At 56.6% G+C, this 57305-nt stretch carries 51 protein-coding genes and 1 pseudogene (2 of these 52 running past the window's edge); 35 read left to right on the top strand and 17 right to left on the bottom strand.

What is annotated here, in order from left to right; all coding sequences use genetic code 11:
• The 4 genes from ACOI7D_RS21880 to ACOI7D_RS21865 form a co-directional block, all read left to right on the top strand.
• Positions 1-274, top strand: the 3' portion of a protein-coding gene (locus ACOI7D_RS21880; RefSeq protein WP_004206290.1) for a diacylglycerol kinase. It extends 95 nt beyond the left edge of the window; only the last 274 of its 369 coding nucleotides appear in the window; its start codon lies off the left edge, out of view; the stop codon is at positions 272-274.
• A 122-nt stretch (positions 275-396) separates the two neighbouring features.
• Positions 397-1005, top strand: coding sequence for a transcriptional repressor LexA (gene lexA / locus ACOI7D_RS21875; protein ID WP_004206291.1), 609 nt, complete (start codon positions 397-399; stop codon positions 1003-1005).
• A 69-nt stretch (positions 1006-1074) separates the two neighbouring features.
• Complete coding sequence (dinF, locus tag ACOI7D_RS21870; protein WP_044525128.1) at positions 1075-2391, top strand: MATE family efflux transporter DinF; 1317 nt, start codon at positions 1075-1077, stop codon at positions 2389-2391.
• 236 nt (positions 2392-2627) lie between these two features.
• Positions 2628-2837 carry a CsbD family protein gene (locus ACOI7D_RS21865; protein WP_023291626.1) on the top strand — a complete coding sequence of 70 codons (210 nt, stop codon included), beginning with the start codon at positions 2628-2630 and terminating at the stop codon, positions 2835-2837.
• A 95-nt stretch (positions 2838-2932) separates the two neighbouring features.
• Here ACOI7D_RS21865 and zur read toward each other — a convergent pair whose 3' ends face one another.
• Entirely contained in the window at positions 2933-3448 is a 516-nt protein-coding gene (gene zur / locus ACOI7D_RS21860) for a zinc uptake transcriptional repressor Zur (RefSeq protein WP_023291627.1), read from the bottom strand.
• 248 nt (positions 3449-3696) lie between these two features.
• Here zur and ACOI7D_RS21855 point away from each other — a divergent pair, with 248 nt between their 5' ends.
• The 3 genes from ACOI7D_RS21855 (at position 3697) to pspG (ending at position 5667) form a co-directional block, all read left to right on the top strand.
• Positions 3697-4185 carry a cupin domain-containing protein gene (locus tag ACOI7D_RS21855; protein ID WP_109546750.1) on the top strand — a complete coding sequence of 163 codons (489 nt, stop codon included), beginning with the start codon at positions 3697-3699 and terminating at the stop codon, positions 4183-4185.
• A 100-nt stretch (positions 4186-4285) separates the two neighbouring features.
• On the top strand, positions 4286-5284 hold the full coding sequence (dusA, locus tag ACOI7D_RS21850; protein ID WP_072199093.1) for a tRNA dihydrouridine(20/20a) synthase DusA: 999 nt from the start codon (positions 4286-4288) through the stop codon (positions 5282-5284).
• Positions 5285-5424: 140 nt separating this feature from the next.
• Positions 5425-5667, top strand: coding sequence for an envelope stress response protein PspG (gene pspG, locus ACOI7D_RS21845; RefSeq protein ID WP_004206297.1), 243 nt, complete (start codon positions 5425-5427; stop codon positions 5665-5667).
• A gap of 181 nt (positions 5668-5848) precedes the next feature.
• Here the strand turns inward: pspG and ACOI7D_RS21840 are convergent, their stop codons facing one another.
• The gene (locus ACOI7D_RS21840) at positions 5849-6832 is read right to left on the bottom strand and encodes a quinone oxidoreductase (protein WP_060591271.1); all 984 of its coding nucleotides are present in this window, start codon (positions 6830-6832) and stop codon (positions 5849-5851) included.
• Between the two features lie 169 nt (positions 6833-7001).
• Between ACOI7D_RS21840 and dnaB the strand changes: the two genes are divergently transcribed.
• The 6 genes from dnaB to ACOI7D_RS21810 all read left to right on the top strand — a co-directional run bounded on the left by dnaB (position 7002) and on the right by ACOI7D_RS21810 (position 12712).
• On the top strand, positions 7002-8417 hold the full coding sequence (dnaB, locus tag ACOI7D_RS21835) for a replicative DNA helicase (RefSeq protein WP_002884942.1): 1416 nt from the start codon (positions 7002-7004) through the stop codon (positions 8415-8417).
• 31 nt (positions 8418-8448) lie between these two features.
• Positions 8449-9528, top strand: a complete 1080-nt coding sequence (gene alr / locus ACOI7D_RS21830; RefSeq protein ID WP_032454559.1) for an alanine racemase — start codon at positions 8449-8451, stop codon at positions 9526-9528.
• Positions 9529-9705: 177 nt separating this feature from the next.
• Entirely contained in the window at positions 9706-10899 is a 1194-nt protein-coding gene (gene tyrB / locus ACOI7D_RS21825) for an aromatic amino acid transaminase (RefSeq protein ID WP_047718372.1), read from the top strand.
• Positions 10900-11090: 191 nt separating this feature from the next.
• Complete coding sequence (aphA, locus tag ACOI7D_RS21820) at positions 11091-11804, top strand: acid phosphatase AphA (RefSeq protein WP_004151745.1); 714 nt, start codon at positions 11091-11093, stop codon at positions 11802-11804.
• A gap of 131 nt (positions 11805-11935) precedes the next feature.
• Positions 11936-12352 carry a secondary thiamine-phosphate synthase enzyme YjbQ gene (locus ACOI7D_RS21815; protein ID WP_004206303.1) on the top strand — a complete coding sequence of 139 codons (417 nt, stop codon included), beginning with the start codon at positions 11936-11938 and terminating at the stop codon, positions 12350-12352.
• Positions 12353-12355: 3 nt separating this feature from the next.
• A complete protein-coding gene (locus ACOI7D_RS21810) occupies positions 12356-12712 on the top strand; it encodes an MmcQ/YjbR family DNA-binding protein (RefSeq protein ID WP_109546749.1) in 357 nt (118 codons plus the stop codon).
• Here the strand turns inward: ACOI7D_RS21810 and uvrA are convergent, their stop codons facing one another.
• Positions 12713-15538 (bottom strand): excinuclease ABC subunit UvrA, encoded by a 2826-nt coding sequence (uvrA, locus tag ACOI7D_RS21805; protein WP_023291635.1) that lies wholly within the window; start codon positions 15536-15538, stop codon positions 12713-12715.
• Positions 15539-15792: 254 nt separating this feature from the next.
• On the opposite strand from uvrA, the gene ssb1 reads away from it, so the two are divergent.
• Positions 15793-16317, top strand: coding sequence for a single-stranded DNA-binding protein SSB1 (gene ssb1, locus ACOI7D_RS21800; protein WP_004151744.1), 525 nt, complete (start codon positions 15793-15795; stop codon positions 16315-16317).
• A gap of 128 nt (positions 16318-16445) precedes the next feature.
• On the opposite strand, the gene ACOI7D_RS21795 is transcribed toward ssb1, so the two are convergent.
• A complete protein-coding gene (locus tag ACOI7D_RS21795; RefSeq protein ID WP_032454565.1) occupies positions 16446-18026 on the bottom strand; it encodes a lytic transglycosylase F in 1581 nt (526 codons plus the stop codon).
• Positions 18027-18614: 588 nt separating this feature from the next.
• On the opposite strand from ACOI7D_RS21795, the gene ACOI7D_RS21790 reads away from it, so the two are divergent.
• The gene (locus ACOI7D_RS21790; protein ID WP_117140837.1) at positions 18615-20873 is read left to right on the top strand and encodes a TonB-dependent siderophore receptor; all 2259 of its coding nucleotides are present in this window, start codon (positions 18615-18617) and stop codon (positions 20871-20873) included.
• Positions 20874-21138: 265 nt separating this feature from the next.
• Here the strand turns inward: ACOI7D_RS21790 and ACOI7D_RS21785 are convergent, their stop codons facing one another.
• Together ACOI7D_RS21785 and ACOI7D_RS21780 are read right to left on the bottom strand one after the other, a co-directional pair.
• Positions 21139-21507 (bottom strand): helix-turn-helix transcriptional regulator, encoded by a 369-nt coding sequence (locus tag ACOI7D_RS21785; protein ID WP_109546748.1) that lies wholly within the window; start codon positions 21505-21507, stop codon positions 21139-21141.
• A 33-nt stretch (positions 21508-21540) separates the two neighbouring features.
• A complete protein-coding gene (locus tag ACOI7D_RS21780) occupies positions 21541-23301 on the bottom strand; it encodes a tannase/feruloyl esterase family alpha/beta hydrolase (protein ID WP_109546747.1) in 1761 nt (586 codons plus the stop codon).
• A 624-nt stretch (positions 23302-23925) separates the two neighbouring features.
• On the opposite strand from ACOI7D_RS21780, the gene bamA reads away from it, so the two are divergent.
• Together bamA and iraM are read left to right on the top strand one after the other, a co-directional pair.
• Complete coding sequence (gene bamA / locus ACOI7D_RS21775) at positions 23926-26349, top strand: outer membrane protein assembly factor BamA (protein WP_109546746.1); 2424 nt, start codon at positions 23926-23928, stop codon at positions 26347-26349.
• Between the two features lie 552 nt (positions 26350-26901).
• The gene (iraM, locus tag ACOI7D_RS21770) at positions 26902-27255 is read left to right on the top strand and encodes an anti-adapter protein IraM (protein ID WP_023291644.1); all 354 of its coding nucleotides are present in this window, start codon (positions 26902-26904) and stop codon (positions 27253-27255) included.
• Positions 27256-27282: 27 nt separating this feature from the next.
• Here iraM and ACOI7D_RS21765 read toward each other — a convergent pair whose 3' ends face one another.
• The 3 genes from ACOI7D_RS21765 to ACOI7D_RS21755 are packed head-to-tail and all read right to left on the bottom strand — an operon-like array spanning position 27283 to position 29841.
• Complete coding sequence (locus ACOI7D_RS21765) at positions 27283-28044, bottom strand: inositol monophosphatase family protein (protein ID WP_049013107.1); 762 nt, start codon at positions 28042-28044, stop codon at positions 27283-27285.
• Positions 28045-28054: 10 nt separating this feature from the next.
• The gene (locus ACOI7D_RS21760) at positions 28055-29074 is read right to left on the bottom strand and encodes a LacI family DNA-binding transcriptional regulator (protein ID WP_050533637.1); all 1020 of its coding nucleotides are present in this window, start codon (positions 29072-29074) and stop codon (positions 28055-28057) included.
• On the bottom strand, positions 29071-29841 hold the full coding sequence (locus ACOI7D_RS21755; RefSeq protein WP_044525138.1) for an MBL fold metallo-hydrolase: 771 nt from the start codon (positions 29839-29841) through the stop codon (positions 29071-29073). Before ACOI7D_RS21755 ends, ACOI7D_RS21760 begins: the two co-directional genes overlap by 4 nt.
• A 162-nt stretch (positions 29842-30003) precedes the next feature.
• Here ACOI7D_RS21755 and ACOI7D_RS21750 point away from each other — a divergent pair, with 162 nt between their 5' ends.
• From ACOI7D_RS21750 to ACOI7D_RS21735, 4 genes are read left to right on the top strand one after another with little or no spacing between them, the layout of a single operon-like run.
• A complete protein-coding gene (locus ACOI7D_RS21750; RefSeq protein WP_048296440.1) occupies positions 30004-31035 on the top strand; it encodes an ABC transporter ATP-binding protein in 1032 nt (343 codons plus the stop codon).
• A gap of 29 nt (positions 31036-31064) precedes the next feature.
• A complete protein-coding gene (locus ACOI7D_RS21745; protein WP_044525140.1) occupies positions 31065-32204 on the top strand; it encodes an extracellular solute-binding protein in 1140 nt (379 codons plus the stop codon).
• A 60-nt stretch (positions 32205-32264) separates the two neighbouring features.
• A complete protein-coding gene (locus ACOI7D_RS21740; protein ID WP_044525141.1) occupies positions 32265-33098 on the top strand; it encodes an ABC transporter permease in 834 nt (277 codons plus the stop codon).
• Positions 33095-33952, top strand: a complete 858-nt coding sequence (locus ACOI7D_RS21735) for an ABC transporter permease (protein WP_044525142.1) — start codon at positions 33095-33097, stop codon at positions 33950-33952. Before ACOI7D_RS21740 ends, ACOI7D_RS21735 begins: the two co-directional genes overlap by 4 nt.
• A 46-nt stretch (positions 33953-33998) precedes the next feature.
• Here the strand turns inward: ACOI7D_RS21735 and ACOI7D_RS21730 are convergent, their stop codons facing one another.
• The gene (locus ACOI7D_RS21730) at positions 33999-34280 is read right to left on the bottom strand and encodes a YjcB family protein (protein ID WP_002885064.1); all 282 of its coding nucleotides are present in this window, start codon (positions 34278-34280) and stop codon (positions 33999-34001) included.
• A 508-nt stretch (positions 34281-34788) separates the two neighbouring features.
• Between ACOI7D_RS21730 and ACOI7D_RS21725 the strand changes: the two genes are divergently transcribed.
• Entirely contained in the window at positions 34789-36393 is a 1605-nt protein-coding gene (locus ACOI7D_RS21725; RefSeq protein WP_023291645.1) for an EAL domain-containing protein, read from the top strand.
• Here the strand turns inward: ACOI7D_RS21725 and soxS are convergent.
• Positions 36378-36707, bottom strand: a complete 330-nt coding sequence (gene soxS, locus ACOI7D_RS21720; RefSeq protein ID WP_004206330.1) for a superoxide response transcriptional regulator SoxS — start codon at positions 36705-36707, stop codon at positions 36378-36380. The two genes, ACOI7D_RS21725 and soxS, sit on opposite strands and share 16 nt — an antisense overlap.
• An 84-nt stretch (positions 36708-36791) precedes the next feature.
• On the opposite strand from soxS, the gene soxR reads away from it, so the two are divergent.
• The 4 genes from soxR to ACOI7D_RS21700 all read left to right on the top strand — a co-directional run bounded on the left by soxR (position 36792) and on the right by ACOI7D_RS21700 (position 41712).
• A complete protein-coding gene (gene soxR, locus ACOI7D_RS21715) occupies positions 36792-37250 on the top strand; it encodes a redox-sensitive transcriptional activator SoxR (RefSeq protein ID WP_004206331.1) in 459 nt (152 codons plus the stop codon).
• Positions 37251-37509: 259 nt separating this feature from the next.
• Positions 37510-38178, top strand: coding sequence for a glutathione S-transferase family protein (locus ACOI7D_RS21710; protein WP_023291647.1), 669 nt, complete (start codon positions 37510-37512; stop codon positions 38176-38178).
• Positions 38179-38568: 390 nt separating this feature from the next.
• Positions 38569-39918 carry an NCS2 family permease gene (locus ACOI7D_RS21705; protein WP_004206333.1) on the top strand — a complete coding sequence of 450 codons (1350 nt, stop codon included), beginning with the start codon at positions 38569-38571 and terminating at the stop codon, positions 39916-39918.
• A gap of 147 nt (positions 39919-40065) precedes the next feature.
• Positions 40066-41712 carry a Na+/H+ antiporter gene (locus ACOI7D_RS21700; RefSeq protein ID WP_004206334.1) on the top strand — a complete coding sequence of 549 codons (1647 nt, stop codon included), beginning with the start codon at positions 40066-40068 and terminating at the stop codon, positions 41710-41712.
• Positions 41713-41847: 135 nt separating this feature from the next.
• Here the strand turns inward: ACOI7D_RS21700 and ACOI7D_RS21695 are convergent, their stop codons facing one another.
• Positions 41848-42729: a LysR family transcriptional regulator gene (locus tag ACOI7D_RS21695; RefSeq protein ID WP_109546745.1), complete on the bottom strand. Its 882-nt coding sequence runs from the start codon at positions 42727-42729 to the stop codon at positions 41848-41850.
• Between the two features lie 104 nt (positions 42730-42833).
• Here ACOI7D_RS21695 and ACOI7D_RS21690 point away from each other — a divergent pair, with 104 nt between their 5' ends.
• The 7 genes from ACOI7D_RS21690 to ACOI7D_RS21660 all read left to right on the top strand — a co-directional run bounded on the left by ACOI7D_RS21690 (position 42834) and on the right by ACOI7D_RS21660 (position 49993).
• Positions 42834-43241: a CidA/LrgA family protein gene (locus tag ACOI7D_RS21690; RefSeq protein WP_004206336.1), complete on the top strand. Its 408-nt coding sequence runs from the start codon at positions 42834-42836 to the stop codon at positions 43239-43241.
• On the top strand, positions 43238-43927 hold the full coding sequence (locus ACOI7D_RS21685) for an LrgB family protein (RefSeq protein ID WP_109546744.1): 690 nt from the start codon (positions 43238-43240) through the stop codon (positions 43925-43927). The genes ACOI7D_RS21690 and ACOI7D_RS21685 overlap by 4 nt, the downstream gene beginning before the upstream one ends.
• 509 nt (positions 43928-44436) lie before the next feature.
• A complete protein-coding gene (locus ACOI7D_RS21680; protein ID WP_072096590.1) occupies positions 44437-44994 on the top strand; it encodes a fimbrial protein in 558 nt (185 codons plus the stop codon).
• Between the two features lie 59 nt (positions 44995-45053).
• Positions 45054-45743 carry a fimbrial assembly chaperone gene (locus ACOI7D_RS21675; RefSeq protein WP_087826871.1) on the top strand — a complete coding sequence of 230 codons (690 nt, stop codon included), beginning with the start codon at positions 45054-45056 and terminating at the stop codon, positions 45741-45743.
• On the top strand, positions 45697-48288 hold the full coding sequence (locus ACOI7D_RS21670; protein WP_109546743.1) for a fimbria/pilus outer membrane usher protein: 2592 nt from the start codon (positions 45697-45699) through the stop codon (positions 48286-48288). Before ACOI7D_RS21675 ends, ACOI7D_RS21670 begins: the two co-directional genes overlap by 47 nt.
• A gap of 35 nt (positions 48289-48323) precedes the next feature.
• On the top strand, positions 48324-48875 hold the full coding sequence (locus ACOI7D_RS21665) for a fimbrial protein (RefSeq protein ID WP_044525147.1): 552 nt from the start codon (positions 48324-48326) through the stop codon (positions 48873-48875).
• A 20-nt stretch (positions 48876-48895) separates the two neighbouring features.
• Positions 48896-49993: a type 1 fimbrial protein gene (locus ACOI7D_RS21660; protein ID WP_109546742.1), complete on the top strand. Its 1098-nt coding sequence runs from the start codon at positions 48896-48898 to the stop codon at positions 49991-49993.
• A gap of 54 nt (positions 49994-50047) precedes the next feature.
• Here the strand turns inward: ACOI7D_RS21660 and actP are convergent, their stop codons facing one another.
• The 3 genes from actP to acs form a co-directional block, all read right to left on the bottom strand.
• The gene (gene actP, locus ACOI7D_RS21655) at positions 50048-51703 is read right to left on the bottom strand and encodes a cation/acetate symporter ActP (RefSeq protein WP_162543101.1); all 1656 of its coding nucleotides are present in this window, start codon (positions 51701-51703) and stop codon (positions 50048-50050) included.
• Positions 51700-52011: a DUF485 domain-containing protein gene (locus tag ACOI7D_RS21650; RefSeq protein ID WP_004206350.1), complete on the bottom strand. Its 312-nt coding sequence runs from the start codon at positions 52009-52011 to the stop codon at positions 51700-51702. Before ACOI7D_RS21650 ends, actP begins: the two co-directional genes overlap by 4 nt.
• A gap of 184 nt (positions 52012-52195) precedes the next feature.
• Complete coding sequence (gene acs / locus ACOI7D_RS21645) at positions 52196-54154, bottom strand: acetate--CoA ligase (protein WP_109546741.1); 1959 nt, start codon at positions 54152-54154, stop codon at positions 52196-52198.
• Positions 54155-54254: 100 nt separating this feature from the next.
• On the opposite strand from acs, the pseudogene ACOI7D_RS21640 reads away from it, so the two are divergent.
• Both ACOI7D_RS21640 and gltP read left to right on the top strand, forming a co-directional pair.
• Positions 54255-54455, top strand: a pseudogene (locus ACOI7D_RS21640) (hypothetical protein).
• Between the two features lie 111 nt (positions 54456-54566).
• On the top strand, positions 54567-55880 hold the full coding sequence (gltP, locus tag ACOI7D_RS21635; protein ID WP_004206354.1) for a glutamate/aspartate:proton symporter GltP: 1314 nt from the start codon (positions 54567-54569) through the stop codon (positions 55878-55880).
• Positions 55881-55914: 34 nt separating this feature from the next.
• On the opposite strand, the gene ACOI7D_RS21630 is transcribed toward gltP, so the two are convergent.
• Together ACOI7D_RS21630 and fdhF are read right to left on the bottom strand one after the other, a co-directional pair.
• Positions 55915-56601, bottom strand: a complete 687-nt coding sequence (locus ACOI7D_RS21630) for a tetratricopeptide repeat protein (RefSeq protein ID WP_023291654.1) — start codon at positions 56599-56601, stop codon at positions 55915-55917.
• Positions 56602-56798: 197 nt separating this feature from the next.
• Positions 56799-57305, bottom strand: the final stretch of a protein-coding gene (gene fdhF, locus ACOI7D_RS21625; RefSeq protein WP_077598907.1) for a formate dehydrogenase subunit alpha. The gene runs 1641 nt beyond the window's last position; only the last 507 of its 2148 coding nucleotides appear in the window; its start codon lies beyond the right edge, outside the window — the gene reads right to left on this strand; it ends in the stop codon at positions 56799-56801.

Here is a 57305-nt window from a genome sequence, read left to right as displayed (position 1 = left end):
TCGTCAGGAAGGTGTCGCCGCCATCGTGGCCGTCGCGATAGCCTGCTGGCTGGACGTCGACGCCATCACCCGCGTATTGCTGATTGGCTCGGTCCTGCTAGTGATGATAGTCGAAATTCTCAACAGCGCGATTGAGGCGGTCGTGGACCGTATTGGCTCGGATTATCACGAGCTTTCAGGGCGCGCCAAAGACATGGGGTCGGCGGCGGTCCTGCTGGCGATTATCATCGCGCTGATCACCTGGGGAACGCTGCTGTGGAGCCATTATCACTAACGTTCTTCGCTAACCCTCGCAAAATATAAACAATCTGCCGATTTTTGTGTGCCATGTGGTTCCAAAATCACCGTTAGCTGTATATACTCACAGCATAACTGTATATACACCCAGGGGGCGGAATGAAAGCGTTAACGACCAGGCAGCAAGAGGTGTTTGATCTCATTCGGGATCATATCAGCCAGACGGGCATGCCGCCGACGCGTGCGGAGATTGCTCAGCGCTTGGGGTTCCGTTCCCCAAACGCGGCGGAAGAACACCTGAAAGCGCTGGCGCGTAAAGGCGCAATCGAGATCGTCTCCGGCGCCTCGCGCGGTATCCGCCTGCTGACGGAAGAAGAGCACGGCCTGCCGCTGATCGGCCGCGTCGCCGCCGGTGAGCCGCTGCTGGCGCAGCAGCATATTGAAGGCCACTATCAGGTCGACCCGTCGATGTTCAAGCCCAACGCCGATTTTCTGCTGCGCGTCAGCGGGATGTCGATGAAAGACATCGGTATTCTGGATGGCGATCTGCTGGCGGTCCACAAAACCCAGGATGTGCGTAACGGCCAGGTGGTGGTAGCGCGCATTGACGATGAAGTGACGGTGAAGCGCCTGAAAAAGCAGGGCAACGTCGTCGAATTGTTGCCGGAAAACAGCGAATTTACCCCTATCGTTGTCGATCTGCGTCAGCAGAGTTTTACCATTGAGGGTCTGGCCGTTGGCGTGATCCGTAATGGAGAATGGCTGTAACGCCTGCCCCCGCGCAGCGTCATCTGATGCATGACGCTGCGACGTTTGTCCTCAATCAGGTCTCCGAACATGCTGCTCAACGCTGCCGATAAAGCGCTGTGGCGCCTTGCACTCCCCATGATTTTCTCCAATATCACCGTCCCGCTGCTGGGGCTGGTGGATACCGCGGTGATCGGCCACCTTGACAGCCCGGTATACCTCGGCGGCGTCGCGGTCGGAGCGACGGCCACCAGTTTCCTGTTTATGCTGCTGCTGTTTCTTCGCATGAGTACCACCGGGTTGACCGCTCAGGCCTGGGGGGCCAAAGATCCGCTGCGACTGGCACGGGCGCTGGTGCAGCCGCTGGCTCTGGCGCTGGGCGCCGGGGTGTTGATTATCCTGTTTCGCCTGCCGTTGATTAACCTCGCCCTGCATATCGTCGGCGGCAGCGAGGCGGTTCTCGAGCAGGCGAGACGGTTTCTCGATATCCGCTGGCTCAGCGCTCCCGCGTCGCTGGCCAACCTTGTGCTGCTCGGCTGGCTGCTGGGGGTCCAGTATGCCCGGGCGCCGGTGATTTTGCTGGTGGTCGGTAATCTGTTGAATATTGTGCTCGACCTGTGGCTGGTGATGGGCCTGCGGATGAACGTCCAGGGGGCGGCGCTGGCCACGGTCACCGCGGAGTACGCCACTCTCATTATCGGCCTGATGATGGCGAAGCGGGTGCTAACGCTGCGCGGCGTGTCGCTGGCGATGCTGAAAAACGCCTGGCGCGGCGACATGCGCCGTCTGCTGGCGTTGAATCGCGACATCATGCTGCGCTCCCTGCTGCTGCAGCTGTGCTTTGGCGCGCTGACCGTCTACGGCGCCCGTCTGGGCAGCGATATCGTGGCGGTCAACGCCGTACTAATGACCATGCTGACCTTTACCGCCTACGCGCTGGATGGCTTTGCCTATGCCGTGGAGGCCCACTCCGGCCAGGCCTACGGCGCGCGCGACGGCAGCCAGCTGCTGGAGGTGTGGCGGGCGGCCTGCCGGCAGTCCGGTATGGTGGCGCTGGCGTTTGCCCTGGTTTACAGCCTGGCGGGGGAGTACATCATCGCGCTGTTAACCTCGCTACCTTCCCTGCAGCAGCTGGCCGATCGCTATCTGATCTGGCAGACCATCCTGCCGGTGGTCGGGGTCTGGTGCTATCTGCTGGACGGCATGTTTATCGGCGCGACGCGCGGCGCGGAGATGCGGAACAGTATGGCGGTCGCCGCGGCCGGCTTCGCCGTGACGCTGCTTACGGTCCCGGCGCTCGGCAATCACGGCCTGTGGCTGGCGCTGGCGGTGTTTCTCGCGCTGCGAGGCCTGTCGCTGGCGCTGATCTGGCGCCGCCACTGGCGACGCGGCACCTGGTTTAGTTAGCCCTTTCTCTGGTTCGCCATTATCGGTGAACGTCCTCCGGTCGCGCCAGGTTTGCCGGAGCGACTCAGTAGCCCGGCGAGCGTAGCGCGTGCCGGGAAAACCACCTTCAGCGTTTCCAGTGAGGGCTATGGTTAAAAATTCCGAATAACGAATCGGCGCCAGCATTCTCATCTATAGTTAATACCATGTCCGGCACAAAACGGGCTGTAAACCCACCGAATGATGAGGACGTTATCATGAATAAAGACGAAATCGGCGGTAACTGGAAACAGTTGAAAGGTAAAGCCAAGGAACAGTGGGGCAAACTTACCGATGACGATATGACCGTAATCGAAGGGAAGCGCGACCAGCTGGTCGGCAAAATTCAGGAGCGTTACGGCTATGAGAAAGATCAGGCTGAGAAAGAAGTCTCAGACTGGGAGCATAAGAACGACTATCGCTGGTAGCGTTCCTTGATCCGAAGAATGAAGCATTTGTGTTAGTGCCTGTCTAAATGGCGCAGGGACGCGCCGTTAACCCTTTTTCCCGCTGCGGCTGCCGCTCAGCGGGCTTTCTTTTTGAGTTGAATCGTATGATCGTGCTGGCAGTGTCCCGGCGTGCTGCAGGCTTCCACTTCCACGCAGCTCGCGCAAAGGCCATGAGCTTCAATCACGTTGTGGCGCAGGGCGAAGCCCATTCTGGCCGCCAGCGTGTGCATGATATCTTCCACCCCTTCAGCCGCCTCTTCCTTCACCACGCCGCAGCGGTCGCAGATAAACATGGCCGAGCTGTGGGTTGGCTGGTCAAAGAGATGACACAGCACATAGCTGTTGGTCGATTCCACCTTGTGGACAAAACCCTGCTCGAGTAAAAACTCCAGCGCGCGGTAGACCGTCGGCGGCTTTGCCTGCGGCTCTTTCTCACGCAGCAGATCCAGCAGGTCGTAGGCGCTGATTGCCCCTTGCTGCAGGCTCATCAGGCGCAACACTTCCAGACGCTGTGGGGTCAGGCGTACGCCGCGTTGCGCACACAGCTTTTCAGCATGCGCTAACATCTCTTGCGAAGGGGACTTATCCATGAGCATCCTCAGGTTGCGTGAAATTGAATCTGTTACTTTATCACGTTCCGCGGAAAACGCCGAGACCCGACGGGTGATGCGGGTCATACTTCAGATTGTCGGCGCCAGTCCACTCCCTGGCGCTGGCCGCTGACGCTCGTGGAGGCTGCGCCTTCGCCGGTCGCTAAAACCGTCATGCCCGATTTAATCGCAACACGCCTGACCCAGGGTATGCTATATCTGAAGTGTCTCATTTTCGGGAGAAAACGATGAAACGACCTGATTGCATTCGCCACTGGCGCGAACTGGAAGGGCCCGACGATGTCACTTATCCCGACAGCCCGGAGCGTTTTTCCATTGGCGCGCCGCTGGGGCGCGGTTTACGCCTCAACCGGCTGGGGATCCACCACGAGAGACTGCCGCCCGGGCGGCGCACCTCTTACCCGCACGCGGAGAGCGATGAGGAAGAGTTCATCTATGTGCTGGAGGGCTATCCGGAAGTGTGGATAAACGGCTATCTCTGGAAGCTGGAGCCGGGCGATAGCGTGGGTTTCCCCGCCGGCACCGGCGTTTGCCACACCTTTCTCAATAACACCGAGCAGGAGGTTCGTCTGTTGGTGGTGGGTGAGGCCAACAAAAAGTACAACCGAATTTACTACCCGCTCAATCCCGGCTATGCCGCGACGCGCCAGGATCGCTGGGTTGATCATCCGCCGCAGTTCTTTGGCCCACATGACGGCAAACCGCGGATAAAGTAATCGACACCGGGAAGGGGCGAAGCGCGGCGCACTACGCGCCTGTGGTTTATCTTTATGCTATAGTAGCGCCCCTTTTTACCCGGATGCTTATTTATTCGCCATGATGCCTGAATCAACGTCACCTGTTTTTCCTGCTCACCGCTTCTCCATCGCGCCGATGCTCGACTGGACTGACCGGCATTGCCGCTACTTCCTGCGGCTGCTGTCGCGGCATACGCTGCTGTATACCGAAATGGTGACCACCGGGGCGATTATTCACGGCAAAGGGGACTATCTGGCCTATAGCGAAGAAGAACACCCGGTTGCTCTGCAGCTCGGCGGCAGCGATCCGCAGGCCCTGGCGCAGTGCGCGAAGCTGGCCGAGGCGCGCGGCTATGATGAGATCAATCTCAACGTCGGCTGCCCCTCCGATCGGGTGCAGAACGGGATGTTTGGCGCCTGTCTGATGGGGAACGCCCAGCTGGTGGCCGACTGTATCAAAGCGATGCGCGATGTGGTGTCGATCCCGGTCACGGTGAAGACCCGTATCGGCATCGACGACCAGGATAGCTATGAATTCCTTTGCGATTTCATTGAGACGGTCTCCGGCAAGGGCGAATGTGAGATGTTTATTATTCACGCGCGCAAAGCCTGGCTCTCCGGTCTGAGCCCGAAAGAGAACCGCGAGATCCCGCCGCTGGATTACCCCCGCGTCTGGCAGCTGAAGCGCGACTTCCCCCATCTGACGATGGCGATTAACGGCGGCATCAAATCGCTGGATGAAGTCAGAGCACAGCTTGAGCATATGGATGGGGTGATGGTCGGGCGTGAGGCCTATCAGAATCCGGGCATTCTGGCTTCGGTCGACCGGGAGATTTTCGGCGTCGCCGGTGCGGATGCCGATCCCGTGGCCGTCGTGCGGGCCATGTACCCGTATATTGAGCGCGAGCTCAGCAAGGGTACTTATCTGGGCCATATCACCCGTCATATGCTGGGACTGTTTCAAGGTATCCCGGGCGCCCGCCAGTGGCGTCGCTACCTGAGCGAGAATGCGCATAAAGCCGGCGCCGACATTGCGGTGCTGGAGCAGGCCCTGAAGCTGGTGGCCGATAAGCGTTAGTTTCTCACCAAAACCTGGTGAAATTGACCACGCCTCGCACATCATTGCGGGGCGTTTTCTTTTAAATTCAATTATTTATTGTTGGCATGTTTTTTGTAATACCTGCAGAGCGACATATTAATGACTGTGGGGAGAGAGCCATGCTGGAACTGTTATTTGTCATCGGATTTTTTGTCATGCTGCTGGTCACCGGCGTATCGCTGTTGGGGATTATCGCCGCCATCGTGGTGGCTACGGCGCTGATGTTCGTCGGCGGTTTGTTTGCTTTAATGATTAAATTACTGCCGTGGCTGCTGTTGGCGGTGGTGGTGGTGTGGGTTATTCGGGCACTGAAAACCCCGGACGGAAACGCTTTTCGCGACAATAACCGTTGGCGTTACTAAGGTATTGAGGGGTATGTCACAACCTGAACAATTTTGCACAGAACCGCGTAGGCATTACTGCGCAAATCTGTCACTATTAGCGCGTTAACGAATTCATCGCGCTGTACCCTACATACAGCCGAACTAAAAAAAAGTAAGGGCTTCCCAGGTGGAAGCCCTAAACTTTTGTCCCTTTGTCCGCTTACGGCAGCAGCAGACTCGACCCCTGTGTCACCCGGCTCTCCAGAACTTCATGCGCTCGTCGCGCTTCGGTCAGCGGATAGGTCTGACTCTCGGGCACGTCCACTTTAATCACGCCGCTGGCGATCAGCGAAAACAGCTCACTGCAGGCTTCCGCCAGCTCTTCCCGGTTGGTGATATAGCCCTGCAGCGATGGGCGGGTGACGTACAGAGAACCTTTCTGGTTCAGGATCCCCAGATTAACGCCGGTTACCGGGCCGGAGGAGTTGCCAAAGCTGACCATCAGGCCGCGGCGTTGCAGACAGTCCAGAGAGGCTTCCCAGGTATCTTTCCCTACCGAGTCATAGACCACGGCGACTTTCTTACCGTCGGTGAGCGCTTTGAGCCGCTCCGCGATAGGTTCTTCGCGATAGTTAATCACCTGCCAGGCGCCCGCCGCTTTGGCGCGCTGCGCCTTCTGCGCGCTGCCGACGGTGCCGATAAGTTTCGCCCCCAGCGCTTTCGCCCACTGACAGGCTATCAGCCCCACGCCGCCGGCGGCTGCGTGAAACAGGAACATCTCATCAGGCTTAATTTCATAGGTTTTGCGCAGCAGATACCAGACCGTTAATCCCTTGAGGAACGACGCGGCGGCCTGTTCGAAAGAGATGGCGTCCGGGAGGACCGCCGCTTTGTCGGCCAGCACATTGTGCACCGTGCTGTAGGCGCCGAGCGCCGACTGGGCGTACACCACCCGATCGCCTACCTTAATGTGCGTGACCCCATGGCCAACTTTACTGACGACGCCGGCCGCTTCGGTGCCGAGGCCGCTCGGCAGCGAGGGCGGCGGATAGAGGCCGCCACGAACATAGGTGTCGATATAATTGATACCGATGGCTTTGTTTTCGACCTGAATTTCATGCTCAGCGGGATCGCGGGGCGTGAATTCAACCGCCTGAAGCACCTCCGGCCCCCCGTGTTTTGAAAATTCGATGCGTGTTGCCATGTTCGCTCCTGTGTTGTTCTGAGATTATCCAGTAAGCTTAACAGCCTGCGGCGGCGGCGACGGATTTTCTTACCCGCCTCAGGCCAGTCACGCTGAATGGGTTCTTTAGCGGCAATGGCTTTCTCGCTATACTGTCACGCTCTTTTCCGTATCGGTGAAACGTTAGGCTATGGCAGGAAATAAACCCTTCAACAAACCACAGACAGAAACCCGCGAACGCGATCCGCAGCTCGCCGGGCTGAAAGTCCCGCCGCACTCGATTGAAGCGGAGCAGTCGGTGTTGGGCGGTTTAATGCTGGATAACGAGCGCTGGGACGACGTCGCCGAACGCGTCGTTGCCGACGACTTTTATACCCGTCCGCATCGTCATATCTTTACCGAGATGGCGCGCCTGCAGGAGTCGGGCAGCCCGATTGACCTCATCACCCTTGCGGAGTCGCTGGAGCGTCAGGGACAGCTGGACAGCGTGGGCGGCTTCGCCTATCTGGCTGAACTGTCCAAAAATACTCCCAGCGCGGCAAACATCAGCGCCTATGCCGACATCGTGCGCGAACGCGCGGTCGTGCGCGAGATGATCTCGGTGGCCAATGAAATCGCCGAGGCCGGCTTCGACCCGCAGGGGCGAACCAGCGAAGATCTGCTCGACCTCGCCGAGTCCCGCGTCTTTAAAATCGCTGAAAGCCGGGCCAATAAAGACGAAGGGCCGAAAAACATCGCCGATGTCCTCGACGCCACCGTCGCCCGTATCGAACAGCTGTTCCAGCAGCCCCACGACGGCGTTACCGGGGTCAACACCGGCTACGACGACCTCAACAAAAAGACCGCCGGCCTGCAGCCGTCGGATCTGATTATCGTCGCCGCCCGTCCGTCGATGGGTAAAACGACCTTCGCCATGAACCTCGTGGAAAACGCAGCGATGCTGCAGGACAAGCCGGTACTCATCTTCAGTCTTGAGATGCCCTCGGAACAGATCATGATGCGTTCTCTGGCCTCGCTGTCGCGCGTCGATCAGACCCGCATTCGTACCGGTCAGCTGGACGATGAGGACTGGGCGCGGATCTCCGGCACCATGGGCATTCTGCTGGAAAAACGTAACATCTATATCGATGACTCCTCCGGCCTGACGCCGACGGAAGTGCGTTCCCGCGCGCGGCGTATCGCTCGCGAGCACGGCGGCATCGGGCTGATTATGATCGACTACCTGCAGCTGATGCGCGTGCCGTCGCTCTCCGACAACCGTACCCTTGAGATCGCCGAAATCTCCCGCTCGCTGAAGGCGCTGGCCAAAGAGCTGCAGGTGCCGGTGGTGGCGCTGTCGCAGCTGAACCGCTCGCTGGAACAACGTGCCGATAAACGCCCGGTCAACTCCGACCTGCGTGAGTCCGGCTCTATCGAACAGGATGCCGACTTAATCATGTTCATTTACCGTGATGAGGTCTATCACGAGAACAGCGATCTGAAGGGCATCGCGGAAATTATCATTGGTAAACAACGTAACGGCCCGATCGGCACCGTGCGACTGACCTTCAACGGCCAGTGGTCGCGTTTCGATAATTATGCTGGCCCTCAGTATGATGATGAGTAATCCTTCCTCCTTCTTTAATTAAGGAATTCAAATGCAAGCGGCAACTGTAGTTATCAACCGCCGCGCTCTGCGACACAACCTGCAACGTCTGCGTGAACTGGCGCCTGCCAGCAAACTGGTTGCGGTGGTGAAAGCGAACGCCTACGGACACGGTCTTCTTGAGACCGCGCGAACGCTGACCGACGCCGACGCTTTTGGCGTCGCCCGCCTGGAAGAGGCGCTGCGCCTGCGAGCGGGGGGGATCGCCCAGCCGATCCTCCTGCTGGAAGGCTTTTTTGCGGCGGAAGACCTGGCGGTGATCGCCGCTCAGCGTCTGCATACGGCGGTGCATAGCCCCGAACAGCTGGCGGCGCTGGAGCAAGCCGACCTCCCCGAGCCGGTGACCGTGTGGATGAAACTGGATACCGGTATGCATCGCTTAGGGGTGCGCCCGGAGGAAGCTGAGGCGTTTTATCAGCGTTTGAGCCAGTGCAAAAACGTCCGCCAGCCGGTCAACGTGGTGAGCCACTTCGCCCGCGCCGATGAGCCGACCTGCGGCGCCACCGAACGGCAGCTGGATATCTTCACCACCTTTACCGAAGGCAAGCCGGGATGGCGCTCTATTGCCGCCTCGGGCGGCATCCTGCTGTGGCCGCAGTCGCATTATGACTGGGTGCGTCCGGGCATTATCCTGTATGGCGTGTCGCCGCTGGACGATCGCTCCACCGGGAAAGATTTTGACTGTCAGCCGGTGATGACCCTGACGTCCAGCCTGATTGCCGTGCGCGAGCATAAAGCAGGGGAGCCCGTCGGCTACGGCGGCACCTGGATCAGCGAACGCGACACTCGGCTCGGCGTGGTCGCGATGGGCTATGGCGACGGTTATCCGCGCGCCGCGCCGTCGGGCACCCCAGTGCTGGTCAATGGCCGCGAAGTGCCGATTGTCGGCCGGGTGGCGATGGATATGATCTGTGTTGACCTCGGCCCGCAGGCCGAGGATAAAGCCGGCGACGCGGTGGTGCTGTGGGGAGAGGGACTCCCGGTAGAGCGCATCGCCGAGATAACGAAAGTGAGCGCTTACGAACTTATTACGCGACTGACCTCCCGCGTCGCCATGAAATACCTCGACTAAGCCTCGTTCGTACCGGATAGCTCAGACGCTGGTCCGGTACGCAATCGGTATAGCCGCGGACAAAAAAGCGGTTTATACCGCTGCGCAGTCACTTTCCCCTCAACATCCTCTCGACCTGCCGTCATATCCGGTTTATTGTGTAAGAACCTGCCCTATGTAAACCTGGAGATACATCGCGTGTTTCAAAAAGTTGACGCCTACGCCGGCGACCCAATTCTTTCTCTGATGGAACGCTTCAAAGAAGACCCGCGAAGCGACAAAGTCAACCTGAGTATCGGGCTATATTACAACGATGACGGCATTATCCCGCAGCTGCAGGCGGTGGCGGAAGCGGAAGCGCGCCTGAACGCCGAGCCGCACGGCGCCTCGCTGTATCTGCCGATGGAAGGGCTGAGCGGCTACCGCCAGGTGATTGCCCCGCTGCTGTTTGGCGCAGAGCATAGCGCGCTTAAGCAAAACCGCATCGCCTCCATTCAGACGGTCGGCGGTTCGGGCGCGCTGAAGGTCGGGGCCGACTTCCTCAAACGCTACTTTCCTGAGTCTCATGTCTGGGTCAGTGACCCGACCTGGGAAAACCACATCGCCATATTTGAAGGGGCTGGCTTCGAAGTAAGTACTTACCCCTGGTTTGATAAAGCCACCAACGGCGTGCGCTTTGAAGCGCTGCTGGCGACGCTGCAAACGCTGCCGGCGCGCGACATTGTGCTGCTGCACCCCTGCTGCCACAACCCGACCGGCGCCGACCTGACGCCGGAACAGTGGGATCGTGTGGTGGAGATCCTGAAAGCGCGTCAGCTGATCCCGTTCCTCGACATTGCCTACCAGGGCTTTGGCGCAGGGCTGGAAGAGGATGCCTACGCCATTCGCGCCATCGCCAGCGCCGGGATGCCGATGCTGGTCAGCAACTCTTTCTCCAAAATTTTCTCCCTGTACGGGGAGCGCGTCGGCGGCCTGTCGGTGGTCTGTGAAGACAGTGAAACCGCAGGCCGCGTGCTGGGCCAGCTGAAGGCCACCGTGCGCCGCAACTACTCCAGCCCGCCGAGCTTTGGCGCGCAGGTGGTGGCGACGGTGCTGAACGATGCCGGGCTGAAAGCCACCTGGCAGGCGGAAGTGGACGCCATGCGCGCGCATATCCTGACCATGCGTCAGGCGCTGGTCGACGCGCTGCAGCAGGTTGCTCCGGGCAGCAAAGTGGATTATCTGCTCAAGCAGCGCGGGATGTTCAGCTACACCGGCTTCAGCGCGGCGCAGGTGGATCGCCTGCGCGACGAGTTTGGCGTCTACCTGATTGCCAGCGGACGTATGTGCGTGGCGGGGTTAAACTCACGTAATGTTCAGCAGGTAGCGAAAGCCTTTGCCGCGGTAATGTAAGCCGCTCTCCAGCAGGTTGTCTCTGCCGGTCAACGGGCAGGGGCAACCCCCTCTGATTGTGATCATCCTCTTTTTCTATGACATCTGCGCGAAAAAGGCTTTTCATCCCTGCCGCCTGCGGGTAAGGTCGGGACATTACTAAGCATGCACATTATTGAAAACAATAATGATTGATAGATTTAGGGATAAATATGCGCAAACTTACTCTCGCCCTTGCGGCGGCCTCTCTCCTGTTCACGCTGAACAGCGCCGTCGTGGCGCGCGCCTCCACGCCGCAGCCGCTGTGGGTCGGTACCAACGTGGCCCAGCTGGCCGAGCAGGCGCCGATCCACTGGGTTTCGGTGGCGCAAATTGAGAACAGCCTGCTGGGGCGCCCGCCGATGGCCGTCGGTTTTGATATCGATGATACCGTCCTCTTCTCCAGTCCCGGTTTCTGGCGCGGGCAAAAAACCTTCTCCCCCGGCAGTGAGGATTACCTGAAAAACCCGCAGTTCTGGGAAAAAATGAACAACGGCTGGGACGAATTCAGTATGCCAAAAGAGGTGGCGCGCCAGCTGATTGCCATGCATGTGAAGCGTGGCGACAGCATCTGGTTCGTCACCGGCCGCAGCCAGACCAAAACAGAAACCGTTTCTAAAACCCTGCAGGATGATTTCCTCATCCCGGCCGCCAATATGAACCCGGTAATTTTCGCTGGCGATAAGCCGGGTCAGAACACCAAGACCCAGTGGCTGCAGGCGAAGCAGATAAAGGTTTTCTATGGCGACTCGGATAACGACATTACCGCTGCCCGCGAGGCGGGCGCCCGCGGGATCCGCGTGCTGCGCGCCGCCAACTCCTCCTACAAGCCGCTGCCGATGGCCGGCGCGCTGGGCGAAGAAGTGATCGTCAATTCCGAATACTGATGGGCGCCTGAACGGGATAAACGGCAGCGGTGACGCTGCCGTTTTTTTATGCAAAATCCGGGGTGGAAGGTTTTACCTTTTCACGTATTGCTGCACACTTAGAGGGATTCATTCGCAAAAAGGAGTCGATGATGTGGTATCAGCAAACCCTGACGCTTGGGCCTAAATCCCGTGGTTTTCATCTGGTCACCGACGAAATCCTCGGCCAGATCCGCGGGCTGTCCGGGGTGAAGGTCGGCCTGCTACACCTCCTGCTCCAGCATACTTCCGCTTCCCTGACGCTCAACGAAAACTGCGATCCCACCGTCCGGTATGACATGGAGCAGTATTTTCTTAACGCCGTGCCGGACAATGCGCCGTACGAACATGATTATGAAGGCCCTGACGATATGCCGTCGCACATCAAATCATCGATGCTTGGCGTGTCGCTGATGCTGCCGGTCGAGGACGGACGCGTCAGGCTGGGGACCTGGCAGGGCATCTGGCTGGGGGAGCATCGGATACACGGCGGTTCGCGGCACATCGTTGCGACGCTCATGGGGGAATAAAAGATGACAATTTCGGAGTTATTGCAGTACTGCATGGCGAAGCCGGGAGCAGAGCAGAGCGTCCACAGCGACTGGAAAGCCACGCAAATTAAGGTCTCGGACGTGCTGTTTGCCATGGTGAAGGAGGTCGAAGACCAGCGGCCGGCGGTTGCGTTGAAGGCGAGTCCGGAGCTAGCGGATCTGCTGCGCCAGCAGCATCGCGACGTCCGGCCCAGCAAGCATCTCAATAAAGCGCACTGGAGCACCGTCTTTCTGGATGGCTCGCTGCCGGATTCGCAAATCTACTACCTGGTCGATGCATCTTACCAGCAGGCGGTGAAAATGCTGCCGGAGCCGGTCCGGCAGCGGCTTTCCCGCTAATTATTTCAGCATCGGCTTCAGGAAGCGCGCGGTGTGCGAGGCTTCGCACTCAGCGACGGTTTCCGGCGTACCGGAAACCAGAATTTCGCCGCCGCCGCTGCCGCCTTCCGGGCCGAGATCGACAATCCAGTCGGCAGTTTTTATCACGTCGAGGTTGTGCTCAATCACCACGATGGTATTGCCCTGATCGCGCAGCTGGTGCAGCACTTCCAGCAGCTGCTGGATATCGGCGAAGTGCAGACCGGTGGTCGGCTCATCGAGGATATACAGCGTCTGGCCGGTACCGCGCTTGGACAGCTCGCGCGCCAGCTTCACGCGCTGCGCCTCGCCGCCGGACAGCGTCGTCGCCGACTGGCCGAGACGGATATAGGTCAGGCCGACATCCATCAGGGTTTGCAGCTTACGCGCCAGCGCCGGTACGGCATCAAAGAACTCGCGCGCTTCTTCAATGGTCATATCCAGCACTTCGTGGATGGTTTTGCCTTTGTACTTAATCTCCAGCGTTTCGCGGTTATAGCGCTTACCTTTGCACTGGTCGCACGGTACGTAGATATCCGGCAGGAAGTGCATTTCGACCTTAATCACCCCGTCGCCCTGGCAGGCTTCGCAGCGACCGCCGCGGACGTTAAAACTGAAACGACCCGGCGTATAGCCGCGGGAACGTGATTCCGGCACCCCGGCGAAGAGCTCGCGCACCGGCGTAAACACCCCGGTATAGGTCGCGGGGTTGGAGCGCGGCGTACGGCCGATCGGGCTCTGGTCGATATCGATGACTTTATCGAAGTGCTCCAGCCCCTGAATATCGCGATACGGCGCCGGTTCGGCGATGGTCGCCCCGTTAAGCTGACGCTGGGCAATCGGGAACAGGGTATCGTTGATCAGCGTTGATTTACCCGAGCCGGAGACGCCGGTGATGCAGGTAAACAGGCCCACCGGCAGAGTCAGCGTCACGTCTTTCAGGTTGTTGCCGCGCGCGCCGGTCAGTTTGAGGACTTTCTCCGGATCGGCGGGCACGCGCTGCTTCGGCACTTCAATTTTGCGCTTGCCGCTCATGAACTGGCCGGTCAGGGATTCCGGGACGGCCATAATGGCCTCCAGCGGCCCTTCCGCCACCACCTGGCCGCCGTGGACCCCGGCCCCAGGGCCGATATCGATCACATGGTCGGCGGCGCGAATGGCGTCTTCGTCATGCTCAACGACGATCACCGTGTTGCCTAAATTACGCAGGTGAATCAGGGTCCCGAGCAGGCGCTCGTTATCGCGCTGGTGCAGGCCGATGGAGGGCTCATCCAGGACGTACATCACGCCAACCAGTCCGGCGCCAATCTGGCTCGCCAGACGGATACGCTGGGCCTCGCCGCCGGAGAGCGTTTCTGCCGAACGGGAGAGCGTCAGGTAGTTGAGGCCGACGTTGACGAGGAACTTCAGGCGATCGCCAATCTCTTTCAGCACTTTTTCGGCGATTTTCGCCCGCTGGCCGGAGAGTTTCAGATTGTTGAAGAAGTCCATCGCGTGGCCGATGCTCATATCGGAAATGGTCGGCAGCGGGGTGTTTTCCACAAACACGTGGCGCGCCTCGCGGCGCAGACGCGTACCGTCGCAGCTGGCGCACGGGCGATTGCTGATGAACTTCGCCAGCTCTTCGCGCACCGCGCTGGATTCCGTCTCTTTGTAGCGGCGCTCCATGTTATGCAGCACGCCTTCGAACGGATGGCGGCGTACCGAGGTGTCGCCGCGGTCGTTCATGTATTTGAATTCAATATTCTCTTTACCGGAACCGTACAGGACCACTTTCTGCACGCTGGCGCTGAGAGTGCCCCACGGCGCTTCGACGTCGAACTTGTAGTGCTCCGCCAGCGACTTCAGCATCTGGAAGTAGTAGAAGTTACGCCGATCCCAGCCGCGGATGGCGCCGCCCGCCAGCGACAGCTCCGGATTTTGCACCACGCGATCGGGGTCGAAATATTGCTGCACGCCGAGGCCGTCGCAGGTCGGGCAGGCGCCCGCCGGGTTGTTGAAGGAGAACAGGCGCGGCTCCAGCTCGCGCATGCTGTAGCCGCAGATCGGGCAGGCGAAGTTGGCGGAAAACAGCAGTTCTTCCGCTTTCTCATCATCCATATTGGCCACGATGGCGGTACCGCCGGAGAGCTCCAGCGCGGTTTCGAACGACTCGGCCAGACGTTGCGCCAGATCGTCGCGGACCTTGAAGCGGTCGATCACCACCTCAATGGTGTGTTTCTTCTGCAGCTCCAGCTTCGGCGGATCCGAGAGATCGCAGACTTCGCCGTCGATCCGTGCGCGGATATAGCCCTGGCTGGCGAGATTTTCCAGGGTTTTGGTGTGCTCGCCCTTACGCTCTTTAATAATGGGCGCCAGCAGCATCAGACGCAGGCCTTCCGGCTGGGCGAGGACGTTATCGACCATCTGGCTGACGGTCTGCGCCGCCAGCGGCACGTCGTGGTCCGGACAGCGCGGCTCGCCGACGCGGGCGTACAGCAGACGCAGGTAGTCGTGAATTTCGGTAATAGTACCCACCGTCGAGCGGGGGTTGTGAGAGGTTGATTTCTGTTCGATGGAAATCGCCGGCGACAGCCCTTCGATATGGTCGACGTCCGGCTTCTCCATCAGCGACAGGAACTGTCGCGCATAGGCGGAGAGCGATTCGACGTAGCGACGCTGGCCTTCGGCATACAGGGTGTCGAAAGCCAGTGAAGATTTGCCAGACCCGGAAAGCCCGGTGACGACAATGAGTTTGTCGCGCGGGATAACGAGGTTGATGTTTTTGAGATTATGGGTGCGGGCGCCCCGAACTTCGATCTTATCCATTCACCTTTCCCGGTAGGTAGATACACGGATTGCCTGGTTTGCTTGAAGGACAAACGGCAGAAACGGCTAATTATGACACAATTTAACCTGTCTGGATATACAGTATTGGAATGGCGCTGCGGGAAGCGTGTGAAAATTTGCATAGCGGCGGCATGTTTTCTGGAATTGGCTTAGCAGCTATCAAATTGTCCCTTTGTGGTGTTAGAATTCCCGGTTTACACTTATACAAAACGTATTATTCAGGAGATTCGATCATGGCCAGCAGAGGCGTAAACAAGGTGATTCTCGTCGGTAATCTGGGGCAGGACCCGGAAGTACGCTACATGCCAAGTGGCGGCGCAGTCGCCAACTTCACGCTGGCAACTTCCGAATCCTGGCGTGACAAGCAGACCGGCGAAATGAAAGAGCAGACTGAATGGCACCGCGTTGTGCTGTTCGGCAAACTGGCGGAAGTCGCTGGTGAGTACCTGCGTAAAGGCTCTCAGGTGTACATTGAAGGCCAGCTGCGTACCCGCAAGTGGACCGATCAATCCGGTCAGGACAAATACACCACTGAAGTGGTGGTGAACGTTGGCGGCACCATGCAGATGCTGGGCGGCCGTCAGGGCGGCGGCGCACCGGCAGGCGGCGGCCAGCAGCAGGGCGGTTGGGGTCAGCCTCAGCAGCCGCAGGGCGGCAACCAGTTCAGCGGCGGCGCGCAGTCCCGTCCTCAGCAGCAGGCTCCGGCAGCGCCTTCCAACGAACCGCCGATGGACTTCGACGACGATATCCCGTTCTAAGGCTTGCCTTAGACGCAATATTCGCGTAGTTAAAACAGAAAGCCCCGGTTTCGCCGGGGCTTTTTTTATGATTATTCCACCACCGCCTCAGGAGTCGTTTTGACCACTGATCGCGGATCGCGAGCGCTTCAGGCCGCGGGCACCTGAGCGGTTGCGGGCGTCGCCACGCCTGGCTGCGGTGCGGCGGGCTGTGTCGCTGGCCTTTGCCGCGGCGCGGCCGTCGCTTTCTGTTTGCGGGCCATGTCATCGACGATCAGCCGATAGGCGATGTAATACTTATAGATATTGCTGACGTAGGTCACCGTTTCCGCGCCGATTTTTTCTGCCGCCAGATTTTCGACATTACCGAACCAGACGTTTGGATCAAACCCGCGCTGTTTGGTCATGGTGCGCAGGCGGGCGATACGCGCTGGACCGGCGTTGTAGGAAGCAAAGGTAAATAGCGCTTTATCCAGCCGGGTCATGGGCTCATCAGCATAGTATCGATCTATCATCCAGCGCATATATTTCACGCCAGCATGAATGTTGGGATCCAGCTGTTTAATATCGCCCACCTTCAGCTCTCTTCCGGTGCTGGGCATCACCTGCATCACCCCGACGGCGCCGACGTGGCTTCGAACCGACTGGTTCAGCCGCGACTCCTGGTATCCCTGGGCCGCCATCAGCAGCCAGTCGACATCGTAGCGATCGCCATATTTACGGAAGACGTCCACCATGGCGAGGAACTTGCGCCGTTCCTGACTCGCTGCGGCATTTTTGACATATTTAGCGTTTTTCAGGTAACGCAGCAGGAGAGTATTGCCCAGCGTGGTGCCCTGACGATTCTTTTTCACAAAGTTGTTCAGCAGCGCCAGCAGCTGCGGACTGTCCTGGCGTACCGCCCACGCAATGTTGCCGCCGTCGCGCAGCACCACGTTGTCATGGACCTGGATTTTCGGAAAAACCTGTTTCCAGAAAACAGCTTTATGCTGATCGACGACGATCAACGGCACCAGCCCGGCGTTGAGCATTTCCAGCAGATCTTCATCCTCCAGCGCTTCCGGCGCCGCTTCCAGGGTAACCGGCGGTCTTGACTCACTGGCAAATCGGGCGTTCAGCGCTTGCAGACTGTCGTAATAGCTGGAGGAGCGGCGAACAAAGACCGTTTGACCGGAAAGCTGCTCCAGGCTGTCGACCTTTGGCGACGCCGGGCCGGAGATCAGCAACTCTTTGACGCCGCTGTAGAGCGGCTGAGCGAAAGCGGCCTGGGCTTCCCGCGACGGAGTGATAGTCAGGTTGGCGGCGACGATATCCCCTTTACCTTCATTGAGCGCGGTGAAGAGATTATCCCGGCTGACCGGCACGAAAACGATATGCAGCTTCAGGTGGCGCTGTTTCAGCTTTTTATCCCTGGCCAGCTGTTTATTCAGATCGTTTTCCAGCGCCATGAAAATGTCGTGCGTCGCTCCGCGTTGGGTTCCCTTATCAATAAAAAAGAAGGTCTTGCTGTAGGTGGTTAATACCCGGATGGTGCGCCGATCAAGCATGCCAGGCAGATCGCCTTTCCACGGCTGCAGCATGTCGTCGATATGGATCGACAGCGTGTTGTCTTCGGTTGCCACCGGCGGCGCTTTTTCCGCCTCCGCCGCAAGCAGGATAGGGGCGAATAACAGCGTCGCGAGGCAGGTGAGCCAGGCGATAAACAGGCGTGATAGCAAGTTGGCGTTCATGGAGGAACACTCCGCAGGGGGATGTGTTTATTTTAGCAGAACGGCCGCCGTTAGCCGGGCACGACAAGGGCGTAAAAAACATAACGATGCTGACAAATCATTTTCTCCCATCTTATCGCTTACTATTAATGTGTTTTTATCTTTACTTTAACTATGGAGATAATATGGCGGAAATGTGTTTTTTTAATGATAAATAGAAAGTAATGATAATGTTTTTATTTTATGCTTCCTCATCTGTTTTGTATTAACCTTTTGATTATTAGTATTTATTTTATTTTTATCCGATATTGATTATTATCACCTTGATAATGAATCTCATTTTTATTACCGTAGCACAGCACATTACTCTTATTATTCGCTGTCTGGATTACGCTATCAAAGAATAGCGCGAAGCGCTTTTTCTCTAATGATGAAACAGGGCACTTAATTTTATTATGCCTCATGCTGTTTTCTTATTCCCATGACTATCGGGAAGGGGCTGACCTACGCCAAAATCTGGCGAGGCGCTGAGGCGAGTATTTTATCCCCTTGTTTTTTCAATTGGGGAAGGCGTTATGCCCGACAGCAACAGAAAACAGGGCATATTCTATGAAATACACGTCTCACTTCCCGCTGGGGATCGTCTTTCCTTTGCTCGCCTGTAGTGTGCAGCTGCAGGCGGCAGAGAATATTACTGAACAATCGACTCGTGACAAGAGCACCCCAACGGCCGAAAACCAGGAGGAAACGATGGTGGTGACCGCTGCCAGGCAGAACCTGCAGGCGCCGGGCGTGTCGACCATTACCGCAGAGGAGATTCGCAAACATCCCCCCGCCCGCGATGTGTCGGAGTTAATTCGCACGCAACCCGGGGTCAACCTGACCGGTAACTCCACCAGCGGTCAGCGCGGCAACAACCGGCAAATTGATATCCGTGGCATGGGGCCAGAGAATACGCTGGTGCTGGTCGATGGAAAACCGGTCACCAGCCGTAACTCGGTACGATATGGCTGGCGCGGCGATCGTGATTCCCGTGGCGATACCAACTGGGTGCCGGCAGAGATGATCGATCATATCGATGTGATCCGCGGCCCGGCGGCGGCGCGCTATGGTAATGGTGCGATGGGCGGGGTCGTCAACATCGTGACCAAACCGACCACGTCTGAATGGCATGGGGCGTGGAATACCTATATGAATGCTCCACAGCACCGTAAAGAAGGGTCGACGAAACGTACCAACTTTAGCCTCAATGGTCCGCTGTCAGACAGTGTTAGCTTCAATCTCTGGGGTAATCTGAGTAAAACCCAGGCCGATGCTCAGGACATTAACGCCGGGCATGAAGCTGAGCGTACCGGTTCCTACGCGGGCTCTTATCCCGCCGGACGTGAAGGGGTAGTGAACAAAGATATTCACAGTAAGCTGCGCTGGGAATTCGCCCCGATGCAGGCCCTGGAGTTTGAGGCCGGCTACAGCCGACAGGGCAACCTCTATGCCGGCGACACACAAAACACCAATACCAGTACGCTGGTGAAGAGTATGTACGGGAAAGAGACTAACCGTCTCTACCGGCAAACTTACGGCGTAACATGGACCGGCGGCTGGGATAATGGCGTGACCAGCAACAGCTATGCCCAGTACGAACACACCCGTAACTCGCGAATGAATGAAGGGCTGGCGGGCGGGACGGAAGGGATCTTCTCCAGTAACGAGTTTTCAGATATCGATCTGGCCGATGTTCTGCTACATAGCGAAGTGAATATTCCGTTTACGCTGGGGGTCGATCAGAATCTGACGCTGGGCACCGAATGGAACCAGCAGCGGATGAAAGACGGTGTGTCGACAGCCCAGGCGCTCTCTTACGGGGCGATCGACGGTGTATCGGCTACCGATCGTAGCCCGTACTCCAGCGCTGAGATTTTCTCGCTGTTTACCGAAGATAATATGGCGCTAACCGACAGCACCATGCTGACGCCTGCTCTGCGCTTCGATCACCACAGCATCGTCGGTAATAACTGGAGCCCGTCGCTGAATCTTTCCCAGGAACTGACGGATGACTGGACGCTTAAGCTGGGCATTGCCCGCGCTTACAAGGCGCCTAACCTCTACCAGTTGAACCCGAACTATATTCTCTACAGCAACGGTCAAGGCTGTTACGCCAGTAGTTCCGCCTGCTATCTGATGGGAAATAGCGACCTGAAAGCGGAGACCAGCGTCAATAAAGAGATCGGTATTGAGTACAAGCATGATGGCTATCAGGCGGGAATTACCTGGTTCCGTAACGACTATCACAACAAGATTGAGTCAGGGTATGCGGCGGTGGGCACTGCCAGCAACGGTACCACCAATATCTATCAGTGGGAAAACGTACCAAAAGCGTTAGTGGAAGGCCTGGAAGGAACGCTGAATCTTCCAGTGGGGGAGACGGTTAACTGGAGCAATAACCTGACATGGATGCTGCAGAGCAAGAATAAGACGACAGGCGACCGGCTGTCAGTGATCCCGCAGTTTACCCTGAACTCGACTTTGAGCTGGCAGGTTCGTGAAGATCTCTCTCTGCAGAGCACCTTTACCTGGTATGGCCGTCAGAAACCAAAACGCTTTAATTATAAGGGCGAGGCGGTCAGCGGCAGCGAACTAAACGAAGTCAGCCCATACAGCATTGTCGGCCTCAGCGCGACCTGGGATGTGAACAAAAATCTGAGCTTCACCAGTGGGATAGATAACCTGTTTGATATCCGCCACTATCGGGCAGGGAATGCGCAAACGACTGGAAACGCGACGACGGGGGCTTACCTTTATGGTGCGGGTGCTGAGACCTATAACGAGTCGGGTCGAACCTTCTTTATGAGCGTAAATACCCATTTCTAATGGTGCTGATGAGAATGAAACCGGGTGCAGCGCGGCCCGGTTTTTTTATTTCAGATAAAAGTGGTGGAAGCGGTTATAAATGGTGACAAAATCTTCACGCCCTCTACATTATTAGCTCAAAATATCCTTTTATACTGATTTCCGTCGCGCAAGGTCGTTGATCCCGACCGGGCTCGATAATAGCATCCTGCTATTTCCCTTCTGCAATACCCCCCTGTCCCCCTTCCATTCCCAACCGCAGCGATGCGGAGGAGGGGGACCTTCCTTATTTTTGTCGCGTGACCCGGTGACGATATTGGGTGGGTGTGAGCGCATGATATTTTTTGAAGGTACGATTAAACGCACTGAGATCGTCATAACCAACCATAATACAAATATCGACAATACGGTAACCAGGCGTCGTCAGCAATAAACGGCGACAGAGCGACATACGCTGTTGGCGGATATACTCCATCGGCGAAAGATCAAAATAATAACGGAAGAGCCGAAATAAATGCCAGGGAGAATAACCAGAAATATCGCTCAGATCGTCGACGGTTAGTTTCTTATCCAGATTATTATCGATCCAAAGGATCAGGTCGTTTAGTACCGATTGCTGGAGCGTTTTGCTACGCATGATTGAGGCCAATCCCAAAAACGAATGGCTCCTCAATGAGGAGCCCCGGGTTTATTGAACGGTGAGCTCGCCGCGGCGAACCTGATAATTTTTTTGGTTATCAGGGCCAATATAGTCGCTGGCGGGTTTTGCCACCTGCAGATGACCAAACGCGGTTGATTGCTCTGCATGATAATTTTCGCCGTCATTCACGTCGCCGCGCCCGTTATAACGGGCAATGGCCGGGAAGGGATACACCGGACGCGTTGAGATAACGGCTGGAGCGGCGTCAGCGTAAGGCTGACTGATTTTCTGCACGCCGTGAAACTGCGTTTGCGCATCTGATTTTTCTGTCATCGGCGGCAGCCTGGCGGCGACTGGCGCCCGTTTTCCGGCCATAAGCTCTTGCGGCGCGATGCCTTCCTCGGTCCAGCGCATCAGCGGGGTAAGGAGATCAATTTGATCGTAACCTTCGCCATTACCGCAATGTGCTACCCCAGGCAGCAGGAATAACCGCAGGAAGGTATCCGTTGCGGCATGGCCCATCTCTGCTTCTACGCCGCGGTAATAGGCGATAGAAAAGGCTGGGCTGACGGAGTCATCGGCCAGACCGTGCCACAGGATAAGCTTGCCGCCGCGCTGTTGATAGGCATGAAGATTGGTATTTGCCGCGTTATAGAGCGGTGCCAGTTGAGCGACGGCGTCAAAATTCTGCTGATTAAGTGGGAAATCCCGCATCGAATGGATCTTCTGTTTTCCTCCCGGCAGGAGCACGGATTGCAGAGCCGGTAGTACCATCATTTCCGACATTGAGTGGCCGGTCGGCGTCTCCGGCACCGGCCAGCGTAGCTCGGAGCCCAGCGGAAGACCGCCAGCGACGAACTGGGCGCCGTGGCTGTCGTAAGCGCCTCGGTAGAGCTTTTTCACTACCTCAATCTCTTCCTGTGTCAGGCAGGCGGAACGGTCCTGAGCGTTGGCAGGACAGCGGGGGAGCCAAGTCTCAGAGAACTGACAGGCATACGGGTTTTGCAGGATGCCGTCCTGCACGCCGGAAAGCGTCGGGCAGTGAGCCAGTATGGCCTGGTGAATCAAAGGTAAGCGATCTTTCAACAAGACAGCGGTACCGTCGGGACGCTGATTGGCGGCCACATTCCAGCCGTGGAAGAAGGAATTCTGAAACTGGAAAAAGGCCGCAGGCGCGCCAGCGCTGATACCGTCAAAATCCTGCGGAAAGCGCTGTGCTTCCATCAATGCTTCGCGACCGCCGTCTGAGCAGCCCATAAAGTACGCGTATTTTGGCGGCTGGCGGTAAAGCATCTGAATCACTGCTTTGCTCAGCACTGCGGACAGGTGGTTGGCGCGCCAGGCAAAATCGATGCGCTTTTGCGGATCCTCGGCCCATGAAGCATCCATCATACTGCCATGGTGCCCCATATCGGTTGCTGCCACCACGAACTCGCCGTTCATTGCCGGCAGGCAGCCGCTGGCATTCGACAGACTCAGGTTAATGCTCCCGCACAGTCCGCCGCAGCCGACCTGCAAGAAACGTTGACTCCAGCGCTGGGTCGGCAGGGCAATCTGCACGCCAATCTGGGGGGCGATAGTGGCGCTCACCTTGCACCAGCTTCCCTGCGCGGAGGTTTGCATTTCAGTGTGGTTGATAGTGACCTTTGCGCCAACGGCGGCGCTGAAGTCGGTAGCGCTCAGCGCATCGCATGTCAGCGCGGGGAGAACAATCGGCAGACTGGAGGCAGCCTGCGCTGGCGAAGCGAACGATAACCCAAAGAGGGTGCAGATAATGATGGGTAAGATCGTTTTAAGTAAGCGTGACATACGCAATTCCCTGTAATTGATGATGGGAGGCGGCAGGATGGTGAAGCCTATTCCTCACTTTCCCTGGCGAGGCGCCACTGCTTGGCTATTGTAGATAACGATAGACTTTCCTTGATGCCTTGATAAGGCGTCCCTACTGTATTCTGCTATTTTGAGGAAAATATGGAGATTTTCGCCATTGTCATCTGGCGGTAAATACATGAAAGAATGTTGTGATGTCGATTGCATAATTTATTCAATTTCTCTTCATTATATCTGCTGGCTTTAAGAATATGATTGTGCCTGTTCCTGGTGATTCCAGAGAACAACATTCCTAACGAGATCCTTCCCCCTTTCCATTAGCAAGAAAGGGGGCTTTTTCAATAAAAACCGTTCAGGCAAATCTAAATATAGCTCTGGTGTTGGCCATTAGAACCACGGAGTTCAGGGAAAGTTCCATCCTTAAATATATTTTTAAAGATGATTTAACATCCTTTTTTTCTCCATTTTGTCGCCATAATTGCATGTAATTCTGCGCCTCGCTCAGGTTAATTCTGTCGCATATCTTAGATACGCAACCTGAACAAATAAGCTCAACGCCAGCAGATAACTGCTATTGCTCATTATCTCGTAGACGACACATTCATGTTAAAAAAGACTCATATCATCAGCGGATTATTGATTACCCCTTTAACGTTGTACGCCGCAACATCATATCAAGTTGATGATATTCGTTTTGAAGGGCTGCAGCGCGTGACCGTCGGGGCGGCGCTATTAAGTATGCCGTTGCACGCGGGAGAAACGGTGACGCCAGAGGAAGTCAGCGAGGCGGTGCGCGCGCTGTATGCGAGCGGCAATTTCGAGAATGTGCAGATCCTGCGCGATGGGAAAACGCTGGTGGTGCAGGTTAAGGAGAGGCCCACTATTGCCAGCATCAGTTTTTCCGGGAATAAGTCGGTGAAGGATGATGCGTTAACGGAGAATCTCACCGCGACAGGTATTTTTGCAGGTAGCGCACTGGATAGAAATTCGCTCAGCGAAATAGAAAAGGGGTTGCAGGATTTCTATTACAGCGCGGGGAAATACAGTGCGCAGGTTCACGCTGTGGTGACCCCGTTACCGCGTAATCGCGTTGACTTAACGTTCGTCTTTCAGGAAGGCGTATCGGCGAAAATCGCACAAATAAACATTATCGGTAATCAGGCGTTTCGAGAAGAGACGCTCCTGGACCAGCTTCAGCTACGCGATAATGTGCCGTGGTGGAACGTGGTAGCGGATAAAAAATACCAGAAACAGAAGCTGGAAGCCGATCTGGAAACGCTGCGCAGTTTTTATCTCGATCGCGGCTATGCGCGCTTTGCTATCCAGTCCACGCAGGTCAGTATGACGCCAGATAAAAAATCCCTGTATATCACCATCACCCTCAATGAAGGCGAACGTTATCGGGTCGACCGAACTCAGGTGACAGGCGACCTGGCGCAGCATGGACCGGAGATCGAGGCCCTTGCCCAGCCGCTGGCGGGGGCATGGTATAGCGGGGCGCAAGTCACCACGATTGAAAATGAGATCAAAAAGCGTTTCGGCAAGTATGGTTATGCCTGGCCGCAAGTGACGACCACGCCGGAAATCGATGATGCGCATCACCGTATGACGCTGCATATTCAGGTCGACGCGGGTCGCCGCTACTCGGTACGCCAGATCCGCTTTTCCGGTAACGACACCTCCCGGGACGCGGTGCTGCGTCGTGAAATGCGTCAAATGGAAGGGGCGTGGCTCAACAACGAAAAAGTCGAGCAAGGGAAAGTACGTCTTGACCGAACGGGTTTTTTTGAGAACGTTGAACAGCAGATCGTTCCGGTTAGTGGGACGGCGGATCAGGTCGATGTGGTCTACAAGGTGAAGGAGCGCAACACCGGCTCATTTAACGTGGGCCTGGGATTTGGAACGGACAGCGGCATGAGCTATCAGCTTGGCGTGACTCAGGATAACTGGCTGGGAACAGGCAACAGCGTTAGCTTCAACGGGACGCGCAACAGCTATCAGTCTTATCTTGAACTGGGGGCGACGAATCCGTGGTTTACCGTCGATGGCATTAGCCTGGGCGGAAAGATTTTTTATAACAGCTATGATGCTTCCGATGCGGACGCCGGGAGCTATAACCAGCAGAGCTACGGCTTAGGCAGTACGCTGGGGTTTCCAATTAGCGAAAATAACTCCCTGAACCTGGGACTGGATTATGTTCATAATCGGCTGACTAATATGGATCCGGAGCTGTCGACCTGGCGCTACCTCAGCTCTCGCGGAATCGAGCCCAGCGTGGTGACGAAAGATGGCGACAGCGGCGCGAAATATAGCGCCAACGATTATTTTATGAGTATTGGATGGGGTTACAACGACCTCGACCGCGGCTTTTTCCCGCGAGCGGGAAACAAAAGCAGCCTTAGCGGAAAACTGACCCTCCCCGGCTCGGATAACAGTTATTACAAACTCTCCTTTGACACTGCCCAGTATCTGCCACTGAACGAGAATAAGCGCTGGATCTGGATGGAACGCCTGCGTGCAGGCTATGCCGGCGGGTTAGACGGCAAAAGTGTGCCGTTCTACGATAACTTTTACGCTGGCGGTTCGTCGACAGTGCGCGGCTTCTCATCTAACACCATCGGGCCTAAAGCGGCCTATTACCGTTGTAACGGCAGCGAAAGCAGCTATAGCGCCTGCCCGCTGGACTCCTCATCTGATGCGGTCGGCGGGAATGCCATGGCGGTGCTGAACAGCGAATTTATCATTCCAACCCCCTTTGTGAATGACAAATATGCCGATAGTCTGCGAACCTCGCTGTTTGTTGATGCGGGGACGGTCTGGAGCACCTCCTGGCAAAACACCGCGCAGACGCAGGCGGCAGGGATCCCTGACTACGGCGATCCGAGTCATATTCGTCTCTCCGCTGGGATTGCCGTGCAGTGGATGTCTCCTCTCGGTCCACTGGTCTTCTCATGGGCAGAGCCATTTAAAAAGTATGATGGCGATAAAGCAGAGCAGTTTCAGTTTAATATCGGCAAAACCTGGTAAGGCCCCAGCGGAGCCTATTAGACCGGTGTGGCAATATTCTGTAGACGGTACCCCGACATACGGATTGAGCTAAATAAGATCAATCGCCATGGCGATATTATCGCTAAGATATTCGCTATGGCGGTATACCAAAGACATTTACCCGAGCGCGGCCTGATGGCTGCGCGGGTCTGTTGTCGTACGCCGAGGCAACCGCGCAATAAATAGCTGGCTGCCGTCGTCCTCTCTGCCGGCGGAAGCTTTGACGACGCTCAGCGCCACATCGTCTGATACGAATGGATGAAGACTCATCCAGAGGGACTAATACGTATTGTCAGTTATTTTTATTTAATCTTAATTTTTATTATATTTTCTTTTCTTAGGTTGATTTGTTTCTGTTTTTATAGGGTCTAATCATTAATCTCTCGACGAAAAGTAAACGTTACTAATAATGGAGTATGTTGTTAGGAATTGTCTTAAGTCACATAATTGTCAGGGATGCTTGCAGTTTATATTAATGAATGCTATCACTATATACGGTAACAATTTGTAGCATTTATATAAGGAAGGAATATGAAATGGACTATTCTTAATACTCTGATCTGCCCGCAATCCGGCATCGCCTTTTCGGCGATATCCAGTCTGCGTTTCTTAAAATTTATTATGTGGTACGAGGCCGATGTGATCCTGCTGCCCGGCGAGACAATGAAGCTCTATTCCTCAAGAGTTTTAATTAATGACCAGTATCATTCATTAAAAATCTACAACATTGCGGTGTACGACGAGGCGCAGTGGGAAATATTACGCGAGCGGCCATCGTGCCCGTACCATGCCGGCGGCGAGCGGTCTGACTCCTGTTTTTACCAGTCCTTTTGCGCGATTAAGCGCTGCCCGAATAATATTCCCCGCAGCGAAACCTGGCGTTAGTCAGGCCACGCCGGGGGCGGTGTAGCGTCATTTCTCCAGCAGGGCGGCCAGTCGTGGCTGGACGCCTGCGCAGCCGGCCAGCACGCGGTTACCTCGCCGCAGCCCCTCATTGGCGAGAAACGCATTGCATGTTCCGCCCGCCTCCTCAATCAACAACATGCCTGCCAGCGCGTCCCAGCTGTTCATATGCGCTTCATAATAGGCATGGAGCTGGCCGGCGGCGACATGCGCCAGCATCAGGGCGCCCGCGCCGAAGCGGCGATATTCCAGGCCGGCGTCGAGCAGGGCGGTGATGGCCCAGGCGTAGTCGCTGGCCGGGGCGCGGCTGGAGCGGCCCATACCCACTACCACTGCATCCGGATCCGGTTCGCGTAGCGTCAGGCGCTGGCCGTTGAGATACGCGCCTTCGCCGCGACCGGCGAAGAAAAACTCATCGCGATCGGGGGCGTAGATAATGCCAAGCGTCAGCTCACCCTGGCACACTCGCGCCAGCGAGATACACCAGTAATCCATACCGAGGATAAAGTTGGTGGTGCCATCGACAGGGTCGAGCACCCAGACGGTCTGTGCATCGCCGGCGAAACCGCTCTCCTCGCCGAGGAAACCCTCCTGGGGAAAATGGGCCTGCAGCCAGCCTTTAATCTCTTGTTCTACCGCGAGATCCGCCTGCGACACAAAATCCTGGCGCGATTTTTTATCGACCTGTAATCCCGCATCGCGTAGCGCCTGGGCGTGGGCGCCAGCCTGGCGAATTAAGGCGCATAATGACTCTCGTTGTGCTTCCGTCATAGTCCTGCTCTCAGATAACAAAGGGCGACGTGCGCCGGTGAATTAATGTCACCTCCACCCAGGTGGTGCGTGAAGGTTGTAAAGGGTCGGCGGTGCGCTCCAGCAGCCGGGCAAGCGCCTGGCGGGAAATCGCCGCCACATCCTGATGTAGGGTGGTGAGCTGATAGCTATATTGCGCGGTCGGCGGCGTGTTATCAAAACCAATCAGCTGAAAATCCTCAGGCGCCTGTTTGCCGCGCTGGCGCATCCCATCAAGAAAGCCACAGGCAAGCTGGGCATTCGCGCAAAAGATCCCCTCAGGCACCTCGTCAGCGAGCGCCGCGGCCTGCTCACCGCCGACGTAGCCCTCTTCCGGACAGGCGAGGTGCGCCAGGTCGCGTTCGATGTCCACTCCGCGCGCCTGTAGCGCCCGGCTGAATGCTTCACCGCGCATGCGCCCGGCCCAGGTGGAAGGGAGAGTATTGAGCCAGCCGAAGCGCCGACAGCCGCTGCGCAACAGCTGGTTAGCGGCCAGTTCGGCGCCGGCGGCGTTATCAGAGCAGACATAATCCACCCCGGGGATCGTCGGTTGACGGTTAATGCCCACTACCGGAATATGCTGGTGAACGCACTCGTTCACCAGCGCTTCCGGCGGCTGGCCGGAGGTAACGATAACCCCGGAGACGCGAAACTGCGTGAAACGGCGCAGGGTATGCGCCAGATCCTGCTCGCTATGGATCTCGCTCACCAGCGCCTGAAAGCCCTGGCGCTGGATCTCGTTGAGCAAGGCATCAAGCAGGGCGCTGCGAAAAGGATCGCTGATGCGCGAGACGATCACGCCGATTAAGTGGCTGCGCTGGCGGTTCAGCCCCTGGGCGAGGAAGTTAACCTGATACCCCAGCTCTTCGGCGGCGCGCAACACCCGCGCCCGGGCATCGGGAGAGATGCTGCCGTTGCTGCTCAACGCCCGGGACACCACCGCCCGGGAGACGCCCGCACGCCGTGCGACATCCTGGGCGGTGACGCTGGCTTTACGTGATGCGGCGCTCATAGGATGTGCGCCTCGTCGGTAAACGGGGGACGCGGCAACGTTAAGGCGAGCCCATCCCGGGAAACGAATAACCCCGGCCACGGCTGGCAGGCCTGCTTCAGCCCCGGCAGGGCAGCGTCCTCGCAGTGATAGAGCCCCAGCGCCGGGAGCTGCAGCGTTCTGAACAGCATCAGGCAAGAGGGGAAATCGCCATGAGAGGCGTCATCGTCCAGGGCCGCCACCGAGGCACACTCCTGAAACGCCAGCCCGGCGCCGGCCATCAGGGCCATCGAGTCGGCGGTCGGCCGGCCATCGCCGCTGTAAAACAGCGTCTGCCCGGCAATGGTGATACGGATGGCGCGATTACTCAGCTCATGCTGGGTGGGGGCAGTGCGGATCTGCCAGTCCTGCCACGTCCAGGCTTCGCGACATGCTTGCCAGTCGATGGTGAAACCGAGCTCCGCCTGCGGCCAGTTCGCCAGCGCGGCCAGCTGCATGAGCACCGGCTGCTGCGTCGGCTGGCAGTAGATAATCAGCGGCTTCTGGCGGGAGCCGCTTTTCCAGTAATTCAGCAGCGCCGTCAGACCGGTGCAGTGGTCCGGATGAACGTGGGTGAAGTAGATCGCGTCGATATCGTTGACCCCGCCGCCGCGCTGCCAGAGCGCGCGGGGAACGGTGGGTCCGCAGTCGATTAACCACTGTTTGTTGTCCGCGTCGATTACCCGCAGCGCGGAGGTATTTTGCGTGCAGGAAAAGGCGCTCCCGCAGCCAAGCACATCTATTTTCATTTACCCTCGCCAAAATTTTTTGCCGCTTAATTAAATTGTCATAAATACCCGACAAAGTAGGCTCACATCATGTCGAGTTAACGTTGCATTTTTTTTACAGCTAAATGAACACGTGTTCACAGCAATAAAAAATGCCCGCAACAGCGCTGTCAGGTAGCGAATATGAGTTATTTAAAGATCTCCGGCCTTAAAATTAGTTATGGCGATAAAGTGGTTTTACATAATATCGATCTGGCGGTCGAGCAGGGGGAGATGATCGCGCTGCTCGGTCCTTCGGGATGTGGAAAAACCACCCTGCTGAATGCCCTCTGCGGTTTTATTCCGGTGGAAAGCGGGGAGATCTCCATCGCCAGCCGAGCGATCACCCATCAGGCGCCGGAGCAGCGCAATATCACCATGGTGTTTCAAAGCTACGCCCTGTGGCCGCACCTGACGGTGGCGCGCAATATTGGCTATGGCCTGAAGCTGCGCAAATGGCGCGGGGCGGACATCACACGGCGAGTGGCGGAGCTGCTACGGATCGTCAATCTCGACGGGCTGGCTGACGTGAAGGTGACTGAACTGTCGGGCGGCCAGCGGCAGCGGGTGGCGCTGGCGAGGGCACTAGCGATAGAGCCTCAGGTGCTGGTGCTGGATGAGCCGTTATCTAATCTGGATGCCAAAGTGCGGCTCAATGTGCGCCATGAAATTAAATCTCTGCAAAAGAAACTCGGCTTTACGTCGTTAATTGTCACCCACGATCAACAGGAGGCATTAGTGATGGCGGACCGTATTGCAGTATTAAACCAGGGGCGAATTGAGCAAACCGGCACGCCGCAACAAATATATCAGCGACCCGCGACACCCTTCGTCGCTGATTTTATGGGCGCCGATAATAAAATAACCTCTGATGAAATATCTGCTGCCGCAATATCCGGTTTATCCGCAGCTCAGCAGGGTGAAAAAGTCATTTATTTCCGCAGCGCCGATGCCACGCTCGGCGAATTAACGCAGCCCGCGCCGCAGGAGGGGCTCGCCCTGGAGGGGATGGTGGAGCAAAGCGCGTTTCTGGGCAATCTGTATCGCCACAGCGTGCGCTGCCATGACCGCCTGCTGCAGGCCGACTCCGCTCAGTGCTGGCCGACGAAAAGCCGCGTCAGGCTCCATGTGCCCATGCCGGCCCTCCATATTTTTCCTTTACCACTATCACAGTGATATCAGCGTGTTCATTCTGGGGACAATCCATGTTTACTAAGACGAAAGCAGCGATCTTAACGACCCTCTGCCTGAGCGTTAGCGCCCAGGCCGACACCTTTCTTAACGTCGCTACCGCGGGCGATCAGAATATGGTGGATTACGTGAAAACCTGGCTGGGGCCAAAATTTGAAGCCGCTCATCCCGGCGTCAAGGTGCGGGTGATCGGTACCGGCCCTGGCGACGCCGGGTCGAATAAAATCAGCGAGAAGTTGAGCGCCCAACAGGAGAGCGGCGCGCAGCAGTGGGATATCGACGTCGCCGTGGTGCATCAGAAGGCGGGGGGCGAGCAGGTGGAAAAGGGATTGCTGCAAAAATATCGCCAGGATATTCAGACCGGCGGCATGGTGAGCTCGCCGAGCGCCACCCAGGCGCTCGGCGTTAACGTCGACGGATACGTCATGCCGATGTTCTTAAGCCAGACCGCTATCGCCTGGAACAGCGATCTCGTCAGTACGCCACCGGCGTCGTATGACGAGCTGGTCGCGTGGACGCAGAAACATCCGCAGGCTTTTGGCTATAACGGCATCAAGAACGGCATGTCCGGCGTTAGCTTTGTGGTGGGCTGGATCTACGCCTACGGGACCGGCGCCGAGCGCCTCTCCTCCGCGCCTTATGATAAAAGCGTCGAAAAGGGCTGGCAGCAGGCCTATGCGAAACTGAAAGCGTTTAATAAAAATGTCACTTTCACTCCGGGCAACGCCGGAACGCTCGATATGCTAAGTCGGGGAGAGATCGCCATGGGCCCGGTATGGGTCGACATGTTCTATAGCTGGAAAGATCAGGGCAAGCTGCCGCCATCGATAAAGCTCGCTTTACTGGCCCCGGGTATGCCGGGTCAGCCGATGTATTACGTCATCCCAGCGAAAGCGGCGAATCCGCAGCTGGCGCGCGACTTTATCGCGCTGGCCACCAGCCCGGAAGTGCAGGCGCAGGGGATCGTTAAGCAGTTCAACTGGTACCCGGGCATCGACGCCGGGCAGGTGAAGCCGAAGCTGGATGCGGCGACCTGGCAAAAGCTGTTTGCCGAAATTTCGCCTGAAGCCCTGGCGAAGTATGGCAAAAGCTTCCCGATCGCCCCCTACTTTGACGATATCAAAGAGGGTTACGAAAGCCAGGTGGCCAATTAACCCTTTTTCCAGCCCGGGTCGCCGACCCGGGCGCTTGCTTGTGCCAACGCCAGGTCCTTTATGTCCAGTTCATTGAAATATTTGCTGCTGGTTGCCCCGGCCGCGCTGATGATCGCGGTCCTGTTTTTGTATCCGCTGGGGTTTTCGCTGGTCTCGGCGTTTACCGCGCCGGGACAGTCGTTCACCCTCGATCATTTTCGCAAGGTCTATGCGCTTTACGCCAACGATGTGCTCTTTTCGCTGCTTATCGTGCTGATCTCAGTGGCGTTGTTAGCGCTGATCGCCATTACCCTCTCGGCAGTGATTGCGCTGTCGCCTTGCCGGCCCGTTGTTCGCCTGCTGGGTTTTTTGTATCGCTTGCCGCTGTTTATCCCCTTTATTGTCGTCGCCCAGATGATGCGCACTTTTCTCGCCAAAAATGGCCTGATGAACAATGCGCTGGTGGCGGCCGATCTGGTCAGGCCGCTGGAGACCCTCTCCTGGCTGGGATGGAAGGGAATTGTCATTACCTTTGTCTGGAAGCAGCTGGCCTTTGCTACGCTGTTGATCTGCGGAGCGATGGCGGCGCTGGAGCCGTCGCAGATCCTCGCCGCACGTAATCTTGGCGCCTCCCGGCCGCGGCTGCTGTTCGATATTATGCTGCCGCAGGTCCTGCCGACCATCGGAGTGGCGCTGGTGCTGTCGACGGTAACCATGATGTCGGTGCTGTCGGTACCGCTGATGATCGGCGTGGGGACGCCGACGATGCTGACCGTGGATATGGCGTTTCGCGTCAATTCCTATGGTGATTATGCGGTGGCGAATGCGCTTGGCGTGGTGTCGCTGGCGATCTGCGGCGCGCTGTCGTGGTTTTACCTGCGCCACAGCCTGCAGCAAAAAGGCGGTGAAGGATGAAAGCGCTGCACCTTGCTTCCTCTCCGTCATGGTGGGTAAGAGGACGCCGTAAAGTGAACGCCAGCCCGGTGCTGCAGACCCTGCTACTGCTGTTTATGCTGCTGGCGATGTTTGGCCCGCTTCTGAACCTGTTGATCTGGACCGTAGCGGAAAGCTGGTATTTTCCCCATTCGCTGCCCAGCCAGTGGGGCCTGAAGTACTGGTATCAGGTCTTCAATCCGTACAGCGATGTCTCCAGCTCGCTGTTAACCAGCGTACTGATCGCCCTGCTGTCGGTGGTGGTCTGTTTGCTGATTTCCGTTCCCGCCGGCTATGCGCTTTCCCGGCGGAAAATGCCGCTGCGGGTGCTGTTTATGCTGCTGTTTCTCCTCCCGCAGGCCTTTCCCAACCTGACGGTATACATGAATATTGCCCGTTTGTTTTACCAGTGGGGCTTGAACGGAACTATCGCGGGGGTGGTGCTGGTGCATAGCGTCCACGGTCTGATGTACTCGGTGTGGATCTGTGTGGCCGCGTTTTCAGCCATCGACCCGCTGCTGGCGCGGGCATCGCGTAACCTGGGCGCCGGACCGATGTATACCTTCTGGCACATCGTGCTGCCGCAGGCGGCGCCGGGGATCGTTGCCGCCAGCATCTTTGTTTTTCTGGAGTCGTTGGATGAGTTTACCGGCACCTTCTTCGTCGGGGCGCCGGATGTCACTACGCTGCCGCTGCTGCTCTATAACGCCAGCATGTCGGGTAACTATCAGGTCTCGTCGATTACCGCGCTGATTTTACTGGCGCCATCGCTGCTCTTTATGGTGGTGATCCATAAATTTATGCGTCCGGAGATGATGGCGAAACTGGGGAAATAAGGGCTGCAGAAAACGAAAAAGCTTCCCGGTGGGAAGCTTTTTAACCTCAGGTCATCATCATTGGCCATTCTGGCGGTGTCTGACTCATGACTTCAATCATCACATCTTTGATATTGCCCCAGATTTTGGCAATATCGAGCAGGGTGATGCCGAGCAAACCGGTGGCGAACCAGCAGGCGGCGGCAAGGCCGAGGCAGCTGCAGATCACCGCCAGACCGGCATAATCGCTTTTGCGAAGTTGGATATTCAGTGAACTGGCAAGAAACATCAGTACCGCGCTCACCAGGGGCCAGCGCAACAACACAACACTGGTAGTAATGGAAGCCATTAACCTGTCCTCAAAGAAAGTCGGGGAGCCATGGACGACCTGGCGCGACTGACGATGGCATAGCGCTCTGGTCTCAACTGGCGTACTAGAGAGTGATGAAACGCCATTTCTGTTTCATCAACTTGTGTGAACTATATCACACTTGGCGCTTTATTCACCAGTCAAAAAATGAGCTTTCGCTGCGCTTAATAACAATGTTATTAATGTGGATATTAGTAAGTAACCTCCGATGATCTTATTTTCATTCTCTTGCTAATGATTATTATTCTGCGGGTTTTATTACTTGTTCTTGTTTAATACACGGAGAAACCGAGTCAGAAGCGCGTCTATTCTTAATCTTGGCGGAATATCTTCCGAATACCTGATAAATAAGTATTATTCTTCCCTGTCAGTGGTAAAGCTGACGCCCGTGAGGGCTGGCGGAAATCGGCTGATGTCTATCGCAGTCGCGATTGCTAACGTGTTTGGGCTACCTTAATTAAGGCATATCGCATGGATGTAAGCGTAAATGGGTGACAGTACGCCGCATAAGGCGCTAAGGCTCATCGGAACGGGGTTGGTTATTTTATTGCCAGTGGTACTGGCATTGTGGTTTGCCCAACTGCGGGCAAAAGCCGAAACCATTGATCAATTACACTCATTTTCGCAGCTGGCGCTGCAAAAAACGGAAATGGTCATCCGCGAAGCGGATCAGGCCCGGGCGAAAGCCAGCCAGTATCGCGGGGAGCTGTGCTCAGCAGACCATCAGCGTTATTTATTGCATATCGTTCGCGGCCTGCTGTATGTGGAAGATCTGATCTACGCTAACGGCCAGCGCTTTATCTGTTCAACGTCCGTTCATCAGCAAACCGGCTGGCGGATGCCGGCGGCCAATTACACCAAAAAGCCGGATGTCGCGATTTACTATTACCGGGACACGCCGTTTTATCCCGGCTTTGCCATGAATTATATGCAGAAGGGGCCCTATGTGGTGGTGGTCAATCCCTTCTCGTTCAGCTCAGTGATCGCCAGCGATCGCGATTTAGCCTATGGCGTGTTCGATACCAAAACCAACCTCTTTTTCTCGGTTAGTAACAATGTCGAGCCCGCGGAGCTCCATGCGTTAATTCGCGAAGGCGATACCTTTTTTAATCAGAATGGCCGGGTGTATACGATAGCCCGCTCCGCTATCCGGCCGATCGCCGTCATTATGTCCACCTCGCGGGCCAGCTATTATCACAACTTTTGTGACCAGGCCAGCCTGACGCTGCCGCTGGGGATCATCTGCAGTATTTTACTGGTGCTGGTGTGGTCGCGCACCCGCCGTCAGTATCACTCGCCGCGCAATATGCTGCAGCGGGCTCTGAGCTGCCGCCAGCTGCGCCTGCACTACCAGCCGATTATCGATATTAAAAATAACCGCTGCGTCGGGGCGGAAGCGCTGCTGCGCTGGCCAGGGTTTGACGGTCCGGTGATGAACCCGGCGGAGTTTATTCCGCTGGCGGAAAATGAAGGCATGATTGCCCAGGTGACGGACTACGTGGTGGATGAGCTGTTTTACGAAATGGGAGAGTTTCTTGCCAGCCATCCGCAGCTGTACGTGGCGATCAATCTCTCTGCGTCGGACTTCCACTCGGCGCGGCTGATTTCACAGATCAGTGAGAAAGCGCGCAGCTATGCGGTCTGTATCGGGCAGATCAAAATCGAAGTAACCGAGCGGGGGTTTATCGACGTACCGAAGACCACGCCAGTGATTCAGGCGTTCCGCGAAGCGGGCTATGAAATTGCCATCGATGATTTCGGCACCGGCTATTCGAATCTGCATAATCTGCACGCCCTGAATGTCGATATCCTTAAAATCGATAAAACCTTCGTTGATACGTTGACCACCAACAACACCAGCCACCTGATTGCCGAACACATCATCGAGATGGCGCGCGGGTTGCGTCTAAAGACTATCGCGGAAGGCGTGGAGACGCCTGAGCAGGTAAGCTGGCTCTACAAGCGCGGCGTGCAGTATTGCCAGGGCTGGCTGTTTGCGAAAGCGATGCCGGCGCGGGAGTTTATGCAGTGGTTAGCCAATGCGCCCGCGCCTGTGAACGTGCCTCAGCCGTCGCGTCACGCGGAGATCTGATGGCGGTAGTCGCTGGGGGTGCGGTCGAACTCCCGGCGGAAGACTCGCGAGAAGGTTTGCTGCGAGACGTAGCCCAGATCCATGGCGATATCAAAGATCGGCCGCTGGGTGGTTCGCAACGCCTCCGCCGCCAGCAGCAGACGGCGCTGACGAATATAATCCCCCAGCGTCTGATGCATCACGGTGCGGAACATCCGCTGCAGGTACCACTTCGAGTATCCTGACTTTTTGGCGACTACATCAATGTTAAGTGGTTGATCGATATGTTCATCAATCCATTCAATCAGTGTTTGAATAATATCCTGATGGGACATAAAGCGGCCTCTCTCAATTCTCGATTCGTCGTTTTGTCTGCGGGCGAGTATAATTCCTCAAGTTAACTTGAGGTAAAGCGCTTTATGGAAAAGAAATCACCCCGCATCAAAATGCTGCTGACGCCCGGGGAAGTGGCAAAACGAACCGGCGTGGCGGTCTCGGCCCTCCATTTTTATGAGAGTAAAGGGCTGATCCACAGCCAGCGGAATGCCGGCAATCAGCGGCGCTACCGGCGCGATGTCCTGCGCGCGGTGGCGATTATCAAAATTGCGCAACGTATCGGCATCCCGCTGGCCACCATCGGCGACGCGTTTGGCGTCCTGCCGGAAGGGCACAATCTCAGCGCAAAAGAGTGGAAAATGCTGTCATCCCAGTGGCGCGAGGAGCTGGACCGGCGTATCCACACCCTGACGGCGCTGCGCGACCAGCTCGACGGCTGCATCGGCTGCGGCTGTTTATCGCGGCGCGACTGCCCGCTACGCAACCCGGGCGATAAACTGGGGGAAGAGGGGACCGGCGCCCGGCTGCTGGAGGAGGAGTGATAAAACTAAAGCGCCACAACTGGGCGCTTTAGTTGTTTTCCGGTCTTGGTCTTTCGCATTATCTCGTTGGTTCACGAGAGGGTTTCCCCCGACGTCGACGTCCCTCAATATTGCGCAATCTGTTGATGGAGGTTCCGGTTTGCGTCGACACTTTAACTATGGCATCCGCCGCCGTTTTTTCCTCACTATTTTGCCGAAATTTTCCCGGCAATCAGCGCCTGTTCCTATAGTTAATTTGAACAAACCACGGGAGAGGCCCATGCTGACGGTACATCATCTTAATCAGTCACGATCGCAACGCGTACTGTGGGCGCTGGAGGAGCTACAGCTGCCTTATCAGATAGTCCGCTATCAGCGGGAAAAGTCGATGCTGGCGCCAGCGGCATTGAAGAAAATCCACCCGCTGGGGAAATCGCCAGTGCTGGAAGACAACGGCTATGTGCTGGCGGAGTCCGGCGCGATCCTTGAGTATTTGCAGGAGAGCTGGGACAGCGATGGGCTGCTGAAGCCACAGGGCGCGGATGACAAACTGCAGTACCGCTTCTGGCTGCACTATGCCGAAGGCTCGCTGATGCCGCTGCTGTTAATGAAGCTGGTGTTCGCCAGCCTCGGCAAACCCCCGGTGCCCTTTGGCGTCCGCTCGCTGGGCTCGCTGCTGGGCAAAGGTATCCAGAAAGCGTGGCTCGATCCTCAGCTGGCCACCCATGCGCGGTTCATTGACGACCATCTTGCCACGCGGCCATGGTTTGCCGGCGATCGGCTGAGCATGGCCGATATCCAGATGAGCTTCCCGGTGATGGCGCTGCTGGCCCGCGGCGGCATGCATGATCTTCGCCATATTGAGGCCTGGCGACAGCGGGTGGAGCAGCGCCCGGCCTGGCAGCGGGCTATCGAGCGCGGCGGCCCCTTCACCTTACCCGGCGCCTGAAGTATCAGCGGATCCGATGACGCGGCTAAATGAAAGCAACTCACTAAAAAATTGTTAGCGGATTGCGCATGGACGATAACGTTTGCGCATCAGCTGGTTATTTTCTGTTCGTCATAAGCGAAATTTAGCGAAATACGATAAACATCGGTTGAAAAGGGTTATCTAAAGGCCGGATAATCGTTTGCCTTTCTGTTTTACTCCCTCTTTTTTCTGCTAGCCGGGGGGAGTTGATAAGGTTGACACACCGTAGTGTATGCGCGGAGTTAAACGTTTGCTTTTTTGCGGCCCCCCTGGCGCTGCGATTCGGTACAAGGAGATCGCGTTTAACTGGCAGTGGAAGGTCCACCACGCATATCAACGAACAATAAAAATTTTCAGGGGAAGTTTTCTATGTCTACGCCTTCAGCGCGTACCGGCGGTTCATTAGACGCCTGGTTTAAAATTTCGGCGCGCGGTAGCACCGTGCGTCAGGAGATTGTTGCAGGTCTTACTACCTTTCTGGCAATGGTGTACTCCGTCATCGTGGTGCCGGGCATGCTCGGAAAAGCGGGCTTCCCGCCGGCCGCGGTGTTTGTTTCTACCTGTCTGGTGGCGGGCGTTGGCTCGCTGGCGATGGGATTATGGGCAAACCTGCCGATGGCCATCGGCTGCGCGATCTCGTTGACCGCTTTCACCGCCTTCAGCCTGGTGCTGGGGCAGCACATCAGTATTCCGGTGGCGCTCGGCGCGGTATTCCTGATGGGCGTCCTGTTTACGGTGATCTCGGCAACCGGCATCCGCAGCTGGATCTTGCGCAACCTGCCGCAGGGCGTGGCCCACGGTACCGGGATCGGGATCGGTCTGTTCCTGCTGCTGATTGCCGCCAATGGCGTTGGCCTGGTGATCAAAAACCCGCTGGACGGTCTGCCGGTGGCGTTGGGGAACTTTGACAGCTTCCCGGTGGTGATGTCGCTGATTGGCCTCGCGGTGATCATCGGTCTGGAAAAAATGAAGGTACCGGGCGGTATTCTGCTGACCATTATCGGCGTGTCGATTGTCGGCCTGATTTTCGATCCTAACGTCCATTTCTCCGGGATTTTCGCCATGCCATCCCTGAGCGATGACCAGGGCAACTCGCTGATTGGCAGTCTGGATATCGTCGGCGCGCTGAATCCGGTCGTGCTGCCCAGCGTACTGGCCCTGGTGATGACGGCGGTCTTTGACGCCACCGGCACCATCCGCGCGGTGGCCGGTCAGGCGAACCTGCTGGACAAAGACGGACAGATCATCAACGGCGGTAAAGCGCTGACCACCGACTCCCTGAGCAGCGTCTTCTCTGGCTTAGTCGGGGCGGCGCCGGCGGCGGTGTATATCGAATCGGCGGCGGGTACGGCAGCCGGCGGTAAAACCGGCCTGACCGCGGTGACGGTAGGGGTCCTGTTCCTGCTGATCCTGTTCCTCTCTCCGCTCTCTTATCTGGTGCCGGCCTACGCGACCGCGCCGGCGCTGATGTACGTCGGCCTGCTGATGCTGAGCAACGTGGCGAAGATCGATTTCAATGACTTCGTTGACGCCATGGCTGGCCTGATCACCGCGGTGTTTATCGTGCTGACCTGCAACATCGTGACCGGCATCATGATCGGTTTCGCGACCCTGGTGATCGGCCGCCTGGTCTCCGGCGAGTGGCGTAAGCTGAACCTCGGCACGGTGATTATCGCGGTGGCGCTGGTGGTGTTCTACGCCGGCGGGTGGGCGATTTAAACCCTTTGTGCTCCTCACGGGCGGCTCAGGCCGCCCGTTTTATTTTTAAGCCACATCCTGTTTCCATTTGCGTTAATCTGGGTAGCGTATGATTCAAAGGCAAGACGCCTCACAGGTATAAAAGAAAACGCAGCAAACAGGGAACACATGGAAATATTCTTTACCATCCTCATCATGACCCTTGTGGTCTCACTCTCCGGGGTAGTGACGCGCGTACTGCCCTTTCAGGTTCCACTCCCACTAATGCAAATCGCCATTGGCGCGCTTCTGGCGTGGCCGACCTTTGGTTTGCATGTTGAATTTGATCCAGAGCTGTTTCTGGTCCTGTTTATCCCGCCGCTGCTGTTCGCCGACGGCTGGAAAACGCCGACTCGCGAATTCATTGAGCACGGTCGCGAGATCCTCGGCCTGGCGCTGGCGCTGGTGGTCGTGACGGTGGTCGGCATCGGCTTTCTGATCTACTGGATTGTGCCGGGCATTCCGCTGATCCCGGCGTTCGCGCTGGCGGCCGTGCTGTCGCCGACCGATGCCGTGGCGCTTTCGGGTATCGTCGGGGAAGGGCGGATACCGAAAAAAATCATGGGCATTTTGCAGGGTGAGGCGCTGATGAACGACGCCTCCGGCCTGGTCTCGCTCAAGTTTGCCGTCGCGGTGGCGATGGGCACCATGGTCTTTACCGTCGGCGGCGCCACCGTCGAGTTTCTGAAAGTGGCGATTGGCGGCGTGCTGGCCGGGTTTGTGGTGAGCTGGTCGTATGGCCGCTCGATGCGCTTCCTCAGCCGCTGGGGCGGTGACGAGCCCGCCACGCAGATCGTCCTGCTGTTCCTGCTGCCGTTTGCCTCCTATCTGATTGCCGAACATATCGGCGTCTCCGGCATTCTGGCGGCGGTGGCGGCAGGGATGACCATCACCCGTTCCGGCGTGATGCGTACCGCGCCGCTGGCGATGCGCCTGCGCGCCAACAGCACCTGGGCGATGCTGGAGTTTGTCTTTAACGGCATGGTGTTTCTGCTGTTGGGCCTGCAGCTGCCGGATATCCTCTCCAGCTCGCTGGTGGCGGCGGAAGCCGACCCTAATGTCGAGACCTGGATGCTGTTTACCGACATCATCCTGATCTATGCCGCGCTGATGCTGGTGCGTTTTGGCTGGCTGTGGTCGATGCGTAAGCTTAGCCAGCGCTTCCTGAAGAAGAAACCGATGGAGTTTGGCTCCTGGACCACGCGCGAGCTGCTGATCTCCTCCGTTGCCGGGGTGCGCGGGGCGATTACCCTCGCCGGTGTGCTCTCTATTCCGCTGTTGCTGCCGGACGGGAATGTCTTTCCGGCGCGCTATGAGCTGATTTTCCTCGCCGCCGGGGTGATCCTGTTCTCGTTGTTCGTTGGGGTGATTGCGCTGCCGATCCTGCTGCGTCACATTGAATCGAGCGATAATGTGCAGCAGCGGAAAGAGGAGCGTCTGGCGCGCGCGGCGACGGCGGACGTGGCGATTGTGGCGATCCAGAAGATGGAAGAGCGGCTGGCGGCGGATACCAAAGAGAATATCGATAACCAGCTGCTGACCGAAGTCAGTTCGCGGGTGATCGGTAACCTGCGCCGCCGCGCCGATGGTCGTAACGATGTGGAAACCTCGATGCTCGAAGAGAGCCTGGAGCGGCGCTTCCGCCTGGCGGCGCTGCGCTCTGAGCGCGGTGAGCTGTACCATCTGCGTGCCACCCGGCAGATCAGTAACGAGACGCTGCAGAAGCTGCTGCACGACCTCGACCTGCTGGAAGCGCTGTTGATCGAAGATCAGTGATCGTCAGACCCGGTGGCGTAGCGCCGCCGGGTGATCTCTCGTAACGCAAGTGTGCCCGCGGGCAGCTGACGCCTTACCGGGCCGACAACCTCCGCGGTATCCACCCGATGCGCACCAGCCTGGCGCCGCCAGGCGTTATTCCAGCCAGAACGCTTTACTGCACGCCAGCCAGGCCTCAGCGCTGCGCGACATATACACGCCTTCCCGCCAAATCATCCCCAGCTCCCAGCGCAGCTCGCTTTGCAATGGGATCCAGCAAAAGTTCTGCGGGTCGAGACGCTGGCAAATCGGCTCCGGCAGGATCGCCACGCCAATGCCGGCCTGCACCATGGCGGCGAGAAAATCCCACTGGCCGCTGCGCACAGCGATCCGCGGCTTCACGTCGTGCTCGCTAAACAGGCGCATCAGCTGCTGGCTGAGGGCAAATTCCTCGTTGTAGATAACCAGCGGATGCGCCGCCAGCTCCGCCGGCGAGAGCGACGTTTTGCCTTCCCACGCCGCGGTCCTGGGCGTCAGGACGCACAGCGGGTGGTTGAACAACGGCAGGGTGGTGAGGCTGCTGCCCTCTTCGATCGGCAGGGCGGTCATCGCCATATCAAGTTCGCCATTGCTGACCGCCTGCTGGACCGTCAGGCCGCCAAACTCGGCGATTTTCAGCTCGACGCCCGGGTAGCGCTGGCGGAAACGGCTGATCGGCTCCGCCATCAGCATCCCGACCATCGGCGGAATGCCAAGACGCAGCACCCCCTTATGCAGGTGATTGATATCGCTCAGCTCTGACTCCAGCTGGGTGAACTCGCCGAGGATCGCCTGGCCGCGTTCAAAAACCACGCGCCCGGTATCGGTAAGCAGCAGTTTGCGGCCGTCGCGGATCAACAGCGTGCAGTTCAGTTCATCTTCGAGATTTTTGAGCATCTTGCTGATGGTGGGCTGTGTGACAAACAGCTTTTCCGCCGCGCGAGTAAAACTCTGCTGACGAACCACTTCAACGAAATAGCGCAGCGTTCGGATATCCATAATTATTCCCTGAGACTATACCTGCGATGATTTTAATTCATTTCTGTCCGCGTCGGCGGCTCTCTATACTGCATGCCTGACTTCTTTTTTCAGGACTATCGCTCATGGCCTTCGCGCCAGCTCGCGTTGCCCCTGCTGTGGCGCAGCGACTTCAGATCCCGATACAGGTGCTGCTCTACGTCGGGTTATTCATCTTCGCACAATATCTGGTGAACAGGTGGCAGGTACCCTTGCCGGCCAACTTAGTGGGCATGGTGATGCTCCTGTTGATGATCGTTTGCCGGGTGATCCCCCTCAACTGGGTTCGCGCCGGCGCCCGCTGGCTGTTGGCGGAGATGCTGCTGTTTTTCGTCCCGGCGGTGGTGGCGGTGGTCAATTATGCCCAGCTGTTGATGGTCGACGGATGGCGTATTTTCCTGGTCATTGCGTTAAGCACGCTGATGGTGCTCGGCGCTACGGCCTGGGTCGTTGACAAGGTTTATCGTTACGAAGTGAACAGGATAAAAAAATGAGCGATGCCACGCTAAGCATCCTGTGTCTGGCGGCGACGCTGTGCCTCTATTACGCTAATAAAAAACTGTATCGCCGTTTTCATAAACTGCCGTTGATGCCGCTGGTATTTACGCCGATCCTGCTGGTGCTGATCCTGGTGGCAGGCCATATCTCTTATCAGAGCTATATGGGAGAGACCCACTGGCTGCTCTGGCTGCTGGGCCCGGCGACCATCGCCTTTGCCGTCCCGGTCTATGAAAATATCGCGGTGATCAAACGCCACTGGATGTCTCTCAGCGCAGGGGTGGTGACGGCGGTGGTGGTAGCGGTGACCAGTTCCGTGTGGCTGGCGCGCGGATTGATGTTGTCTGACGAAATACAGCGTAGCCTGGCGGTGCGTTCGGTGACCACGCCTTTTGCCCTGGCGGCGGCGAAACCGCTCGGCGGTCAACCCGATCTGGTGGCGCTGTTTGTGGTGATCACCGGCGTCTTTGGTATGGCGGTGGGGGACATGCTGTTTTTACGGCTTGCTATCCGGGAAGGGATGGCGAAAGGGGCCGGGTTCGGGGCGGCCTCCCACGGTGCCGGAACCGCGCGCTCCTATGAGCTGGGCCAGCAGGAGGGCGTAGTGGCAAGCCTGGTGATGATGCTCTCAGGGGTGGTCGTCGTGCTGGCTGCGCCGGTCGTGCGCTGGCTGCTGTTTTAACATGGTCCCGTAACCGGATATTATGAAATATTGAGGGGGGGAATAGTTATGGACTATTTTCCCCTGTTTTTGTTTATACCCGTTATTACTCATCATAAAAGATTAAGTCGATTCTTATGTTTCTCCTGAATTTGTAAGAAAATATTTCAATGGCGTCGATTATTTAATTGCAATCTAAATATAATTCAGTGTTTTTATTATTTTCACGAATTATATAACTGCTTATCCAAGTGATTTTTAAGGTTTTTTATGTCGCGCCGCTAATCTTTTAATACGCGTTGTTTAAAAAATAGCATATCTGTTGATAATTGAATTTTTACCTTGTGTTAGTTATTCTTTTTACGCGAGCTTGTATTATTGAATGGATTCATAGTGGGTCGTTTATTTCTGCATAATAGTGCCTGTCATCAAGCCGATAGCATGTAAATGCCGGCATGACGCCGCGCTGATTGAATTTCATTCTCTAATATCGCTGCATAAAGCAATTGACGGACTGATTGTCGTTTATAATGGATATGGGAATAAATATGAAGATGAGTAAAAAATTTCTGGCAGGTGCCCTGATTTTCTCTGCCTGCAGCGCGCTGTCTACCGTTGCCCAGGCTGATAACACCATTACCTTTAATGGCATTGTTTCAGATACTACCTGTACGGCGACCATCGATGGCGGTGTGACTGCCATTGATATGGGTACCACCTCGGTGGCGGACCTGAAAGCGTATACCTTCGGCGCAGCCAAAAACTTTTCCTTTAGCTTAGCGGATTGCCCGACGGTGGAAGAGGGGGGAAATAACTCCGCCCGCGTGACTTTCGGCGGGGTTTCCGATACCGCGAATAGCGATTACTTTAAAAACCAGGCTACGGAAGACGCAGCAACGGGCGTCGCTGTGGCGCTGTATGACGAAGCCGGTAGCCTGATGAAAAATAACGAAGAAGGTTCCGATGTCGATATCTCTTCCGGTGCCGCAACGATTCCGTTCACCGTTAAGATGGTGAAATCGGGCTCTGGTGAACCGACAAAGGGTGCCGTTCAGACAACGGTAACTTATAACGTGACCTATCATTAATTCTGCATTTTATTGAAGGGAGAAAGGGGGATCGTCTGTTATTCCCCTTATTTAAGCGTATGAGATATCCTTTTTTTGTGGTTGGTTTAGTGCTGTCGTCCTCTATCGCGCAAGCCAGCGTGGTGGTTGGCGGTACGCGCCTAGTCTTTGATGGTACGAAGAATAACGCCGTTATTAGCGTTGAGAATAAAGATCAGAACAGCAATATCGTGCAGTCCTGGCTCTCTGTGGTTGATGCTGCTTCACCAGCAAAAGATGCATTTATTATTACACCACCGCTATTTCGTCTTAAAGCCAGAGAAAAAGGATTTGTGCGTATTGTCCGTTCAGGAAAGATGTTACCAGACGACCGCGAATCCATGTTTTGGCTAAATATTAAAGGGATCCCGGCGACGGAATATATTCCTGATAAAAATGTCGTGCAGTTTGCTATCAACTCGAAAATAAAATTAATTTACCGGCCTGCCGCGTTAAAAGGTAATACACCAGAAAGCTATGCCGACAAATTACAATGGGGTAAAGAAGGGACGTCCCTAACGGTAAAAAATAGTTCACCAGTGTATATGAATTTCTCGCAGGTTAGTGTTAACGGTAAAAATATTTCTGGTGCATGGTTTGCAGCCCCGTTTTCGACTTTAAAAATACCCGTCAGGAGTAACCTGTCCTCGGCAGGAAAAAAAGAAATCACATGGAGCGTGATTAATGATTATGGTATGTCAGGGAAGAAATATACCGCTCTTATTCAGTAGCATTGAGCCGCTATTTCCAACTAAAAGTCTCTGCGTCGCTATTTTTCTGTGCCTGAGTACCCTACCTACTTGCGCTGAGGCCGGCGAATATTTCAACCCAAACCTACTCGAAGTCACCGCTAATAGTGCGACTTCAGTTGATTTGTCTTATTTTTCGCAAGATGGCGTACCGCCGGGTACTTATTACCTGGATGTTTTCATCAATGATAAGTATGTCGGTTCTGAATCGCTCCTGTTTCAGGTAAATAACCCTGACGCTGGTGCAAACGCAACGGTAACTCCCTGTCTTTCTACGGAGTTTCTTCATTCATGGCTCATCAATACCGCCGCCTATCCGAAGCTGTTCGAGGCAGGAGACACCTGTGCTCAGCTGTCGGCGATCCCGGGCGTGACGTTTACGGTTTCACTTGCCCAACAGCGGATAGATTTTACCGTCCCACAAGCCGCCATGCTGAACCGCCCCAGGGACTATGTGCCGGAGAGCCAGTGGCAGCAGGGGATTAACGCCGGTATTCTCAACTACAGCATTTCCGGTCAGCGCAATACCCCGCGACATAACGGCGCGACTATCGACAGCCAGTTTATCAGCCTGCAGCCTGGCGTGAACCTGGGGCCGTGGCGCCTGCGCAACTACAGCACCTATAGCCACAGCGACAATAGCAGTCGCTGGGAGTCGGTATACTCCTATATCACCCGCGATATCCAAACCCTGCGCAGTCAACTGGTGGTGGGCAATACCTATACGTCGTCCGGCATCTTCGACAGCATGAGCTTTACCGGCCTACAGCTCAGCTCAGATAAAGAGATGCTGCCGGATAGCCTTCACGGGTTTGCGCCGACGATCAAGGGTATTGCGCGTACCACCGCTGAGGTCTCGGTCTATCAGAATGGCTATAGCATTTATAAAACCACCGTTGCACCCGGCGCCTTTGAAATAAAAGATCTTTACGCCACCGGCAGCGCCGGCGATCTGTACGTCAGCATTAAAGAGTCTGACGGCAGCGAGCAAAACTTTGTGGTGCCATTCGCCTCGCTGGCGATCCTGCAGCGCGAGGGCCAGCTGGACTATGCGCTGAGCAGTGGCAGAACGCGCTCAGGTAGCTCCGACGATAAAGAATATAACTTTATTCAGTCCTCTCTGGTTTATGGCGTGACCAGCAACGTTACTCTTTATAGCGGCTTTCAGCAGGCGGAAGATAAATACACCAACTTGCTGTTAGGCGCCGGTTTTAATCTTGGGACTATCGGCGCCCTCTCATTTGATGGTTCTCAGTCATGGGCTGATGTCAACGCCAACGCCGCGGCCACATCGACCAGTAAAGAACAGGGGCAATCTTATCGCGTCCGCTTTAGCAAAAGTTTTCTCCAGACCGGGACCAACTTTTCCGTGGCCGGTTATCGCTACTCCACCGCGGGATACTATTCGTTTCAGGATTTTATCGATAACGCTTCCACTCAGTATGACTGCTGTACCAGCAACGGCAGAACGAAAGGCCGTTTTGACGCCTCGGTGTCACAGACGCTGTTTGGCTATGGCTCACTTTCGCTGTCGCTGATCAATGAAACCTACTGGGACAACTCGCGCATGGCGTCGGTCGGGGTGGGCTATAGCGGAGCAATCGGCAAAGCCTCCTACTTTATTAACTATTCCTATAACCGCAACGTGCAGAACACCGATGACAGCGGTCATAACCGGCCGGCCAGCGATACGGTCGTCTCCCTGACGTTAAGCATTCCGCTGGGAGACTCACTCTCCGCGAATTACACCATGAACCATGGCCGCCATAACGACACCACGCACAGCGTGGGACTTAACGGCTCGGCGTTCGAGGATCGCTCCCTGAACTGGAGCGTGCTGGAAGGGTACAACACCCAGGATAAGAGCACTTCCGGCAACCTCAGCGTCAACTACCAGGGGGCAAAAGGCGACGTGGCGGGCGGCTATGGCTACGACCGCTACAGCAATCACTACAACTATTCGCTGCGCGGCGGCATGGTCGCCCATTCAGGGGGGCTCACGCTGTCACGCTTTCTGGGGGAGAGTTCGGCGCTGGTCGAGACCCCCGGCGTCAGCGATGTGACGGTGCGCGGCCAGACAAACGTGACGACGGATGCCACCGGATATGCCGTGGTGCCCTACGTCCGTCCGTACCATCGTAATAGCCTGGCGCTGGATGAACAGGAAATCCCCGGCGCTGAAGTGGATAACGTTGCCAGAACGGTGGTACCGACGCGCAACGCGATCGTCAAAGTGCAGTATGACACGCGAATTGGCTATAAGGCGATGCTCACACTGCGCACCCGCAGCGGGGTGGTGCCCTTCGGCGCGCTGGTGACCCTCGATAACGCCCGGCCTAACACCAGCGTCTCGCGCAGCAATATCGTTGGCGATGAGGGGCAGGTTTACCTGACGGGTTTGCAGAAAAAAGGCCAGCTGCTAGCACGCTGGGGGGACAAAAGCAGTGAGCAGTGCACCGCTCATTATGATTTCTCCAGCACCACGCTGAGCGACAATATTCAGTTTTATCAGGCCATCTGCCGATAATGGCCGCACGTTCGCAACAGGAAAAAAGGGCTGATATGAGCATTAAAGACTGCGGAGCAGGGGGCTGTGTACTGGCTAGCCTTTTACTGCTCTCCGCTCCCGGGTTGGCTTACGAGAGCAACAGCACGGTCAATTTTAAGGTTACGGGCACGATCGAAGCGCCCTCCTGTGAGGTGGCTGTGGAGCCGTCGAATCGTATTGATTTGGGCACCGTTCCCTATCAGACGTTCTCCGGAAAAGCGGGATCGAGCAGCGCCAGCGTGCCGGTTAAGCTGCTCTTTTCCAACTGTTCCGCCTATGCGTCGGCAGTGACGATCACATTCAGTGGGGCTGGTTTCGATGAAGCCCATACATCGATCTATAAAAGCTATATGACAGGCAATAGCGGGGCCAGCGGCATTGGTTTGCAACTGCTCAGCATGGCCGACCAGCAGCCGCTGGGCCCCGGTAACCAGTATCTCTTCACCTTTGATAGCGAAGCGGACATCCACACGTTCACCATGGCGGCACGGATGTACTCACCTTATGGCCAGGTGAGTCCCGGCATTGTCGGTTTTACCGCCACGTTTGATGTGGCTTATAAATAATGATTTCGACAGGGAAGTTTATGAAAAAGCTTATTTTATTTTTCATTGTGGTGCTGATCCCCTCCTACAGCTGGGCGTTATGTGAGGGGAAAAATTATGGCGATATCTCGATGACTAACCTGCCGGAAAAAATACTGATCAACGCCGGAAATTATACCGCGGGTACGGTGCTGTACGATTCCGGGAAAATGAATCACGCGCAAACGTTTATGCTCAATTGCCAGGGGCAAATTTACGCGGTGTTTGCCTGGTCTTCGAGCAATGCCGGGGCGTTGGTCGGCGATAACATCTATACCACCTCGGTGCAGGGGATCGGGATACGCGTTAAAGTGTGGCTTAATATCAGTGGTGAATATGAGAACGATACAAATGATTTCACTCCCGACTCGCAGGTGCATTATATCGGCGATGCCAACTTTAAACTCGGTGAGCCTAATGGCTTTTTAGATTACTACGCTTCCACACATTACACCCCGGCGTATCAGCTGCAGCTGGTAGCGACTGGCGGCGCGATTGCCAGCAATAGTACATTATCCTTTAACGACCCGGTGGCGACGGTATCGGCAAAGGATAAGTCAGGATCGGTAGCGATTTCCCAACTGCATATCAGCGGAACCACCAGCATCCAGATGATCCCGATGGGGTGCGATGTCAGTAGCAATAATCTTAGTTTTGCCATGGGCAGCATCAATACTGGCGAGTTTAATAGCGCGACGAAGGTAGGATCAGCGCGGCAGTCCATGAATCTCTTTTGCGAGCCGGGAACCAATGTTTCGATGCGGGTGGTGGCGGCGCAAGCGAGTGGGGATAATCCTGATAACACCGTAATGGCCTTAACGGCAGAAGAGAATGTTGCCACCGGGGTGGGGGTCCAGTTGAATCTGGATGGCGAAGCGCTGCCATTGAATACCGACATTAGCCTCTATACCTCGAGCCGTACGACGGTAACGAACGACGGCGCAGATGCCAGCTATAGCTATTTCACCCATCCCGACAGTCCTGGCGGGGCAGCCGCTCAGCAGTCGCTCGCTTTTTCCACAAACTATTATAAGACGGGAAGTATAGTGACAGCAGGTTCAGCAAACGCAGCAGGGGTGATCACCTTCACCTACAACTGACAGGGGCAGAATAAGCCCCTTCCCCGGCAGGTGCCGGAGAAGGGAAGGCGACGGTTAATGCGCCTGGCCGCGTTCGATACCAATCCCGGTTTGTGAACGAATGAACTGGGCGCGGAACTGCTCGCGCTCGCGCATTCCTTCCGGTGAGTTATCGGTCGCGGAGAAGAGCCAGATACCGATGAACGCGATAGCGATGGAGAACAGCGCCGGATATTCATACGGGAACAGCGCTTTCTCATGACCGAGGATCTGCACCCAAATGGTCGGGCCGAGGATCATCAGAATCACCGCCGTCAGCAGACCCAGCCAGCCGCCGATCATCGCCCCGCGGGTGGTCAGCTTCGACCAGTACATCGACAGCAGGATAATCGGGAAGTTACAGCTGGCGGCAATAGAGAACGCCAGGCCGACCATGAAAGCGATATTCTGATTTTCGAATAGGATGCCCAGCAGAATGGCCACCACGCCGAGGATCAGCACCGTAATTTTGGAGACCTTCAGCTCCTGACGCTCGGTCGCCCCTTTACGGAAGACGTTGGCGTACAGGTCGTGCGACACCGCCGAGGCGCCCGCCAGCGTCAAGCCAGCGACCACCGCCAGAATGGTGGCGAAGGCGACCGCGGAGATAAAGCCGAGGAACAGGTTGCCGCCCACCGCATCCGCCAGATGCACCGCCGCCATATTATTGCCGCCGATAAGCTGCCCGGCCGCGTCTTTGAACACTGGGTTCGCGCCGACCAGCATGATGGCGCCGAAGCCGATGATAAAGGTCAGAATATAGAAGTAGCCCATAAAACCGGTGGCGTAGAACACGCTTTTACGCGCTTCTTTGGCGTCGCTCACGGTAAAGAAACGCATCAGGATATGCGGCAGGCCGGCGGTACCAAACATCAGACCGAGGCCAAGGGAGAGCGCTGATATCGGATCTTTCACCAGCCCACCTGGGCTCATAATCGCCGCGCCTTTCGGGTGGACGGCCATCGCTTCGGTAAACAGATTATTGAAGCTGAAGCCGACGTGCTTCATCACCATAAAGGCCATAAAGCTGGCGCCGAACAGCAGCAGAACCGCTTTGATAATCTGCACCCAGGTGGTCGCCAGCATGCCGCCGAACAGGACATAGAGCACCATCAGGACGCCCACCAGCACCACCGCAACGTGATAGTTAAGACCGAACAGCAGCTGGATCAGCTTGCCGGCGCCGACCATTTGGGCGATCAGATAGAGGGCCACCACCACCAGCGAGCCGCAGGCGGAGAGGGTGCGGATCGGTCCCTGTTTGAGACGATAGGACGCCACGTCGGCAAAGGTGTAGCGGCCAAGGTTGCGCAGACGTTCGGCAATCAGAAACAGGATAATCGGCCAGCCGACAAGAAAGCCCAGCGAGTAGATCAGACCGTCGTAACCGGAGGTATACACCAGCGCGGAGATACCAAGGAACGACGCTGCCGACATAAAGTCGCCGGCAATCGCCAGCCCGTTCTGGAAACCGGTGATATTGCCGCCGGCGGTGTAGTAATCGCTGCGCGAACGCACCCGTTTTGACGCCCAGTAAGTGATGTACAGGGTCAGGGCGACGAAAATCAGGAACATGACAATCGCCTGCCAGTTGGTCGGCTGGCGCTGTACCGCGCCGGTAATGGCGTCTGCGGCCTGAACGCCGAGGGGCAGCAGCGCGGCGGCGAGCGCCGTCAGGACTCTCTTGATCATGCTTTTACCTCGTTGAGAACGCTCTTGGTCAAACGGTCAAATTCACCGTTGGCCCGCCAGACATAAATACCGGTGAGAACAAACGAAATGACGATCACCCCGATGCCCAGCGGGATCCCGCGGGTGACGCTGGTCCCGGCGTGCAGCGGCGTGCCGAGCCAGCCTGGCGCGAAGGCGATAAGCAGAATAAAGCCCACATAGATCACTAACATAATCACTGACAGAATGGCGGCAAACCGTTGCCGTGATGCCACCAGCTCCCTGAAATGCGCACTATTTTCTATCCGCTGACAAAGTTGTTCATTCATCTTAGCGTCTCCAGAGGTCTCCCTTTCGTCATCCACGCAGCGGACGCTGGCGACAGCAACCCCTCCGGCGTTAAAGGCCGGGATACGGTTCGCTGACGGCGTTCCTGCGAGTGAAATCCTGGGGGAGGGACTTATTTTTATCCTCTCCCCGGTGGGGGAGAGGGTGTAGGGAATCGGTCCTTACTTAAGAAGGCATGGTAATGGCCTGCTTCTCTTCGAGCAGTTTTTCCACTACGCCAGGATCGGCGAGAGTCGAGGTATCGCCGAGGTTGCTGGTGTCGCCCGCGGCGATCTTGCGCAGAATGCGGCGCATGATTTTGCCCGAGCGGGTTTTTGGCAGCGAATCGGTCCAGTGCAGAACATCCGGCGTCGCCAGCGGGCCAATCTCTTTGCGCACCCAGTTACGCACTTCCGCATACAGCTCCGGCGTCGGTTCTTCACCGTGATTGAGCGTCACGTAGGCGTAGATAGCCTGGCCCTTGATGTTGTGCGGAATACCGACCACTGCCGCTTCGGCGATTTTCGGGTGCGACACCAGCGCCGATTCGATCTCGGCAGTACCCAGACGGTGGCCGGAGACGTTCAGAACGTCATCCACGCGGCCGGTGATCCAGTAATAGCCATCTTCATCTCGGCGCGCGCCGTCGCCGCTAAAGTACATATTTTTGAAGGTGGAGAAGTAGGTTTGCTCAAAGCGCTCATGATCCCCGAACAGGGTTCGCGCCTGGCCGGGCCAGGAGTCGGCGATGGCAAGATTGCCCTCGGTGGCGCCATCCAGCGGCAGCCCTTCGTTATCCACCAGCACCGGCTGAACGCCGAAGAACGGGCGGGTAGCGGAGCCAGCCTTCAGCTCAATCGCCCCCGGCAGCGGGGTGATCATAAAGCCGCCGGTTTCGGTCTGCCACCAGGTGTCCATCACCGGGCACTTCTCGTTACCGATCTTCTCCCAGTACCACTCCCAGGCTTCCGGGTTAATGGGTTCGCCGACCGAGCCGAGAATGCGCAGTGAGGAGCGGTCCGTGCCTTCGATAGCCTTGTCGCCTTCCGCCATCAGGGCACGGATCGCCGTCGGAGCGGTATACAGAATGCTGACCTTATGCTTATCGACGACCTGGCACATACGCGCCGGGGTTGGCCAGTTCGGCACCCCTTCGAACATCAGAGTGGTGGCGCCGCAGGCCAGCGGGCCGTACAGCAGATAGCTGTGGCCGGTGACCCAGCCGACATCGGCGGTGCACCAGTAAATATCGCCCGGGTGGTAATCGAAAACGTATTTAAAGGTGGTGGCCGCGTAGACCAGATAGCCGCCGGTGGTGTGCAACACCCCTTTCGGTTTACCGGTGGAGCCAGAGGTATAGAGGATGAACAGCGGATCTTCGGCGTTCATCTCGACGGGGCGGTGTTCGGCGCTGGCGTTCGCCATCAGATCGCTCCACCACAGATCGCGGCCTTCCTGCCAGTCGATTTTACCGCCGGTACGTTTCAGGACCACGACGTGTTCAATGCTGTTGACGTTCGGGTTTTTCAGCGCGTCATCGACGTTTTTCTTCAGCGGGATGGCGCGACCGGCGCGCAGCCCTTCATCCGCGGTGATCACCAGGCGCGAGCTGGAGTCGATAATGCGTCCGGCCACCGCCTCCGGCGAGAAGCCACCGAAAATCACCGAGTGGATGGCGCCGATGCGGGCGCAGGCCAGCATCGCCACCGCGGCTTCCGGCACCATCGGCATATAGATGGCGACCACGTCGCCTTTTTTAATCCCGAGGCCGAGCAGCACATTGGCGAAGCGGCAGACGTCCGCATGCAGTTCACGGTAGGTGATGTGCTTGCTCTGGCTGGCGTCGTCGCCTTCCCAGATGATGGCGGTTTGATCGCCGCGCTCGGCGAGATGGCGGTCGAGGCAGTTGGCGGCGAGGTTCAGGGTGCCGTCTTCATACCATTTGATGGAAATGTTACCCGGCGCAAAGGAGGTATTCTTCACGCGGGTGTAGGGGCGCATCCAGTCAAGGATTTTGCCCTGCTCGCCCCAGAATGTATCAGGGTCGGTTATGGATTGTTGATACTGCGCCTTGTACTGATCCGGGTTAATCAGGCAACGTTCCGCAATGTTAGCGGGAATAGGGTGTTTGTGTATTTGGCTCATGGCTTTTTTTCTCCTTTGAACTTGTTAAATATATGTCAAACAAACGTTAAGAGTAGGGGTTTTGACAGCTTTGTTTGTTAATTGGGGGGCAGATCACGCAATGATTCAACTGAGTGAAATTTCGTCAAATGAAACTTTGAAGTGAAATAATTGCGTAAATGAATTTATAGAAACGGAAGATGTGAAATATTTTTTATTACAAATACTTATGCATTGTAACTGGGGAAAATTCGTGACTTTATGCAGAAAACCAGAAGAAAGCCCTATTCTTAAAGGCTTGCGCAGCATGCCGTGCAAATGATACTGATATTGCGCGTTAAATAACCCCACAAAGCAACGCAACACAATTCATACCCCCTGCAGTGGGTACCATGACGAAAAGGAATGGTGCCTTTCATTGAGGAAGTCAGTAGTGAAGAAAACAAAAAAAGTCAGTCTGGCCTGGCAAATTTTGCTAGCCCTGGTGCTGGGTATCCTTTTGGGCAGTTATCTGCATTACCACGCCGAAAGTCGCGATTGGTTGATTAGCAATTTGCTGACGCCGGCGGGCGATATCTTTATCCATCTGATTAAAATGATCGTAGTCCCGATTGTTATTTCGACCCTGGTGGTCGGGATTGCCGGCGTGGGCGATGCCAAACAGTTAGGCCGGATCGGCGCCAAAACCATTATCTATTTCGAAGTGATCACCACGGTGGCGATCGTGCTGGGTATCACCCTGGCCAACGTCTTCCAGCCGGGAACGGGCATTGATATGTCGCAGCTGGCGGCGGTTGATATTTCGAAATACCAGAACACCACCGCTGAGGTGCAGAGCCATGCGCATGGCCTGATGGGCACCATCCTGTCGCTGGTGCCGACCAACATCGTGGCGTCGATGGCGAAAGGCGATATGCTGCCGATTATTTTCTTCTCGGTGCTGTTTGGTCTGGGGCTCTCCTCGCTGCCGGCGACGCACCGTGAGCCGCTGGTGACGGTCTTCCGCTCCATCTCCGAAACCATGTTCAAAGTCACCCATATGGTGATGCGCTATGCGCCGATCGGGGTGTTCGCCCTGATTTCAGTGACCGTCGCCACCTTTGGTTTCGCCTCGCTGTGGCCGCTGGCCAAGCTGGTGCTGCTGGTTTACTTCGCGATCCTGTTTTTCGCGCTGGTGGTGCTGGGGATTGTCGCCCGCCTGTGCGGCCTGAGCATCTGGATCCTGATCCGCATCCTGAAAGATGAGCTGATTCTGGCTTACTCCACCGCCAGCTCCGAGAGCGTGCTGCCGCGTATTATCGAGAAAATGGAAGCCTATGGCGCGCCGGCGTCGATCACCAGCTTCGTGGTGCCGACCGGCTACTCCTTTAACCTCGATGGCTCAACGCTGTATCAGAGCATCGCGGCGATCTTTATCGCCCAGCTGTACGGCATCGACCTCTCCATCTGGCAGGAGATCACCCTGGTACTGACCCTGATGGTGACCTCGAAAGGGATCGCCGGCGTGCCGGGCGTCTCTTTTGTGGTGCTGCTGGCCACCCTGGGCAGCGTCGGGATCCCGCTGGAGGGCCTCGCCTTTATCGCCGGCGTCGACCGTATCCTCGACATGGCGCGTACCGCGCTGAACGTGGTGGGCAATGCGCTGGCGGTGCTGGTTATCGCCAAGTGGGAGCATAAGTTCGACCGCAAAAAAGCGCTGGCGTATGAACGCGAAGTGCTGGGCAAGTTTGATAAAACCGCGCAATAAAACACAAAGCCCGGCGCGAGCGCCGGGCTTTTTCTTATCCTTTACTGATCCTGTCAAACTCTTCGCAGCCGGTATCAAACCCCTCCAGGCAACTGACGTTAAGCCAGTGCAGCGCCTTCTGCTTATTCGGTTCGATAAAGCCTTTCTCTCCCTGCTGGAACATCATCCCGGCCCAGTATTCGGCATAGCCGGTCCGCGAGAGCGCCGAGCTGCCTTTAAAGTAGGCGCTCGCTTTCCCATCATCTTCCGGACCGTGCACGCCGCTGGCGTAGATCAGCCCCAGCAGCATCTGGGCGTCTACCGCCGCATCGCTTTCGCTGTCCCGGGCGGCATCCTGCAGAAGCGTGATGGCGTGCGCCACGTCGGTGGGGCCAGCCTGACGGTTTACCAGCACTCGCGCGAGGACGATCTCCCCGGACTTACTGCCGGCCTCGACGGCTTTTTCCGCCAGCTGGCGAGCCTGCGGATAGTCCGCCTGCTGCGGATTGCGAATTTTTAGCTGCGCCAGCAGGGCCAGCGCGTCGCCATCGCCCTGCGCCGCTGCTTTCTGTGCCCAGAATTCGGCTTTCTGATAATCGCCGGAGCTAACCCAGGTATCCGCAAGGTAATATTGCGCGCGTCGATCGCCGGCTTCCGCCTGCTGTTGATACCGGCTACCCGGTTCGGTGGCCACCGCTGCGCCGCTGGTAATGACCAGTAAAAATAAAAAGAGGTATTTCATTTGTATTTATTATCAGCAAGGAACATAGCGCGCAGTATAAAGGGAGGCGAAAAAGAAGAAAATGACAGGGATCGGTAGGTAGAGCGGATTCGCTCTACCTGCCGCAGGTACGCGGGCACGGCGCCGCTTGTATGCCGGGTGGCGGCTGCGCCAGATCCGGCCTACGCATCGCGCGAGTCGGATCAGGCCGCTGCACCTTAACCCATCGCGCTTTCGCGCAGGCGGGATTTCAGCTTGTTGTACTCGTCGATCACGTACTGTTCCGCCGCGCGCTGATCGGCAATCCGCTCAACGTTGACCGCGCAGTACTTGTACTCCGGCGTTTTGGTTATCGGGCTCAGGTTCTCCGACACCAGCTCGTTACAGGCGCCAATCCACCACTGGTAGGTCATATACACCGCGCCTTTGTTCGGCCGGTCGCTGACCTGCGCGCGGGTGATGATCCGACCCTTGCGCGAATTCACCCACACCAGCGCTTCATCCTCAATGCCTAACCGTTCGGCGTCGGCGGTGTTGATCTGCGCATAGCCAGGCTCATCCGCCAGCGCCGCCAGCGCCGCGCAGTTACCGGTCATTGAACGGCACGAGTAGTGGCCGACTTCGCGCACCGTCGACAGCACCATCGGGTACTCGTCGGTGAGCTTATCGATCGGCGCGACCCAGTCGCAGGTGAAGAACTGCGCCAGCCCGTTCGGGGTATCGAA

The organism is Klebsiella sp. C360 (assembly GCF_048822415.1).
Lineage (GTDB): Bacteria > Pseudomonadota > Gammaproteobacteria > Enterobacterales > Enterobacteriaceae > Klebsiella > Klebsiella quasipneumoniae.
This window is presented reverse-complemented; position numbering and strand designations above follow the sequence as displayed.

Bases quoted from the DNA above. Each gene is read 5' to 3' on its own strand.
- ACOI7D_RS21685 (WP_109546744.1), top strand. From the start codon at position 43,238: ATGAGCGATGCCACGCTAAGCATCCTGTGTCTGGCGGCGACGCTGTGC.
- ACOI7D_RS21855 (WP_109546750.1), top strand. From the start codon at position 3,697: ATGAAACGACCTGATTGCATTCGCCACTGGCGCGAACTGGAAGGGCCC.
- iraM (WP_023291644.1), top strand. From the start codon at position 26,902: ATGAAATGGACTATTCTTAATACTCTGATCTGCCCGCAATCCGGCATC.
- ACOI7D_RS21740 (WP_044525141.1), top strand. From the start codon at position 32,265: ATGTCCAGTTCATTGAAATATTTGCTGCTGGTTGCCCCGGCCGCGCTG.
- aphA (WP_004151745.1), top strand. From the start codon at position 11,091: ATGCGCAAACTTACTCTCGCCCTTGCGGCGGCCTCTCTCCTGTTCACG.
- ACOI7D_RS21865 (WP_023291626.1), top strand. From the start codon at position 2,628: ATGAATAAAGACGAAATCGGCGGTAACTGGAAACAGTTGAAAGGTAAA.
- ACOI7D_RS21650 (WP_004206350.1), bottom strand. From the start codon at position 52,011: ATGAATGAACAACTTTGTCAGCGGATAGAAAATAGTGCGCATTTCAGG.
- ACOI7D_RS21675 (WP_087826871.1), top strand. From the start codon at position 45,054: ATGAGATATCCTTTTTTTGTGGTTGGTTTAGTGCTGTCGTCCTCTATC.
- uvrA (WP_023291635.1), bottom strand. From the start codon at position 15,538: ATGGATAAGATCGAAGTTCGGGGCGCCCGCACCCATAATCTCAAAAAC.
- ACOI7D_RS21690 (WP_004206336.1), top strand. From the start codon at position 42,834: ATGGCCTTCGCGCCAGCTCGCGTTGCCCCTGCTGTGGCGCAGCGACTT.
- acs (WP_109546741.1), bottom strand. From the start codon at position 54,154: ATGAGCCAAATACACAAACACCCTATTCCCGCTAACATTGCGGAACGT.
- ACOI7D_RS21760 (WP_050533637.1), bottom strand. From the start codon at position 29,074: ATGAGCGCCGCATCACGTAAAGCCAGCGTCACCGCCCAGGATGTCGCA.
- actP (WP_162543101.1), bottom strand. From the start codon at position 51,703: ATGATCAAGAGAGTCCTGACGGCGCTCGCCGCCGCGCTGCTGCCCCTC.
- zur (WP_023291627.1), bottom strand. From the start codon at position 3,448: ATGGATAAGTCCCCTTCGCAAGAGATGTTAGCGCATGCTGAAAAGCTG.
- ACOI7D_RS21705 (WP_004206333.1), top strand. From the start codon at position 38,569: ATGTCTACGCCTTCAGCGCGTACCGGCGGTTCATTAGACGCCTGGTTT.
- ssb1 (WP_004151744.1), top strand. From the start codon at position 15,793: ATGGCCAGCAGAGGCGTAAACAAGGTGATTCTCGTCGGTAATCTGGGG.
- dusA (WP_072199093.1), top strand. From the start codon at position 4,286: ATGATGCCTGAATCAACGTCACCTGTTTTTCCTGCTCACCGCTTCTCC.
- lexA (WP_004206291.1), top strand. From the start codon at position 397: ATGAAAGCGTTAACGACCAGGCAGCAAGAGGTGTTTGATCTCATTCGG.
- ACOI7D_RS21710 (WP_023291647.1), top strand. From the start codon at position 37,510: ATGCTGACGGTACATCATCTTAATCAGTCACGATCGCAACGCGTACTG.
- ACOI7D_RS21700 (WP_004206334.1), top strand. From the start codon at position 40,066: ATGGAAATATTCTTTACCATCCTCATCATGACCCTTGTGGTCTCACTC.
- ACOI7D_RS21665 (WP_044525147.1), top strand. From the start codon at position 48,324: ATGAGCATTAAAGACTGCGGAGCAGGGGGCTGTGTACTGGCTAGCCTT.
- ACOI7D_RS21840 (WP_060591271.1), bottom strand. From the start codon at position 6,832: ATGGCAACACGCATCGAATTTTCAAAACACGGGGGGCCGGAGGTGCTT.
- ACOI7D_RS21695 (WP_109546745.1), bottom strand. From the start codon at position 42,729: ATGGATATCCGAACGCTGCGCTATTTCGTTGAAGTGGTTCGTCAGCAG.
- ACOI7D_RS21755 (WP_044525138.1), bottom strand. From the start codon at position 29,841: ATGAAAATAGATGTGCTTGGCTGCGGGAGCGCCTTTTCCTGCACGCAA.
- soxS (WP_004206330.1), bottom strand. From the start codon at position 36,707: ATGTCCCATCAGGATATTATTCAAACACTGATTGAATGGATTGATGAA.
- ACOI7D_RS21790 (WP_117140837.1), top strand. From the start codon at position 18,615: ATGAAATACACGTCTCACTTCCCGCTGGGGATCGTCTTTCCTTTGCTC.
- dinF (WP_044525128.1), top strand. From the start codon at position 1,075: ATGCTGCTCAACGCTGCCGATAAAGCGCTGTGGCGCCTTGCACTCCCC.
- ACOI7D_RS21815 (WP_004206303.1), top strand. From the start codon at position 11,936: ATGTGGTATCAGCAAACCCTGACGCTTGGGCCTAAATCCCGTGGTTTT.
- ACOI7D_RS21810 (WP_109546749.1), top strand. From the start codon at position 12,356: ATGACAATTTCGGAGTTATTGCAGTACTGCATGGCGAAGCCGGGAGCA.
- soxR (WP_004206331.1), top strand. From the start codon at position 36,792: ATGGAAAAGAAATCACCCCGCATCAAAATGCTGCTGACGCCCGGGGAA.
- ACOI7D_RS21795 (WP_032454565.1), bottom strand. From the start codon at position 18,026: ATGAACGCCAACTTGCTATCACGCCTGTTTATCGCCTGGCTCACCTGC.
- ACOI7D_RS21745 (WP_044525140.1), top strand. From the start codon at position 31,065: ATGTTTACTAAGACGAAAGCAGCGATCTTAACGACCCTCTGCCTGAGC.
- ACOI7D_RS21730 (WP_002885064.1), bottom strand. From the start codon at position 34,280: ATGGCTTCCATTACTACCAGTGTTGTGTTGTTGCGCTGGCCCCTGGTG.
- alr (WP_032454559.1), top strand. From the start codon at position 8,449: ATGCAAGCGGCAACTGTAGTTATCAACCGCCGCGCTCTGCGACACAAC.
- ACOI7D_RS21750 (WP_048296440.1), top strand. From the start codon at position 30,004: ATGAGTTATTTAAAGATCTCCGGCCTTAAAATTAGTTATGGCGATAAA.
- ACOI7D_RS21680 (WP_072096590.1), top strand. From the start codon at position 44,437: ATGGATATGGGAATAAATATGAAGATGAGTAAAAAATTTCTGGCAGGT.
- ACOI7D_RS21660 (WP_109546742.1), top strand. From the start codon at position 48,896: ATGAAAAAGCTTATTTTATTTTTCATTGTGGTGCTGATCCCCTCCTAC.
- ACOI7D_RS21780 (WP_109546747.1), bottom strand. From the start codon at position 23,301: ATGTCACGCTTACTTAAAACGATCTTACCCATCATTATCTGCACCCTC.
- pspG (WP_004206297.1), top strand. From the start codon at position 5,425: ATGCTGGAACTGTTATTTGTCATCGGATTTTTTGTCATGCTGCTGGTC.
- bamA (WP_109546746.1), top strand. From the start codon at position 23,926: ATGTTAAAAAAGACTCATATCATCAGCGGATTATTGATTACCCCTTTA.
- ACOI7D_RS21670 (WP_109546743.1), top strand. From the start codon at position 45,697: ATGATTATGGTATGTCAGGGAAGAAATATACCGCTCTTATTCAGTAGC.
- dnaB (WP_002884942.1), top strand. From the start codon at position 7,002: ATGGCAGGAAATAAACCCTTCAACAAACCACAGACAGAAACCCGCGAA.
- ACOI7D_RS21725 (WP_023291645.1), top strand. From the start codon at position 34,789: ATGGGTGACAGTACGCCGCATAAGGCGCTAAGGCTCATCGGAACGGGG.
- ACOI7D_RS21765 (WP_049013107.1), bottom strand. From the start codon at position 28,044: ATGACGGAAGCACAACGAGAGTCATTATGCGCCTTAATTCGCCAGGCT.
- ACOI7D_RS21735 (WP_044525142.1), top strand. From the start codon at position 33,095: ATGAAAGCGCTGCACCTTGCTTCCTCTCCGTCATGGTGGGTAAGAGGA.
- ACOI7D_RS21630 (WP_023291654.1), bottom strand. From the start codon at position 56,601: ATGAAATACCTCTTTTTATTTTTACTGGTCATTACCAGCGGCGCAGCG.